The 55,884-nt window shown below is 64.9% G+C and carries 50 protein-coding genes and 1 pseudogene (2 of these 51 running past the window's edge); 30 read left to right on the forward strand and 21 right to left on the reverse strand.

Annotated features, from left to right (window positions below; translation table 11 throughout):
• The 4 genes from AC1RUR_RS12950 to AC1RUR_RS12965 form a co-directional block, all read left to right on the forward strand.
• On the forward strand, positions 1–230 hold the 3' portion of the coding sequence (locus AC1RUR_RS12950; RefSeq protein ID WP_492844454.1) for an SDR family NAD(P)-dependent oxidoreductase. The gene continues 760 nt to the left of window position 1, outside the view; only the last 230 of its 990 coding nucleotides appear in the window; its start codon lies beyond the left edge, outside the window; the stop codon is at positions 228–230.
• A gap of 7 nt (positions 231–237) precedes the next feature.
• A complete protein-coding gene (locus AC1RUR_RS12955; RefSeq protein ID WP_492844456.1) occupies positions 238–1,650 on the forward strand; it encodes a mannose-1-phosphate guanylyltransferase/mannose-6-phosphate isomerase in 1,413 nt (470 codons plus the stop codon).
• 183 nt (positions 1,651–1,833) lie between these two features.
• The gene (locus AC1RUR_RS12960) at positions 1,834–2,838 is read left to right on the forward strand and encodes a Gfo/Idh/MocA family oxidoreductase (RefSeq protein ID WP_492844458.1); all 1,005 of its coding nucleotides are present in this window, start codon (positions 1,834–1,836) and stop codon (positions 2,836–2,838) included.
• Positions 2,839–2,901: 63 nt separating this feature from the next.
• The gene (locus AC1RUR_RS12965; RefSeq protein WP_492844460.1) at positions 2,902–4,053 is read left to right on the forward strand and encodes a DegT/DnrJ/EryC1/StrS family aminotransferase; all 1,152 of its coding nucleotides are present in this window, start codon (positions 2,902–2,904) and stop codon (positions 4,051–4,053) included.
• Positions 4,054–4,391: 338 nt separating this feature from the next.
• On the opposite strand, the gene AC1RUR_RS12970 is transcribed toward AC1RUR_RS12965, so the two are convergent.
• Together AC1RUR_RS12970 and AC1RUR_RS12975 are read right to left on the reverse strand one after the other, a co-directional pair.
• Positions 4,392–4,868, reverse strand: coding sequence for an HIT family protein (locus tag AC1RUR_RS12970; RefSeq protein WP_492844462.1), 477 nt, complete (start codon positions 4,866–4,868; stop codon positions 4,392–4,394).
• A gap of 3 nt (positions 4,869–4,871) precedes the next feature.
• Positions 4,872–6,452, reverse strand: coding sequence for a radical SAM protein (locus AC1RUR_RS12975; RefSeq protein WP_492844464.1), 1,581 nt, complete (start codon positions 6,450–6,452; stop codon positions 4,872–4,874).
• 395 nt (positions 6,453–6,847) lie between these two features.
• Between AC1RUR_RS12975 and AC1RUR_RS12980 the strand changes: the two are divergent.
• From AC1RUR_RS12980 to AC1RUR_RS13010, 7 genes and pseudogenes are all read left to right on the forward strand, one after another.
• Positions 6,848–7,693, forward strand: a pseudogene (locus AC1RUR_RS12980) (DegT/DnrJ/EryC1/StrS family aminotransferase); the annotation flags it as partial.
• A gap of 189 nt (positions 7,694–7,882) precedes the next feature.
• On the forward strand, positions 7,883–9,409 hold the full coding sequence (murJ, locus tag AC1RUR_RS12985) for a murein biosynthesis integral membrane protein MurJ (protein WP_492844465.1): 1,527 nt from the start codon (positions 7,883–7,885) through the stop codon (positions 9,407–9,409).
• Positions 9,410–9,673: 264 nt separating this feature from the next.
• Complete coding sequence (locus AC1RUR_RS12990) at positions 9,674–10,072, forward strand: DUF1127 domain-containing protein (protein ID WP_492844467.1); 399 nt, start codon at positions 9,674–9,676, stop codon at positions 10,070–10,072.
• Positions 10,073–10,573 (forward strand): GNAT family N-acetyltransferase, encoded by a 501-nt coding sequence (locus AC1RUR_RS12995; RefSeq protein WP_492844469.1) that lies wholly within the window; start codon positions 10,073–10,075, stop codon positions 10,571–10,573.
• 27 nt (positions 10,574–10,600) lie between these two features.
• The gene (locus AC1RUR_RS13000) at positions 10,601–11,536 is read left to right on the forward strand and encodes a DUF1152 domain-containing protein (RefSeq protein ID WP_492844471.1); all 936 of its coding nucleotides are present in this window, start codon (positions 10,601–10,603) and stop codon (positions 11,534–11,536) included.
• Between the two features lie 113 nt (positions 11,537–11,649).
• A complete protein-coding gene (locus tag AC1RUR_RS13005; protein ID WP_492844473.1) occupies positions 11,650–13,959 on the forward strand; it encodes a xanthine dehydrogenase family protein molybdopterin-binding subunit in 2,310 nt (769 codons plus the stop codon).
• Between the two features lie 204 nt (positions 13,960–14,163).
• A complete protein-coding gene (locus AC1RUR_RS13010) occupies positions 14,164–14,610 on the forward strand; it encodes a c-type cytochrome (protein ID WP_492844475.1) in 447 nt (148 codons plus the stop codon).
• Positions 14,611–14,702: 92 nt separating this feature from the next.
• Here the strand turns inward: AC1RUR_RS13010 and AC1RUR_RS13015 are convergent, their stop codons facing one another.
• Complete coding sequence (locus tag AC1RUR_RS13015; RefSeq protein ID WP_492844477.1) at positions 14,703–14,879, reverse strand: hypothetical protein; 177 nt, start codon at positions 14,877–14,879, stop codon at positions 14,703–14,705.
• A gap of 54 nt (positions 14,880–14,933) precedes the next feature.
• Between AC1RUR_RS13015 and AC1RUR_RS13020 the strand changes: the two genes are divergently transcribed.
• The gene (locus AC1RUR_RS13020; protein WP_492844478.1) at positions 14,934–16,217 is read left to right on the forward strand and encodes a cystathionine gamma-synthase family protein; all 1,284 of its coding nucleotides are present in this window, start codon (positions 14,934–14,936) and stop codon (positions 16,215–16,217) included.
• 9 nt (positions 16,218–16,226) lie between these two features.
• Here the strand turns inward: AC1RUR_RS13020 and AC1RUR_RS13025 are convergent, their stop codons facing one another.
• Entirely contained in the window at positions 16,227–16,616 is a 390-nt protein-coding gene (locus AC1RUR_RS13025; RefSeq protein WP_492844480.1) for a VF_A0006 family four-cysteine protein, read from the reverse strand.
• 163 nt (positions 16,617–16,779) lie between these two features.
• Positions 16,780–17,199 (reverse strand): CHRD domain-containing protein, encoded by a 420-nt coding sequence (locus AC1RUR_RS13030; protein WP_492844482.1) that lies wholly within the window; start codon positions 17,197–17,199, stop codon positions 16,780–16,782.
• A gap of 154 nt (positions 17,200–17,353) precedes the next feature.
• Between AC1RUR_RS13030 and AC1RUR_RS13035 the strand changes: the two genes are divergently transcribed.
• Both AC1RUR_RS13035 and AC1RUR_RS13040 read left to right on the forward strand, forming a co-directional pair.
• Positions 17,354–18,280: a c-type cytochrome gene (locus tag AC1RUR_RS13035; RefSeq protein ID WP_492844484.1), complete on the forward strand. Its 927-nt coding sequence runs from the start codon at positions 17,354–17,356 to the stop codon at positions 18,278–18,280.
• Between the two features lie 142 nt (positions 18,281–18,422).
• A complete protein-coding gene (locus AC1RUR_RS13040; protein WP_492844486.1) occupies positions 18,423–20,054 on the forward strand; it encodes a nucleotidyltransferase family protein in 1,632 nt (543 codons plus the stop codon).
• Here AC1RUR_RS13040 and AC1RUR_RS13045 read toward each other — a convergent pair.
• From AC1RUR_RS13045 to AC1RUR_RS13065, 5 genes are all read right to left on the reverse strand, one after another.
• Positions 20,029–20,709: a glycosyltransferase family 2 protein gene (locus tag AC1RUR_RS13045; protein ID WP_492844488.1), complete on the reverse strand. Its 681-nt coding sequence runs from the start codon at positions 20,707–20,709 to the stop codon at positions 20,029–20,031. The two genes, AC1RUR_RS13040 and AC1RUR_RS13045, sit on opposite strands and share 26 nt — an antisense overlap.
• 6 nt (positions 20,710–20,715) lie before the next feature.
• On the reverse strand, positions 20,716–21,708 hold the full coding sequence (locus AC1RUR_RS13050) for a hypothetical protein (protein WP_492844490.1): 993 nt from the start codon (positions 21,706–21,708) through the stop codon (positions 20,716–20,718).
• Positions 21,705–22,130 (reverse strand): PqqD family protein, encoded by a 426-nt coding sequence (locus AC1RUR_RS13055; protein WP_492844492.1) that lies wholly within the window; start codon positions 22,128–22,130, stop codon positions 21,705–21,707. Before AC1RUR_RS13055 ends, AC1RUR_RS13050 begins: the two co-directional genes overlap by 4 nt.
• 89 nt (positions 22,131–22,219) lie before the next feature.
• Positions 22,220–22,465, reverse strand: a complete 246-nt coding sequence (locus AC1RUR_RS13060) for an Lrp/AsnC ligand binding domain-containing protein (protein WP_492844493.1) — start codon at positions 22,463–22,465, stop codon at positions 22,220–22,222.
• A gap of 260 nt (positions 22,466–22,725) precedes the next feature.
• Entirely contained in the window at positions 22,726–24,669 is a 1,944-nt protein-coding gene (locus AC1RUR_RS13065) for a PAS domain S-box protein (RefSeq protein WP_492844495.1), read from the reverse strand.
• A gap of 299 nt (positions 24,670–24,968) precedes the next feature.
• On the opposite strand from AC1RUR_RS13065, the gene thiD reads away from it, so the two are divergent.
• The 4 genes from thiD (at position 24,969) to AC1RUR_RS13085 (ending at position 28,885) form a co-directional block, all read left to right on the forward strand.
• Positions 24,969–25,769: a bifunctional hydroxymethylpyrimidine kinase/phosphomethylpyrimidine kinase gene (gene thiD / locus AC1RUR_RS13070; RefSeq protein ID WP_492844497.1), complete on the forward strand. Its 801-nt coding sequence runs from the start codon at positions 24,969–24,971 to the stop codon at positions 25,767–25,769.
• 213 nt (positions 25,770–25,982) lie between these two features.
• Positions 25,983–26,795 carry a UDP-2,3-diacylglucosamine diphosphatase gene (locus AC1RUR_RS13075; protein WP_492844499.1) on the forward strand — a complete coding sequence of 271 codons (813 nt, stop codon included), beginning with the start codon at positions 25,983–25,985 and terminating at the stop codon, positions 26,793–26,795.
• Positions 26,795–27,838, forward strand: coding sequence for a glycosyltransferase family 4 protein (locus tag AC1RUR_RS13080; RefSeq protein WP_492844501.1), 1,044 nt, complete (start codon positions 26,795–26,797; stop codon positions 27,836–27,838). The genes AC1RUR_RS13075 and AC1RUR_RS13080 overlap by 1 nt, the downstream gene beginning before the upstream one ends.
• A gap of 63 nt (positions 27,839–27,901) precedes the next feature.
• Positions 27,902–28,885, forward strand: coding sequence for a threonine/serine dehydratase family protein (locus AC1RUR_RS13085; RefSeq protein ID WP_492844503.1), 984 nt, complete (start codon positions 27,902–27,904; stop codon positions 28,883–28,885).
• 169 nt (positions 28,886–29,054) lie between these two features.
• Here the strand turns inward: AC1RUR_RS13085 and AC1RUR_RS13090 are convergent, their stop codons facing one another.
• Positions 29,055–30,869 carry a caspase family protein gene (locus AC1RUR_RS13090; protein ID WP_492844506.1) on the reverse strand — a complete coding sequence of 605 codons (1,815 nt, stop codon included), beginning with the start codon at positions 30,867–30,869 and terminating at the stop codon, positions 29,055–29,057.
• A gap of 192 nt (positions 30,870–31,061) precedes the next feature.
• Here AC1RUR_RS13090 and AC1RUR_RS13095 point away from each other — a divergent pair, with 192 nt between their 5' ends.
• Entirely contained in the window at positions 31,062–31,505 is a 444-nt protein-coding gene (locus tag AC1RUR_RS13095; RefSeq protein WP_492844508.1) for an RbsD/FucU family protein, read from the forward strand.
• Positions 31,506–31,542: 37 nt separating this feature from the next.
• Here AC1RUR_RS13095 and AC1RUR_RS13100 read toward each other — a convergent pair whose 3' ends face one another.
• Entirely contained in the window at positions 31,543–31,860 is a 318-nt protein-coding gene (locus AC1RUR_RS13100) for an antibiotic biosynthesis monooxygenase family protein (RefSeq protein ID WP_492844510.1), read from the reverse strand.
• 215 nt (positions 31,861–32,075) lie between these two features.
• On the opposite strand from AC1RUR_RS13100, the gene AC1RUR_RS13105 reads away from it, so the two are divergent.
• Complete coding sequence (locus tag AC1RUR_RS13105) at positions 32,076–32,435, forward strand: hypothetical protein (RefSeq protein ID WP_492844641.1); 360 nt, start codon at positions 32,076–32,078, stop codon at positions 32,433–32,435.
• A gap of 19 nt (positions 32,436–32,454) precedes the next feature.
• Here AC1RUR_RS13105 and AC1RUR_RS13110 read toward each other — a convergent pair whose 3' ends face one another.
• Together AC1RUR_RS13110 and AC1RUR_RS13115 are read right to left on the reverse strand one after the other, a co-directional pair.
• Positions 32,455–32,808 (reverse strand): ADP-ribosylation/crystallin J1, encoded by a 354-nt coding sequence (locus tag AC1RUR_RS13110; protein ID WP_492844512.1) that lies wholly within the window; start codon positions 32,806–32,808, stop codon positions 32,455–32,457.
• A 124-nt stretch (positions 32,809–32,932) separates the two neighbouring features.
• Positions 32,933–34,348 (reverse strand): hypothetical protein, encoded by a 1,416-nt coding sequence (locus AC1RUR_RS13115; protein ID WP_492844514.1) that lies wholly within the window; start codon positions 34,346–34,348, stop codon positions 32,933–32,935.
• Between the two features lie 75 nt (positions 34,349–34,423).
• Between AC1RUR_RS13115 and AC1RUR_RS13120 the strand changes: the two genes are divergently transcribed.
• The gene (locus AC1RUR_RS13120) at positions 34,424–35,620 is read left to right on the forward strand and encodes an MFS transporter (protein WP_492844516.1); all 1,197 of its coding nucleotides are present in this window, start codon (positions 34,424–34,426) and stop codon (positions 35,618–35,620) included.
• Here AC1RUR_RS13120 and dgcA read toward each other — a convergent pair.
• A complete protein-coding gene (gene dgcA, locus AC1RUR_RS13125; RefSeq protein WP_492844518.1) occupies positions 35,590–36,585 on the reverse strand; it encodes an N-acetyl-D-Glu racemase DgcA in 996 nt (331 codons plus the stop codon). The two genes, AC1RUR_RS13120 and dgcA, sit on opposite strands and share 31 nt — an antisense overlap.
• A 134-nt stretch (positions 36,586–36,719) precedes the next feature.
• Here dgcA and AC1RUR_RS13130 point away from each other — a divergent pair, with 134 nt between their 5' ends.
• From AC1RUR_RS13130 to AC1RUR_RS13140, 3 genes are read left to right on the forward strand one after another with little or no spacing between them, the layout of a single operon-like run.
• The gene (locus tag AC1RUR_RS13130; RefSeq protein ID WP_492844520.1) at positions 36,720–37,853 is read left to right on the forward strand and encodes an MlaE family ABC transporter permease; all 1,134 of its coding nucleotides are present in this window, start codon (positions 36,720–36,722) and stop codon (positions 37,851–37,853) included.
• Between the two features lie 2 nt (positions 37,854–37,855).
• Positions 37,856–38,638, forward strand: coding sequence for an ABC transporter ATP-binding protein (locus tag AC1RUR_RS13135; protein ID WP_492844522.1), 783 nt, complete (start codon positions 37,856–37,858; stop codon positions 38,636–38,638).
• A 29-nt stretch (positions 38,639–38,667) separates the two neighbouring features.
• The gene (locus AC1RUR_RS13140; RefSeq protein ID WP_492844524.1) at positions 38,668–39,546 is read left to right on the forward strand and encodes an MlaD family protein; all 879 of its coding nucleotides are present in this window, start codon (positions 38,668–38,670) and stop codon (positions 39,544–39,546) included.
• 126 nt (positions 39,547–39,672) lie between these two features.
• Here AC1RUR_RS13140 and AC1RUR_RS13145 read toward each other — a convergent pair whose 3' ends face one another.
• Positions 39,673–45,456, reverse strand: a complete 5,784-nt coding sequence (locus AC1RUR_RS13145) for an apolipoprotein A-IV repeat region-like domain-containing protein (RefSeq protein ID WP_492844527.1) — start codon at positions 45,454–45,456, stop codon at positions 39,673–39,675.
• Positions 45,457–45,885: 429 nt separating this feature from the next.
• Between AC1RUR_RS13145 and AC1RUR_RS13150 the strand changes: the two genes are divergently transcribed.
• Complete coding sequence (locus AC1RUR_RS13150) at positions 45,886–46,230, forward strand: Hpt domain-containing protein (RefSeq protein ID WP_492844529.1); 345 nt, start codon at positions 45,886–45,888, stop codon at positions 46,228–46,230.
• A gap of 169 nt (positions 46,231–46,399) precedes the next feature.
• On the forward strand, positions 46,400–46,720 hold the full coding sequence (locus AC1RUR_RS13155; protein WP_008143731.1) for a 2Fe-2S iron-sulfur cluster-binding protein: 321 nt from the start codon (positions 46,400–46,402) through the stop codon (positions 46,718–46,720).
• An 18-nt stretch (positions 46,721–46,738) separates the two neighbouring features.
• On the opposite strand, the gene AC1RUR_RS13160 is transcribed toward AC1RUR_RS13155, so the two are convergent.
• Complete coding sequence (locus AC1RUR_RS13160; RefSeq protein WP_492844532.1) at positions 46,739–47,206, reverse strand: acyl-CoA thioesterase; 468 nt, start codon at positions 47,204–47,206, stop codon at positions 46,739–46,741.
• A 182-nt stretch (positions 47,207–47,388) separates the two neighbouring features.
• Here AC1RUR_RS13160 and AC1RUR_RS13165 point away from each other — a divergent pair, with 182 nt between their 5' ends.
• Both AC1RUR_RS13165 and AC1RUR_RS13170 read left to right on the forward strand, forming a co-directional pair.
• Entirely contained in the window at positions 47,389–48,417 is a 1,029-nt protein-coding gene (locus AC1RUR_RS13165) for an NAD(P)/FAD-dependent oxidoreductase (protein ID WP_492844534.1), read from the forward strand.
• Between the two features lie 107 nt (positions 48,418–48,524).
• Positions 48,525–49,139, forward strand: coding sequence for a DUF2147 domain-containing protein (locus tag AC1RUR_RS13170; RefSeq protein ID WP_492844536.1), 615 nt, complete (start codon positions 48,525–48,527; stop codon positions 49,137–49,139).
• A 95-nt stretch (positions 49,140–49,234) separates the two neighbouring features.
• Here AC1RUR_RS13170 and AC1RUR_RS13175 read toward each other — a convergent pair whose 3' ends face one another.
• On the reverse strand, positions 49,235–50,335 hold the full coding sequence (locus AC1RUR_RS13175) for a hypothetical protein (protein ID WP_492844539.1): 1,101 nt from the start codon (positions 50,333–50,335) through the stop codon (positions 49,235–49,237).
• Positions 50,336–50,722: 387 nt separating this feature from the next.
• Here AC1RUR_RS13175 and AC1RUR_RS13180 point away from each other — a divergent pair, with 387 nt between their 5' ends.
• A complete protein-coding gene (locus tag AC1RUR_RS13180; RefSeq protein ID WP_492844541.1) occupies positions 50,723–51,079 on the forward strand; it encodes a hypothetical protein in 357 nt (118 codons plus the stop codon).
• A gap of 35 nt (positions 51,080–51,114) precedes the next feature.
• Here AC1RUR_RS13180 and AC1RUR_RS13185 read toward each other — a convergent pair whose 3' ends face one another.
• The 3 genes from AC1RUR_RS13185 to AC1RUR_RS13195 all read right to left on the reverse strand — a co-directional run bounded on the left by AC1RUR_RS13185 (position 51,115) and on the right by AC1RUR_RS13195 (position 55,164).
• The gene (locus AC1RUR_RS13185; protein ID WP_492844543.1) at positions 51,115–52,095 is read right to left on the reverse strand and encodes a zinc-binding alcohol dehydrogenase family protein; all 981 of its coding nucleotides are present in this window, start codon (positions 52,093–52,095) and stop codon (positions 51,115–51,117) included.
• Between the two features lie 126 nt (positions 52,096–52,221).
• Positions 52,222–54,477, reverse strand: coding sequence for a TonB-dependent siderophore receptor (locus tag AC1RUR_RS13190; RefSeq protein ID WP_492844545.1), 2,256 nt, complete (start codon positions 54,475–54,477; stop codon positions 52,222–52,224).
• Positions 54,478–54,747: 270 nt separating this feature from the next.
• Complete coding sequence (locus tag AC1RUR_RS13195) at positions 54,748–55,164, reverse strand: winged helix-turn-helix transcriptional regulator (RefSeq protein WP_492844547.1); 417 nt, start codon at positions 55,162–55,164, stop codon at positions 54,748–54,750.
• A gap of 205 nt (positions 55,165–55,369) precedes the next feature.
• On the opposite strand from AC1RUR_RS13195, the gene AC1RUR_RS13200 reads away from it, so the two are divergent.
• Positions 55,370–55,884, forward strand: partial view of an L-dopachrome tautomerase-related protein gene (locus tag AC1RUR_RS13200; protein ID WP_492844643.1) — the 5' portion only. It continues 616 nt past the right edge of the window; 515 of the gene's 1,131 nt are visible here — the first part of the coding sequence; the start codon lies at positions 55,370–55,372; its stop codon lies off the right edge, out of view.

A 55,884-nucleotide genomic window follows, 5' to 3' on the forward strand; every position in this document is an offset into this window, starting at 1 on the left:
ATGTCGGCAACCACCGCCCCGAGGAGCTGATGCATGTCGTCGGACTTCTGGAGCAGGAGCTGGGTCGGACGGCGATCAAAGAATTGCTGCCGATGCAGCCGGGAGACGTCTTGGAAACGTTCGCGGATGTCGAGGATCTGATGCGCGACACCGGCTTTGCACCGTCAACGCCGATCGCGCTCGGGGTCCGTAATTTTGTCGCCTGGTATCGGGACTACTTCAAGGTTTGAGATGACGATGGACAAACGCATTATCCCCCTGATCATGTGCGGCGGTGCCGGCACCCGGCTGTGGCCCGCCTCGCGCGAGGTGCGCCCGAAACAGTTCCTGCCGTTGTTCGGCACGCGCTCGACCTTCCAGGACACGCTGCTGCGCGTCTCGGATGCCGCGCTGTTCGATCGCCCTGTCGTCATCACCAATGCGTCCTACCGCTTCATGGTGCTGGAGCAGCTTGCCGAGATTGGCATCGAGGCCGATGTGATCCTCGAGCCGATGCGCCGCGACTCCGGCCCGGCGATCGCCGCGGGTGCGGTGTTCGCGCAGAACCGCGCCAGTGACGCGATCGTGCTCGCGCTCGCCGCCGACCACGTGGTGCAGGACAACGCCGCCTTCGTCGCCGCCTGCCGCGAGGGTCTCACCGCCGCGAGCAGCGGGCGCATCGTCACCTTCGGCGTCAAGCCGGAGCGGCCGGCGACCGAATACGGCTATATCAGCCCGGGCGAGGTGATCTCGGGCACGGTGCATGCGGTTGCACGCTTCGTCGAGAAGCCTGACGCCGTGAAGGCGGCCGATTACGTCAATTCCGGCTATCTCTGGAACAGCGGCAACTTCATGTTCCCGGCGAGCGTCCTGCTCGACGAATACCGCAAGGTCGATGCTGCGAGCGTCGAGGCGGTGTCCAACGCCGTCACCAATGCCGGCCGCGATCTCGGCTTCGTGACGCTGGAGCCGCAGGCGTTCGGTTCGGCCAAGGCGATCTCGATCGACTATGCGGTGATGGAAAAAACCTCGCGCGCAGCCGTCGTGCCGGTGTCCTGCGGCTGGTCCGACGTCGGCTCCTGGCACGCGGTGTGGGAATTGTCGGAGAAGGACGCGCAGGGCAACGCTTCGCACGGCGCCGCCGTGTTCGAAGACTCCCGCAACTGCAACGTCACCACGGATTCTGCGCTGGTGGCACTCGAAGGCGTCGACGATCTCATCGTGGTGGCAACGGCGGATGCGGTCCTCGTCTCGCGCCAGAAGGATGCCAATGGCCTGAAGCGTCTGGTGACCAAGCTCAAGACGGTTGCCCCGAAGGTCACCGAAGAGCATCTCAAGGTGCACCGGCCCTGGGGCAGCTATCAGTCGGTCGACAATGGCGAGCGCCACCAGGTCAAGCGCATCGTGGTCAAGCCGGGCGGGCGGCTGTCGCTGCAGAAGCACCATCATCGTGCCGAGCACTGGATCGTTGTGCGTGGTGCCGCCCGGGTCACCGTCAACGAGACCGTGAAGACGGTGCACGAGAACGAGTCGATCTACATCCCGATGGGCGCGGTGCACCGGATGGAGAATCCCGGTAAGATCATGCTGGAGCTGATCGAGGTCCAGACTGGAAGCTATCTCGGGGAAGACGACATCATCCGGATTGAAGACGACTATCAAAGGTCGTAACCAGCAGGCTCCGAATCACGCGACCCGGGCCGAAAGTGCAGTATCTTTCAGCACTTAAGGCCTGGGGAACGTGTAACTTTTTGAATCAAATCGTGTCCGGCCCGTTGCCTCCGCATTCGCCACAAATGTGGCGTCCATGCTAGAAGCGGCCCGGGGATTTGCGTTGAATCGGGGTTTGCTCAGATGAGTTCCAAAGGGTCGGCACCTGCCAAGGCAGGCTTGCGCGTCGGCGTCATCGGCGCTGGCGTAATGGGCAGCAACCACGCGCGCGTGCTCGCGGGGTTGCCCGGCGTCACCCTCGTCGGCGTGGTCGATCCCTCGCCGGCGCACCTGACGCGCACCACCGAGCTTGCCAGCTGCCAGGGCTTCGAGACCATCGACCAGCTCTTCGCCGCCGGCGTCGATGCCGTCACCATCGCAGCGCCCACCCATCTGCATCACGAGGTCGCGCTCGCCTGCATCACCAAGAACATCCACGTGCTGGTCGAGAAGCCGATCGCCTCCACGGTCGCGGAAGGCCGCGAGATCGTCGCCGCCGCACAGAAGGCCGGCGTGACGCTGATGGTCGGCCATGTCGAGCGCTTCAATCCGGCGGTCGCCGCCGTCAAGCAGGCGATCGCAGGCGAGGACATCCTCTCGATCGCGATCACCCGCGTCGGCCCGTTCCCGCCGCGCATGTCCAATGTCGGCGTCGTCATCGATCTCGCCGTGCATGACATCGACCTGATCCGCTGGTTCACCGAATCCGACATCGTCGAGGTGCAGCCGCAATTGTCGAGCGCGGTCGCCGAGCGCGAGGACATCGCGCTCCTGCAGTTCCGCACCGCCAACGGCGTGCTCGCCCACATCAACACCAACTGGCTGACGCCGTTCAAGGCGCGCAGCGTCACGGTCGCGACCCGCGGCAAATACGTGATGGGCGATCTCTTGACGCGCCAGGTCACCGAATGTTTCGGCTTCAAGCCGGATGGCAGCTACTCGATGCGGCATCTGCCTGTCGGCCATGACGAGCCGCTCCGCGCCGAGCTGATCGCGTTCCTCAGGGCCGTGCGCTATGGCGAGACGCCCGCGGTCACCGGCGACGAGGGCGTTGCCAGCCTCGAGATCGCCACGCAGTGCCTGGAGACGCCTTCGCGTCCCGCCGCCACGTCGCCCGCCCGCAAGGGTCCGCGCCGCATCGCCGGCTGATCCCTTTCCATGTCGGCCTCTCCAACTTCGCAAGACAATCAGCAAGGCGCCAAGAATCAGGCCATGAACCAGCATCTGCGCTCCGAACCCATTCCCTTCATCGACGTCGGCTCGCAGCGCCGCCGGCTCGGCGACGCGCTCGATGCCGCAGTCAAGCGCGTGCTCGATCATTGCCAGTTCGTCAACGGCCCCGAAGTCGCCGAGCTCGAGAAGCAGCTTGCGGCGTATAGCGGCGCCAAGCACGTCATCGGCTGCGCCAGCGGCACCGACGCGATCCTGATGGTGATGATGGCGAAGAACGTCGGTCCCGGCGATGCCGTGCTGTGTCCGTCCTTCACCTTCATCGCAACCGCCTCGCCGGTGGCGCGGACCGGCGCGACGCCTGTTTACGTCGACGTCGATGAAGCGACCTTCAACATGAGCCCGGAATCGCTGAAGCGCGGCATCGCGACCGCCCGCAAGGCCGGCCTCAAGCCCGTCGCGGTCATTCCGGTCGACCTGTTCGGTCAGCCCGCCGATCACGATGCCATCGCCGAGATCGCCCGGGCCGAAGGCCTGTTCGTGCTCGACGATGCCGCGCAGGGTTTTGGCGCGAGCTACAAGGGCCGCAAGCTCGGCACCTTCGGGCTCGCCACCGCGACCAGCTTCTTCCCGGCCAAGCCGCTCGGCTGCTTCGGCGACGGCGGCGCGATCTTCACTGATGACGACGAACTCGCCGCGACGCTGCGCAGCATCCGCGTGCACGGGCAGGGCGTGGACAAATACGACAACGTCCGCCTCGGCCTGACCGGCCGGCTCGACACCATGCAGGCCGCGATCCTGATCGAGAAGCTGAAGATCTTCGACGACGAGATCGCCGCCCGCAACAGGGTCGCCGAGCGCTATGCGCGTGGCCTGTCGAATGTCGTGACCGTGCCGCGCGTGACGCCGGGCAATACCTCGGTCTGGGCGCAGTACACCATCCGCCTGCCCAAAGGCACCGACCGCGATGGCTTTGCCGCCGCGCTGAAGGCCCAGGGCGTGCCGACCGCGATCTATTACGGCAAGTCGATGCACCAGCAGACCGCCTACAAGCAGTATCCGGTCGCCGAGGGCGGCCTGCCTGCCTGCGAGAGCCTGTCGCAGGACGTCATCAGCCTGCCGATGCATGCCTATCTGACCGAAGCCGACCAGGAGCGAATCATCGCGGCCGTGCGCGGCGCGATCGCGGGCTGATCTTGCTGAGTGACTATTGCGTCTCCCTTCACTTCTCCCTAGAGGCACGGGTCGCCTTTAGCAGTCGTTCTAGGAACGCAGAGGCGAAGTCTCGACCATGACGCAGGCCGAGTGAGCGCTCTCTTCTTTGAGGGTTCTTGACTGCGGAAGCGAAAGAAGCTTCTTGCTGATACGACACAGCCTCCCGTTCTCGATAGCACGAGCGGTGTGGTGCTACGGTCTGTGGTAGGAGAGTAGCTAGGCGATTAATAGCGCCGCGCTCTGAAACGACATAGTCGCGGTCTTAGGCAACTGTGCTCTCGCAGTGCGGCAGTCGGAGCTATTCGTTCTAGACCGTACTATCCGGGAAGGCACGCTGCCTGACCTTCTCCGTTCAAGAATATCTTCATTTGGCCGTTGCAGCGATCTATTTGGTCGAAGACCTCCTCATTCTGCATGTGCTTTACGGCGTACTCCATGATGGTTCTAACGGACTCAATCTTTCTTCCAAAATCATTCTTGTCCATCCAAGCATGCCGAGGGAACATCCAGATGTGAAAACCATGGGCTGAATCTTCATTCTGAAAAAAATAGACGTCCGATATGCCAAGGACGTCCTTCATGCCTTGCCGAACGAGTCGCTGCACATCCATCAATTCTAGGATTTCTTCGTTGCTAAAATCGATGATGGAACGACAGGGCTTTACGGAACTAACTATGTAAAAGGCCGGAATAGGGACTTCCCAGTCTTGCGCGACGCGGAAGTGAGCCGTCTTATAGATTACCGCGTTCGGAAAGAGAGCCGACGTGGGCGCTTGTCGAGGGAGGGCGGACATGGCTCAATCATAAGTCCGAACTACGCGGCCAGCAATCCACTTATCAAAGTGTGCCGATAGGTCGAAATTTTCTGATTTCCACACGGAGCTTAGCTTGTTCGTGAGTGCTGACGCGTACGTGACCTTTGCACCCTTTTGAACATCCTGAGTAGCAATCAGGCCATCGGGTAGAATGAGAAAATAAAAGCGGTTGCACTCTTGCCCCCGATGAGAATAGCGGAACTTCACCTTCGGAAAATACACGCGTATTTGCAACAACTGCTTGTCGATGATTTGGGCTTGTGGGCTGATCTGCTTGAAGATGGGGACGGCACGACCTGCGGGGATGGCCCAGGAGATTGCCCAGTCAGAAACTCCAATGTCTTGAAGCAGGGCGGCCATTCCTACCAGCACCTCTTGGTTCAGGTTGCTCACCGTTGTGAGAACGCGGACCTTGATACCCCGCTCTAGGCACAGCTTTATCGCGCGAATGGCCTCATCAAACGCATTGCCTCTGCCGTGTTTGCTTGGGCGGAGTTTGTTGTTGAGTGCCGCTGTCGGCGCGTCGAGGCTGATCTCTATACGAGTGCAAGAGCGCAACGCTTCAATGTTGTCCTCGGTTAGATATGTCCCGTTAGTGCCGACCACGACGCTTATGCCCTTTGTGGTAAGCGCCTGTACAACCTGTGGCAAATGGGGCAGCAGCAGAGGCTCCCCACCTGAAATAACAACGCGCATAATGCCGGCGTCCCCCATCGCGTCTATAACACGCAGGCATTCTGGCAGCGTTAGCGTACCCTTGGGAAGTTCCTCCGCATTGCCGTAGCAGTAAATGCATTCCTGGTTGCAGCCTCCGATAATCACCCACCCTACGCCAATGGGAGTGGATGGGATCGGCTTTACACCTGCGCGAACGACCGCACTAAATTCGTCTTTCTCTTGATCATAAAGAATTTGCCCCCAGCTCTCGATCCTTGCTTTTTGAACAGTAATTGTTTTCTTTGGCGCCTCTTTTGTGCGAAGAACGGTGAGCAGGTCCTTGAATCCCGATTGGATGCCTTCGCTCGTATCAGGCTCGGGACAAAGACCGAACTCCTGAAGCCGACGCTTTGCCGCGGCCTTGCTGACACCGCAGGCGTTCGCGAGAGCGTTGTAGTCGGGAAACTTTCGAACCAGCCACTCCGGCAACAGAAAATGGACTGCGAACCGGTTAGCTTGACGCTCACTCGTAGCGAGGAAGACGCGCCTAGTGCTCTCGCGAGGCGATTTGCCGTCAGGACTAGTCAGATAGGGGAGGTGAAATCTCAGGTGCCCGAATTCATGGGCAAGCGTGAAACGCATGCGTTCATCATCGTCCCACGCCCGAGCATAGCTGAGATCTGACAGGACTATTCTGGGCGGATTGTTGGCGACATAAGCCTCGACGTCGCCCATTTGCTCGGCCGGATCGATGTGGAGCACACAGTCCGGATAGAGCTTTGGAATCCCTAATTCCAATATTTCGACCATGGGAAGCCGTATTGTCTCGGCATGTCCCAGGTCCGCTCGCATCTGGAGCGCGGCCCGCTTGATATCCTCATCTGCGATGTCTGGGATGAATACCATCAGTGTCGCCCATTTGCCTCGTACTTGAATGGCTGCATGGGAACGACCTTGGCCTCAGACGATGCCAGTCTTAGGAGCTCATTTGATTCCGTCTCTGTGAGATGCAGCCAACCCGTGAATTTGAGGACGTAGCCTGATGGAACGGAGGCCTTGCCCCTCTCCACTGCCGAGATAAATGCCACCGAACAGCCGAAATTAGAGGCCTGATGGGCCATAACTTTCTGCAGCCGGAGCCTATATTGCCGACAAGCGAGACCGAAAGGTGTGAGACCAGAATTCATTTCTTGGCCCATCTATAGTGCCAAGAAAGCATATGCCAACTACATATGGGGGGTCAACGCCGTGAATTGAAATTTTCAACTAGTCCACAGCTCCGTCGCTAGCGCGGGTGCGGGACTGGCGCCAAGTCCATCTATGTGGGTGTCGACGAAGCGACCTTCAACATGAGCCCGGAATCGCTGAAGCGCGGCATCGCGACCGCCCGCAAGGCCGGCCTCAAGCCCGTCGCGGTCATTCCGGTCGACCTGTTCGGCCAGCCCGCCGATCACGATGCCATCGCCGAGATCGCCCGGGCCGAGGGCCTGTTCGTGCTCGACGATGCCGCGCAGGGTTTTGGCGCGAGCTACAAGGGCCGCAAGCTCGGCACCTTCGGGCTCGCCACCGCGACCAGCTTCTTCCCGGCCAAGCCGCTCGGCTGCTTCGGCGACGGCGGCGCGATCTTCACTGATGACGACGAACTCGCCGCGACGCTGCGTAGCATCCGCGTGCACGGGCAGGGCGTGGACAAATACGACAACGTCCGCCTCGGCCTGACCGGCCGGCTCGACACCATGCAGGCCGCGATCCTGATCGAGAAGCTGAAGATCTTCGACGACGAGATCGCCGCCCGCAACAGGGTCGCCGAGCGCTATGCGCGTGGCCTGTCGAATGTCGTGACCGTGCCGCGCGTGACGCCGGGCAATACCTCGGTCTGGGCGCAGTACACGATCCGCCTGCCCAAAGGCACCGACCGCGACGGCTTTGCCGCCGCGCTGAAGGCCCAGGGCGTGCCGACCGCGATCTATTACGGCAAGTCGATGCACCAGCAGACCGCCTACAAGCAGTATCCGGTCGCCGAGGGCGGCCTGCCTGCCTGCGAGAGCCTGTCGCAGGACGTCATCAGCCTGCCGATGCACGCCTATTTGACCGAAGCCGACCAGGAACGAATCATCGCCGCCGTGCGCGGCGCGATTGCGGGCTGATCTTGCTGTCACCTCTCCCGCCTGCGGGAGAGGTCGCCGCGAAGCGGCGGGTGAGGGCTCTCTCCTCTTGGGGATTGTCCCGTTGCGGAGACACCCTCTCCCCAACCCTCCCCCGCGAGCGGGGGAGGGAGCACACCACCGCCGTGGTTTGCACCTAGACCTGATCTCGCGATGCTCTAAAACATCCGCATGCTCGGACGCATCTTCACGGTCGGTGGTTACACGCTGCTCTCGCGGCTGACGGGGTTTGCCCGCGACATCATGCTCGCGGCGATCCTGGGCGCCGGCCCGGTGGCCGACGCCTTCTTCGTGGCGCTGCGGCTGCCCAATCATTTCCGCGCGATCTTTGCCGAGGGCGCCTTCAACGCCGCCTGGGTGCCGGCCTATGCGCATGTCCATGGCGAGAAGGGCGAGGGGGCGGCACGGTTGTTCGCCGACCGCATCTTCACGCTGCTGCTGGCCTCGCAAGTTCTGTTGCTGATCGTCGCCTGGCTGTTCATGCCGCAGGCCATGAGCTTGCTGGCGCCCGGCTTCGGTGAAGACGCCGAGCAGCGCAAGCTCGCGATCGAGCTCACCCGGATCACCTTTCCCTATCTGCTGCTGATCACGCTGGTGACGCTCTATGGCGGCATGCTCAACGTGATGCAGCGCTTTGCCAGCGCCGCGGCCGCCTCGATCTTCCTCAACGTCGCGATGATGATGACGCTGGCGCTGGCCGCCTGGTTTCCCACCGCGGGCCATGCCGCGGCCTGGGGTGTGCTGATCTCCGGCTTCCTGCAATATTTCCTGCTCGCCGGCGATCTCGCCCGCCATGGCGGCCTGCCGCGCTTTGCCCCGCTGAAGCTCGACGAGGACGTCCGCGGCTTCTTTAGGGCGTTGGGACCCGCGACGCTGGGCTCGATGGGCACGCAGGTGGCCATGTTCGCCGACACCATCATTGCGACGTTCCTGCCGGCGGGCGCGCTGTCGGCGCTCTATTACGCGGACCGGCTGTATCAGCTGCCGATCGGCGTGATCGGCATCGCCATCGGCACCGTGCTGCTGCCCGAGATGTCGCGCCGGCTGACGGCCAATGACCCCGACGGTGCGATGAGGTCGCAACGCCGCGCGTTCGATTTCACGCTGCTGTTCTCGGTGCCGTTCGTCGCTGCGTTCATCACCGTGCCTGACGAGATCATGCGCGCCTTGTTTGCCCACGGCGCTTTCTCCAGGGCGGACGCCGCCGCGGCCGGCGCAACGCTCGCGGCCTACGCGATTGCCTTGATCCCGGCCGTGCTGATCCGCAGCGCAGTCGCGACCTTCTATGCGCGCAAGGACACCGCGACGCCCGTCCGCGCCTCGCTGACGGGCATCGCCGTCAACGTCGCGCTGAAGTTCGCATTGATGGGGTCGCTGGCCCAGATCGGTCTTGCGCTGGCGACCGCCGTCGGGATCTGGACCAATCTCCTGCTGGTGCTGTTCTTCGCCGTGCGGCGAGGCTTTCTCGTGCTGGACCGCGCCTGGCTGATGTCGCTCGTCAAATTCTTGCTGACCGGGGTGATCATGGCAGTCGCCTTCTGGCTGATCGCGCACTTCGGCGGCTCTGCGCTGGGCTCGATGCACTTCAAGGACGAATTGATGCTGGCCGTGTTGGCCGTCGGCGGCACGATCGTTTACGCGATCGCGATCCTCGTGCTGTTCGGGCGCAAGTGGCTGGTCTCGCTGGTGCGCGGCTAGTAGCCATCGCGAGGGGTTCGCCTCCAGGATGCAGCCGATCTCCGCACATCTCTTGATTTGGCGTGATCGCTGTGCTATGAGCCGCGCATGATTAAATGCTCGCGCAAAGTAAACTTCAACCACATGACCCGCTTCGGCTGGGCCGTGGAAGGAGTCGTGCGCTAGTAACTCGACGACGACACCTTTTCCACCAGGCCCCGCCGGCATCGGACGGGGCCTTTTGTTTGGCCACGCTCCCTGCCGGCACAACAGCAGGAGCGTACGATGCCACCACAACTGACGGATATCTTACCCGGGATCGAGGGCGACGCCGCAAGGCGCGGCCTCGGCCTCTCGATCGCGTCGGCGAAGAGCGCGGTCGACCAGGCACTGGCAGCACGCCTCAAGGCGTCCGCTGCGGCGCTGGACGACGCCATGTCGGAAAAGGACGTTGCCGGGCCGCCGGCCGCGTCGACGCCAAGCCTCCTCGGCCTGCTCAAGCGCGCCTGGCTTGCGCTGCTGGAGCGGCGCCAGAGCGCGCAGGTCAACTTGCAGGATCTGAGCGACAGAGAGCTGCTGGATATCGGCCTGACGCGCGGCGAGGTCGATTACCTCACGCCGCAGCGAGGGATCGATACGCTGAGAGATAACGCGCGGCATCTTTGGGGCCGTGGAGGGATGTAAATGGCGGATGTTGAAATCCGACGATTGACTGCCGATGATCTGGATTGTCTTCGCGCAATTCGCGCGGAGGCAATTCAGACGCATCCTCAGTCGTTTGGTTCTCCTGAAGAGGACGAAGGCGGCGAGGCGATGATGGCGGCTTATCGCCACTGGCTCAATGGCACGATCCTCGGCGCATTTGGAGGCGGCGGCCTGATCGGAGTCGCGGGCTTTTATGTCCCATCGTACAAGAGATCACAGCATCGGGGGCATATCTTCTCGGTCTACGTAAAGGAGGTTGATCGAGGCAAAGGCGTCGGCGATCGGCTCATCAAGGAGCTTCTCGCGCACGCAAGGTCGCGCGTGGAACAGGTGCATCTTTCCGTGGTGTCAACATCAGCCGCCGCAATCAAGACCTACAAACGCAATGGGTTTGAGATTTACGGCACTGATCCTCGTGTCGTTCGCATCGGTGATGCGACGTATGACAATCACCTGATGATGAAGAGATTCAGCGACTAGCTTCGGTGAAGGCGGTAGGCTTCAGACATGATTCCGTTTCTCGGACGATTGAACGGCGCGACGAACATGCTTGTTGCCGGCTGCGGCGGTGGCTTCGACGTCTTCGCCGGGGTCCCGCTCGCGCAGCATCTGATGTCGCGCGGCAAGCAGGTGGTGTTTGCCAGCTTCTCCTTCACGAATTTGTGGCTGTGCGGCGGTGAGCGTATCGGGGAGACGGTTTGGCGCGTCGATCAGCGCGCCGCCGAGATTCCGTACTTTCCGGAGAAATGGCTGGCCGAATGGCTCGGCCGCCACGAGCAGCTCGTGCCGATCTACGCCTTTGCCAAGAGCGGCGTTCGTCCACTTGCAGCGGCGTATCGCGCGATCATCGAACGCCATGACATCGACACGGTGATCCTGGTCGATGGCGGAACGGACAGTCTCGTGTTCGGCGACGAGCCCGGTGTCGGCAGCGTCGTCGAGGATGCGGTATCGCTGGTCGCCGCCGATCAGGCCGCGGGTGAGCGGGTGCTGCTGGCTGCAATCGGATTCGGCGTGGATCACTACCACGGTGTTTCGCACCATGCATTCCTGGAGAACGTCGCCCAGCTGATTCGGGACGGCGGGTTTCTCGGCACGTTTTCGCTGTCGCAGGGCAGTGAGGAGGCAGATGCCTTCCTTGATCTGGTTGACTACGCCAATCAGCGTCAGCCGCAGCACCCGAGCATCGTCTGCAATTCGATCGCCAGTGCACTGCGGGGCGAGTTCGGCAACTATCATGCCACCAACCGGACCAGCGGGAACGACCTCTTCATCAATCCGCTGATGACGCAGTACTGGACCTTCCGGTCCTCGGCGGTGGTGCGTCGCATGGCCTATGCGGGCCAGTTGGCCGAGACCGAACGCCTCGAGGACGTTCGCAGGATCATCGATCTTCACAGGGAAATGAGTGAGCTGCGGCCGTTCCGTCCCATCCCGCTCTGAAACGCCGGGGTGCCGGACAATTTTTCGCGGACCGTGCCGGCCTAATCCCGTTTGCCTTGCCACTTTTTCCACGGCAATATGCGGCAAAACAACCATGAGGACGGGACAAGAAAATGGCGGCTCCCATCAAGTTCGGCGTTGGCCAAAGCGTGCTGCGCAAGGAGGATGACGCGCTCATCCGCGGCAAGGGCCGCTATACCGACGATTACGCGCCGCAGGCCGCGCTTCGCTGCCTGGTGCTGCGCTCGCCGCATGCGCATGCCAAATACACCATCGATGCGAGCCACGCCCGTGGCTTGCCCGGCGTCGCGCTGATCCTGACCGCTGATGACGTCAAGGACCTCGGCAATCTGCCCTGCCTGTTCAATCTCGAGACCGATCCCTTCACCGGCCCGCCATACCCGATCCTGGCGAAGGATGAAGTGCGCCATGTCGGCGATTCCATCGCCTTCGTGGTCGCCGAGACCATCGACCAGGCCCGCGACGCGATCGAGGCGATCGAGGTCAAATGGAGCCCGCTGCCGGCGGTGACCGGCGTCGTCAACGCCGTGAAGAAGGGCGCAGCCTTGGTCTGGCCGGACAAGGCCGGCAACGTGCTGTTCGACGTCTCGATCGGCGACAAGGCCGCGACCGAAGCCGCCTTTGCCAAGGCGCATGCGGTGGCCGAGATCGCCATCGTCAATCCGCGCGTGGTCGCAAGCTTCATGGAGGCGCGCGCGGCGGTCTGCGAATACGACGCCAAGAACGATCATCTGACGCTGACGGTCGGCAGCCAGGGCAGCCATCGGCTGCGCGACATCCTCTGCCAGAACGTGCTCAAGATTCCGACCGACAAGATGCGCGTGATCTGCCCCGATGTCGGCGGTGGCTTCGGCACGAAGCTGTTCCCTTACCGGGAATATGCCCTGTTGGCGGTCGCGGCAAAGCAATTGAAGAAAACGGTGAAATGGGCGGCCGACCGCACCGAGCATTTCATGGGCGACGCGCAGGGCCGTGACAACGTCACCACCGCGAAGATGGCGCTGACGGAAGACGGCAAGTTCCTGGCGATGGATTGCGACCTGATCGGCGACATGGGCGCCTATCTCTCCACCTTCGGGCCCTACATTCCCCATGGTGGCGCCGGCATGCTGCCGGGCCTCTACGACATCCAGGCCTTCCACTGCCGGGTCCGCACCATCTTCACCAACAGCGTGCCGGTCGATGCCTATCGCGGCGCGGGCCGGCCTGAGGCCGCCTATGTCATCGAGCGCCTGGTCGATGCCTGCGCGCGAAAACTCGACATGACGCCGGACGCCATCCGCCGCAAGAATTTCATCCAGCCGAAGGCGCTGCCCTACAAGACCGCCACGGGCAAGGTCTACGATTCCGGCGACTTCGCCGCGCATCTGAAGCGCGCGATGGAGATCGCCGAGTGGAAGGAATTTGGAAAGCGCGCCAAGGCGGCCAAGAAGAACGGTCTGATCCGCGGCATTGGCCTTGCGAGCTATGTCGAGGTCTGCGGCACCATGGGCGAGGAGACCGCCAATGTGCGGCTCGACCCCAATGGCGACGTCACCGTGCTGATCGGCACGCAGTCGAGCGGGCAGGGCCATCAGACGGCCTATGCGCAGATCGTCGCCGAGCAGTTCGGCGTTGCGCCCGAGCGCGTGCACGTCCACCAGGGCGACACCGACATGATAGCCACGGGCCTCGGCACCGGCGGCTCGGCCTCGATTCCCTCCGGCGGCGTCAGCGTCGAGCGTGCCACGCGCGAGCTCGGGCAAAAGCTGAAGGAGATCGCGGCGCAGGCGCTGGAAGCCAGCGCCGGCGATCTCGAGATCACCGATGGCATCGTGCGCATCGCCGGCACCGACCGTTCGATCTCGTTCGCCGATCTCGCCAAGCGGCCCGGCGTTGATCCCTCGAAGTTGAAAGGCAGCGCGACCTTCGCCAGCGCCGACGGCACCTATCCCAACGGCACCCATGTCGCGGAAGTCGAGATCGATCCGGCGACCGGCATCATCAAGATCGTCAACTACGTGATCGTCGACGATTTCGGCAAGACGCTCAATCCGCTGCTGCTGGCGGGGCAAGTGCATGGCGGCGCCATGCAGGGCATCGGCCAGGCCTTGATGGAGCAGGTGGTCTATGGCGCCACCGACGGGCAGCTCATCACCGCCACCTACATGGACTATGCGCTGCCGCGCGCGGCGGATGGCCCGTCCTTCGTGTTCGAGACCAACAACGTTCCCTGCAAGACCAACCCGATGGGCGTGAAGGGGGCCGGCGAGGCCGGTGCGATCGGCTCCTGTCCGGCGGTGGTCAACGCCATCGTCGACGGCCTCTGGCGCGAATACAAGATCGACCACATCGACATGCCGGCAACCCCGGAGCGGGTGTGGATCGCCATCAACGAGCACCATCGCCGCCACAGCCTGTGATCCCAAGCAAACGCGGAACGCGTTTTGCGGGGCAAACGCGGAACGCGTTTTGCGGGGCAAACGCGGAACGCGTTTCGCGGGCCCAACGAACAATCCAAGGTGCGACGATTTATCGTCGCATCTTGGGTGGAATGAAATCTGCCAAGCGGTGTTGGCCCATTGAGGGGTCGGCACGATCCTGCATCAGGGAAAGGGATTTTGCGAATGAAGCGAGTGTTGGTTGTCGGGGGTGCGCTGCTGCTCGGCATGGGTGCGGTTTGGGCGCAGCAGGACTCCGTCAAGGAGGTCCAGGCCCTCATGAAGGGCAACGGCAAGAATGCCGGCGCGGTGTCGGCGATCGTCAAGGGCGAGAAGCCCTACGACCAGGCCACGGTGGACACCGCCCTAGCGCAGTTCGAGGATACCGCCAAGAAGCTGCCGGCCCTGTTTCCGGACAGCGCCAAGGGCATGAAGCCCGAGGGCGACTACTTCGCCTCGCCGAAGGTCTGGGAGGACAAGGCCGGCTTCGAGGCGAAGATCGCGAGCTTCGCCAAGGTCGTTGCCGAGGCCAAGGGCAAGATCAAGGATCTGGATTCGCTCAAGGCGAATTTCCCCGCCGTCGGCAAGGAATGCGGCGGCTGCCACGAGACGTTCCGTGTGAAGAACGGCTGAGCGGAGCTCGTAGCCCGGATGGAACGAAGCGAAATCCGGGAAGTCTATCCAAGCTGATCGTCCGTCCCGGATTGCGCTACGCTCCATCCGGGCTACAGGCCGATACGAAACGGCGGTTGCGACAGCAGCCGCTTTTTTGTTGCGACAACATCAGGAAATTCTGTTCGCAAGCCCTGACGGATCGCCGCCGGAGCAGCTATCTTCACGCCAACCGCGGCGGCGTTGGCGTGAGCTGTCGGAACCAGCGCATCCGCTTCAGATTGCTTCATCGCCGCGAAGGCTCGAACGCGGCGAGCAACGAAGCAAGAACAGCGAGACAGGCCATGGTGAAACCGTTTCCGTCCAAGACCCACATCGGCAACCATATGCTGCATCCGGAAACGCTGATGCTGACCTATGGCTATGATCCGCAGCTGTCGGAAGGCGCCATCAAGCCGCCGGTGTTCCTGACCTCGACCTTCGTGTTCAGGACCGCCGAGGACGGGCAGGACTTCTTCGATTTCGTCGCCGGCCGGCGCGAGCCGCCGGAAGGCATGGGCGCAGGGCTCGTCTATTCGCGCTTCAACCATCCCAACAGCGAGATCGTCGAGGACAGGCTCGCGGTCTATGAGCGCACCGAGAGCTGTGCGCTGTTCTCCTCCGGCATGGCGGCGATCGCAACCACGATCCTCGCCTTCGTTCGTCCCGGCGACGTCATCCTGCACTCCCAGCCGCTCTATGGCGGGACGGAAACCCTGCTGACGAACACGCTTGCACGCCTGTCGATCGGCGCGGTGGGCTTCGCTGATGGTGTTGATGAAGCGGCGGTCAAGCAGGCCTCGGAGGAGGCGATGGGAAAGGGCCGGGTGTCGATGATCCTGATCGAGACCCCGGCCAATCCGACCAACGGCCTGGTGGACATCGCGATGATCCGCCGCATCGCCGACGCGGTCGGAAAGGCCCAGGGACACACGCCGATCATCGCCTGCGACAATACGCTGCTCGGGCCGGTGTTTCAGCGACCGATCGAGCACGGCGCGGATCTTTCGCTGTACTCGCTGACGAAGTACGTCGGCGGCCACTCCGACCTGATCGCGGGCGCCGCGCTCGGCTCGAAGGCGATCATGAAGGGCATCAAGGCGCTGCGCGGCGCCATCGGCACCCAGCTCGATCCGCATTCCTGCTGGATGATCAACCGCTCGCTCGAGACGCTGAGCCTGCGGATGGAAAAGGCCGATGCGAACGCGCGCCTCGTGGCGGACTACCTGCGCGACCACGACAAGGTGGCGAAAGTCCACTATCTCGGGCACCATGAGGAGGCTTCGCCGGCCGGGCGTGTCTTCGCAAGGCAGTGCCTGGGGGCGGGCTCCACGTTCTCGTTCGACATCGTCGGCGGCAAGGAAGCCGCGGTCAAATTCCTCAACGCGCTGCAAATCCTCAAGCTGGCGGTGAGCCTTGGCGGCACGGAATCGCTGGCCAGCCTGCCAGCGACGATGACCCATTCCGGCGTTCCCGCCGACATCCGCCAGAAGATCGGCGTGCTCGATTCCACGATCCGCCTGTCGATCGGCATCGAGCATCCGTCGGATCTGATCGCCGATCTCGGGCAGGCGCTGCACGCGGCCTGAGCGCGGCGCTCAAAGTGGATTCGACGTGCGGCATGCCGAGATGATGGCTACGGCGGCCTCGTTGGCCTGTGCGCCCGAGAGCTGCCGCACCAGGCAGACATAATAGCCCTTGCTGGATGCGTTCAGCAGAGAGTCGCCGTTGACCGCGAGCCAGTTGCAGGCGGAACGGATGTACTGCACGGCCAGCGGCGATCGCGTGTCGCGGATGGCGGACAGCTCGCATTGAGCCTGCCTTTCCATGTCGGTCTGTGCGACGACCGGTCCGGAGACCGAGAGAACGGTTGCGGCAACGACAATGCCCGCCAGAATCTGCGATGGTGCGTGAGCAGGCTTCCGGCAGGCCCCTTGGGGCGATAATTTGCCGGAGAAGGCGGGATCAATCTCGTAGGGAGTGGTCATCTTGCGCCTCGTTGCTCTGGAGGCGATCATAAGGCGTCAGGTTGATGGCACAATGGTGGGTGTCGTCGCACAGCTAACTGAGGCTTTGAACTTCAGCCGGAATCGAAAAGGCCGGACGCCCCCTCAAGCGCCCGGCCTTTCCGCAGCGAAGCAGCCTTGTCGCCTACTTCGTCACCTGACCGCGGATCTCGCCGCCAGGGTTCGCCGCGGTGTGGATGTTGACGTAGAGCTTGCCGGCGAGCAGATCGGCGGCCTGCGCGTCGGTCAGCGTTGCAGAACCCTCGGCCGGGCTCGACGTCGCATTCGGGATCGCAACCGCAACGCCGGCGTTCTTGCCGGCCTCGGCGGGCCCGTGGAAATGAGCGGCGGTGGCGGGGCCGGAGAGGCCCGAATAGGTCAGCTTCCAGGAGAGCTTCTTGCTCGCGGCGTCATAGTCCAGATCGGCCGTTCCGGTGGCGCTGCTGGTGGTGGCGGGCACTTCGGACTTGCCGTCCAGCACAGCCTTCAGCTTCTCCGCGCTGGCCGGGGCGGCGAACGCGACGGCAGCTCCGAGTGCCAGCGTGGCAAAAAGGGCTCTGTTCATGGGTCTCTCCCTGTTGACGTCTGATTGCTGTCAATCTCCAAACAGTACGCCTTTCAGTTTATTCCCGCATTACAGCCGGACCATCTAAATTATTCGTGGCTGGAACGGCCACGGTCGAATCCGTAAGTTCGCCCGATCTCCATGGGATACCTCGATGCTGCGACGAACAATTCTTGTCATGCTGATGGCCGCCGTTGCAGGCTTCGGCGTCTATTGGTGGCTGTCGGCGCCGGCTGCATCGGCCGTGCCGTTGCCACCCCGCGCGCCCGATCTTGCCAACGGGCAGGAGATCTTCAACGTCGGCGGCTGCTCGTCCTGCCATGCCGTGCCCAACCAGCCCGACCGCTTGCGGCTCGGCGGCGGCCTGGCACTCGGCTCGCCATTCGGCACCTTCTACGCGCCGAACATTTCCCCCGATCCCGCCGACGGCATCGGGCGCTGGAGCGAGACCGATTTCGTCGGTGCGGTGATGCGCGGCGTGTCGCCTGCGGGCACGCACTACTTCCCGGCGTTTCCCTACACGTCCTACCATCTGGCTGATATCGACGACGTTCGCGACCTCTTCGCCTATCTGAAGACGCTGCCGCCGGTGTCCGGCAGGGCGCGCGACCACGACCTGCCGTTTCCCTTCAACATCCGCCGCAATGTCGGCATCTGGAAATTGCTGTTCATGGACGGCAAGCCGTTCGTCGCCGACGGCACCAAATCGCCGCAATGGAATCGCGGCGCCTATCTCGTCAACGGCTTCGGCCATTGCGCGGAATGTCATAGCCCGCGCAATCCGCTCGGCGGCATCATCTCCGCGCAGCGCTTTGCCGGCGGTCCCAATCCTGAAGGCGAGGGGTGGGTGCCGAACGTCACGCAGAAGCGCCTTGGCGAGTGGAGCGCGAAGGACATCGCCTATCTCCTGAAGACCGGCGAATTGCCCGACGGCGACAGCGTCGGCGGCGCGATGACGCGTGTGATCAAGAACACCTCGCAATTGTCGGACGAGGACATCGCGGCGATGGCGGATTACCTCAAGTCGTTGCCGCCGGTGGAAGGTCCGCCGCGACCGAAACGCAAGGAGGGCGGCACCTGACGCAGGCCCTTTCCAATTGACACGCAGGGAGCGCACGCACATCCTTTGCCGCCGGTTGAGAATTGGAATTGCGTCACGATGGGTTGTCTGGTCTTTGCGCGAATAGTGCCGGCCGTTTCGACGCGTGATTGTGCCGGGCCGGATGCAGCAAGCCTTGCGGCTCAACCGTTCGGTTGAGATGGCGGGCACAGCAAAGCTTCCGACCGTGCTCCATGGGCGTTTTCTGACGCTGTTCAGAGCCGCCCTCGGACAGGGGCAGACGGCGATCGACGCCTATCGGGACTGGCGCGCCGCCGAGCCGCTCGAAGCCGCCGACGAAGTCGTGTACCGGACCATGCCGCTGCTCGTCGCCACGGTCGACGGGGCCGGCATTGTCGATGCCGACACCAAGCGGATGCGCGGCGTCGTCAAGCATGTCTGGCTGTCGAACGCGACGCGGGTCCGCGATCTGGTCGAGGCCAACAGGGCGCTCGAAAGCGCCGGCATCGCGGCGCTGCTGATCAAGGGCGGTGCGCTGTTCGCGCGCGACGAGGGCTACATGGCGAAGCGAATGACCGGGGATTACGATCTCCTGGTTCGCCGCAGCGAAGCGCTCCGCGCCATCGACGTGCTGCGGCAGGCCTCGTTCCGCAGCCACGGCGTGAAGGTCGAGCTGTTCTCGGAGTCCGACCTCGACCGCGACATCCATGCCGTTGCGATGTCGCGGGCCGGCTTCGGCCGGGCCATCGATCTGCACTGGCGCGCGATCTTCTGGCTCCATGACGCGGATTTCACCGAGGAGTTGTTCAGGACGGCCGAGCCGGCGCGGCTGCTGACCCATGACGTCCTGATCCCGGGCCTTGCCGAACAGCTGGCGATCGCGGCGATGCGGCCGGAGCCTGCCGATCAGAAGGAGATGGTGTTCCGGGCGCTCGAGGTCGTCCACGTGCTGGAAAGCTACGGCAGCGAGGTCGATTGGGATCGCTTCCGTTCGATCGTGATGCGCCACAATGGCAGCCTGTTCGCGGCGCAATTGCTCGACGTCGTCGCGCGGGAGATGCCCGCGCTCGTGCCCGACGGTCTGGTCGAGCAGCTGTGGGGCTATGGTCCGCCGGGAAAGTCCGTCGAGCTGTCCGTTCGGTCGGTGCCGCGGGCCGCGCGCTCGCAATGGCAGCACTTCCTTGCCGGCTTCCTCGCCTCGCTCCGGGCGCAGTTCAAGTCGCCGTTCCGGCGGTCGGACTGGCCGAGGCTGCCCGGCGCGGCGATGGCCGCGTTCGACGCCAGCATCGTGCACTTTCCTTTTCGTCGGGACGCGATCCTGAAGCGGGTCTGGCGGCAGGCGGCGAACGCGATGCATCCGCTGCGAGGACAGGAGGTCTGGTTCGGACGGGGTTTCTCGATTCCGGAGGACGAGGGGCGGTGGACGGAGCACCAGTTCGCGGTCATCGAAGTGCCGATCGAGGAACGGTCGCAGACGTCCGCGGCCGTCGAGCTCGCGGTGATCCCGTTCCTGCCGCCGGGAACGGAGAGCTTTCGCTTCGCGGCCTATGCCGGCACGGGGCGGGTGTTGCGGATGACGGCGGCGCGCAACGATCCGATGCCCTTCAGGGTCGCGCTGAACGCGGAGATCGTCGGCAAGGGCCGGCGGAAAGCCGTCGTCGCATTGCGGATGCTGGATACAGGGCGTCCGATGGACATCGGCCATTCGATCGACCACCGCCTGCTCGGATTGCTCGTGACGTCGGTGTCGGTCAACGGCGTGCCGGTCTTCACTCCCGATCGCGCTGGGCCTTGATGGCCTTGCGCAGCGCCAGCAGCGTCTGGAGATTTTGTGCGTCCGTATTGGTGCGGCCGCCATTGCCGAGATGCAGCCGGCGCCGGACCACGATGTCGTCGACATGCGCGGTCTTCAACCCGCTCTGCTTGGCGCGGCCGAGCCAGGCGATGAAGAAGGTCGCGGGCAGCGTCTCGTCGAACGGACCGATCCGCATCAATGCGGCGCGCCGGATCAGCATGCATTGCTTCAGCTCGCCCGGCATGATCTCGACCGCCGGCTGAAGGCGCGCGCGGTGCGGTTCCGGCACGTCGGGGCTGACGAATTGCTGCACCTTGCCGAAGGCGGCATCGACGTCGCCGTCACGTTCGAGCAGCGCGAGCTGCTTCTCAAGCTTGCGCGCCGTCCAGAGATCGTCGGCATCGCAGAAGCCGATCAGTTCGCCGCGCGCCATCGCCAGGCCCTTGTTCACGGCGACGGCCTGGCCGCTGTTCGCTTGCGTGAGCGCGACGATGCGGTCGCCGAACCGGTCGAGGACGCCGCGCGTAGCGTCGGTCGATCCGTCATCGACGACGATCACCTCGTCGGGCGGGACCGTCTGGCCGAGCACGCTTTCGATCGCCTCGGCGATGTAGGCCTCGACGTTGCAGGCGGCGATGACCACGGAGACGCGCATGCGGCCTCAGAGTTGTTCCAGCTGGCGGGCGAAGGCGGACGGAATCTCCATCGGTGCGGTGCCGGTGTCGGCGAAAAACACCGGCGCGAGCCCTGCGATCCGCGCCACCTTGCCGGCGATCTCGTTCGGCCATCCCGGCAGCTCATAGGCCGTGGTCGGCAGCAGCGCGCGAAACGCGTCCGACTGCTTCGCCGGCGTGAATTCGGGCGTTACAGCGCCGCGCCGGCGGGGAATGAAGGTCGCGCGCAGCCGGCCGCCGCCGATGCGCTCGCCGAGATCGGCAAGGCTTAGTTCGTGGCGCGGTTCGCCGTTGAAATCCGAGACCGCTGTGGTTTGGCCGATGAAGTTCTGGAAGGTGTCGACGAGGGCAGGGCGCAGCCGCGCCGAGCAGAACAGCGGCTCGATCTGGCCGGTCTCGCTGTTGATCGCGACGAAATCGTCGCCGGCGTAGCGCCAGCCGGCTTTGGCACAAGCCAGTGCCGCCGTGGTCTTGCCGCTGTGTCCCTCGCCCGCGAGCAGGGTGAAGCCCGAGGTGTCGCCGACCGCCGCGCCATGGACGGCGCTCCAGGGCGTGTCGTGCATCATGGCGTGGATCAGCGAGATCGCGGGACGACTGCGGATCCAGGGCGGCGCCTCGCCGTTCGGCAGCCAGGCGATGCCGCGTCTTGCCGTGAGGTCGACGGCGTAGAGCACGGGAATGACGGCAGGCTGCCATACCGAATAGATGCCGTCCTCGATCAGGAGCCGTGGCTTCTCGGCGGCGTCAGGCACCAGCGCGGAGAGATCGTGATGATCGGCGGTGACGAAGCGCAGCTCGAGATCGACGGTCGACGGCGAGCCCTGGATGTAGGCCGGCAGGAACATGCCGGCCAAATCCTGTGAGGCAAAGCCGAGACGCAAGCCGAATGGGCCGCAGCGCGCCTGCGTTTCGACCGGCACTGACGCCATCTTGGCGAAGACCGCGACGATCTCCTGCCGGATGAGACGGCTGGCCTTCATTTAGTTTCTTGGGGCTCGCGCAGCGGCCAGCCTTCCTCGCCGGCGTCGTGTACGGGATCCATCAGCAGCAGCTCCCGCAGATTGTCGAAGCGCTGGAATTCCGGGGCGACGAATGCGCCCGACAGCACCGGCGCCCATGCGTCGGCACGCGCATCGGCGAGACCTTCGGCGATGAGGCCTTCGGCCAGCATGCCGTCGACGAAGGCTTGCACCTGTTGTGTGATGGATGGCACATCGCCGCCGGTCGCGGCAGCGAGAGCGCTGCCGATCTCCTCAACCGTTCGGTTGGCCTTGAGGCCGAGCCAGACCTGCGCAGCGCTGCCGTCGAGGTTGTAGTAGACGCCATTCTGATAGTTGGCCAGGACCACTTCACTATCAAACTGCTGGCTGATCAGCAGCGGCACCGACGTGGTGAGGGCCATGACTTGCTCGGTAGGTTCAATTCCAATCGCCGGACGCTAGCATAGGCGCCCGGCGGCGCAACCATGCGGCCTGCGCCAATTCCGGGCAGTCAGCTCGGGCCGAACGCCTTGAAGGTGATGATGGTGAGGGTGTCCTGGATGCCCGGCAGAACCTGCACCTTCTCGTTGATGAAGTGGCCGATGTCGGTGTCGTTGTCGACGTAGAACTTCACCAGCAGGTCGTAATGGCCGGCGGTGGAGTAGATCTCGGAGGCGATCTCGGCTTCGGCGAGCGCATTGGCGACCGTGTAGGACTGGCCGAGCTTGCATTTGATCTGGACGAAAAAGGGAACCATTGCAGTCACTCCGAAGGCATATCTGGCGGCTAATAGGCCAAAACGGGGAGGGCTTGGCAAGCGAACTTGCCGTCCCCGAGCATAAGCCGCGCGCGGCCATCCTTCGAGACGCCCGCCTGCGGCGGGCCCTCAGGATGAGGTCACGTTTCGCGGCGAGATAACAAACCCCCGTGGTGAGGAGCCCGTTAAAGCGGGCGTCTCCGGACGATGCTCTGCATCGCCGCGAAACATGCAGGCCGGGTGCAAATACCGCTTTTACCCTACGAGGTCACGGCCGCGGCGGCAAATGCGTCCCTGAGCCGCTGTGCAAGCTCGACCTTGCGATAGGGCTTGGTCAGGACGACCGATTGTGCGCGCGCGCGGCCCTGCTCGACCAGGGTCTCCAGCGCGTAGCCCGAGGTGAACAGGACCGGGAGACCGGGGCGAAGCTGCCTGGCCTGATCGGCGAGCTCCCAGCCGCTCATGCCGCCGGGCATCACGATATCGGTGAACAGCATGTCGATGCCAGGATCGGTCCGCAGCCGCTGCAGCGCCTCCTTGCCGTTGACGGCGGCGACGACGCGATATCCAAGAGATTCCACCCTGCGGATGGCCGAGGAGCGCACGAACGGATCGTCTTCCGCGATCAGGATCGTCTCGTAGCCTCTCGGCGCTGCCTCCTCGCTCTCCACCACGTCGGCCGGTGATTGTCCGGCGCCGGCGCGCGGCAGGTAGATCCGGACCGTCGTCCCCAGGCCCTGCTCGCTATAGATCGCGACATGGCCGTCGGATTGCTTGGCGAAGCCATAGACCATGCTGAGCCCGAGGCCCGAGCCCTTGCCGACCTCCTTGGTGGTGAAGAACGGCTCGAAAGCATGCTCGATGACGTCAGGCGTCATGCCTTCGCCGTCGTCGGTGACGGAGATCAGGGCGTAGTTGCCGGACGCCACTTCCGGGTGAAGGGCGCGATAGTCCTCGTCGATCGCGGTGAGCTCGGTGCTCAGGGTGAGATGCCCGCCTGATGGCATGGCGTCCTGCGCGTTGAGCGCGAGATTGAGGACTGCGGATTCGAGCTGGGCGCGGTCGGCGAAGGCCAGGATCGAGCCGGAGCCGAACGCCGTCGTGATCTCGATGTTTTCGCGCAGGGTTCGCTTGAGCAGCTTGTGCATAGATTCGAGGAGGTCGCGGCAATCGATCGCCCGCGGCTGCAGCAGCTGGCGGCGGCTGAACGCCAGCAGCCGCTGCGTCAGCTCCGCGCCGCGCTCGCCCGACAGGCAGATATCGTCGGCGAAACGCCTGAGGTCGGGACGGGCCTTGAGCTGGTCGCTGAGAAATTCCGCGTTGCCGATGATGACGGTGAGCAGATTGTTGAAGTCGTGGGCGATGCCGCCGGAGAGCTGGCCGACCGTCTCCATCTTCTGCGCCTGCTGAAGCTGCTGCTCGGTCAGCTTGCGCGTGGTCAGGTCGTGGACGATGCCGACATGGACCAGCTCGCCGTCCTGCCACGCCTGGCCCACCGACAGAGCCATCGGAAAGGTCGATCCGTCCTTGCGCAGGCCGCCGGCTTCCCCGGTTGCGAAGCGCTGCGCACGACCCGTGGATGAGGACCTCTCCTCGTTGGACATCAGCATGCCGATGTCACGGTTCATGACCTCGTCGGCGCGATAGCCGAACAGCCGTTCGCAGGCGGGATTGAACAGCAGAATGCGGGCTTGCGCGTCGAACAGGATGACACCGTCGACCGCGGTCTCGACGACGGCGGTAAGGCGCGTCATGCTCTCGCGCAGCGCGCGCTGGGTTTCACGGACCTGCCCGAGCAGCTGGGCTGCATCCCGGTTCTTGGTCTCCTCCTCCTCGAGCGCGGCCTGGACCTGCCGGAGCTCGAACGGGGAGGGGATCGCCAGGATCTTCGGCAACAGCGGCCAGAGTGCACCGGCCGTGAAGACCGACGCAATGGCCGTCGCCGCCTTGACCATGCCCTCGATGCCGTAGATCGGAACCCAGAGCGTGTAGATCGACAGCACATGCGTCAGGCCGCAGGCCATGATGAAGACCGCGAACGCCCAGAAGACCCACCCGAATTTGAGGTCGCGCCGCTTGGTGACGAGGATCGCAAGGGCGAACGGGATCGAGAAATAGGCGGCGGCGATGCAGGCGTCCGAGGCGACGTGGAGCCAGATCAGTTCGGGCTCCCACAAGAGGCAGATGCCGTGCGGCGAAAGCATCGAGGAGTCGAGGAGACGTTCGAAGAAGGCCCACATAATTCCACCCCGATAGGCTAGCTCAGCCCGCTAACGTCTCACTCATCGGTGTGAAGGCCAAGGGCCAAGGCCGTAGCTATATTTAGCAACCTGCGCACGATTCGGGGCGACAATGCCGCGCCGAAGCGGTTCCGCCTGATTCGCCTGGCCCCGTCGGCGGTGTCGCGAATCACCGTTGCCGCGGCCGGACCGGCTTGCTGGCGTTCCGTGGTCGCGCTAGGACAGGCCATGGCGGTGCTCTTCTCAAGCGACTGTATCCGGCGATGACGACGCCCGTGGCGCTCACCATCGCAGGCTCCGATTCGAGCGGCGGCGCCGGCATCCAGGCCGATCTCAAGACCTTTGCCGCGCTCGGTGTCTATGGCGCCTCCGCGATCACGGCGTTGACGGCGCAGAACACCAAGGGCGTCACCGGCATTCATGCGGTGCCGGCCGATTTCGTCACCGCGCAGATCGATGCGGTGTTCTCCGATCTCGAGGTCGGCGCGGTGAAGATCGGCATGGTGGCCCAAGCCGCCAGCATCGACGCGATCGCGGCCGCGCTGGCGCGCTGGAAGCCCCGCCACATCGTGCTCGATCCCGTGATGGTCGCAACGTCAGGTGATCGCCTGCTGGCGTCAGAAGCCGTGAACGCCCTGCGCACCAGACTGATGCCGCTGGCCTCGGTGATCACGCCGAACCTGCCGGAAGCTGCGGCTCTGCTCGACGAGCCCATTGCAGTGAGCGAGGCCGAGATCGAGAGCCAGGGGCGCCGCCTGCTGGCGCTCGGCTGCCGTGCGGTGCTGATCAAGGGCGGGCACGGCGAGGGCGCCGAGAGCATCGACTATCTCGTCAGTGCTGAAAAAACGATCGCGCTCGCCGCGCCTCGCGTCGCCACCAGGAACACCCATGGCACCGGCTGTTCGCTGTCCTCGGCGGTCGCGGCGGGTCTGGCCAGGGGCGAGGGTCTCGAGCCCGCGGTGCGCAGCGCCAAGGCCTGGATCAGCGCGGCAATCGCGGCGGCCGACCGCTTCAGCGTCGGCCATGGCCACGGGCCGGTCCATCATTTCCACAAATTCTACTGACGACGGCGTCGCGCGGCGGGCCCCCTCGGTTAACCAATGAGGCCCTGGCCCCCCGGGCTCTTGCGGACAATCATTGCCGCGCCATGTCGCCTGATTGTCGCATGCGACTGATATTCGCGGGGAGGGCGAGGCAGGGCGTGATTCGTATCTGAAGGTGCCTCAAGGGTTCAATTGGTCATCCCCCTGTCACGGGACATTGTTACAGGCTGGCGCATGGGAAGCTACGATGTGAGTGACGAGAGCCCTGAAAGGCGCTTTCGCACGTTGTTCATCTCCGACGTTCATCTCGGAGCCCGCGGCTCTCAAGCCGACCTTCTGCTGGACTTCCTGCGTTACCACGACGCCGATACCATCTATCTCGTCGGCGACATCGTCGACGGCTGGGCGCTGAAGTCGAGCTGGCACTGGCCGCAATCGCATAACGACCTGGTCCAGAAGCTTTTGCGCAAGGCGCGCAAGGGCGCCAAGGTGATCTACATCCCCGGCAATCACGACGAGTTCCTGCGCAACTATTACGGCACGCATTTCGGCGGCATCGACGTGGTCGAGAACACCGTCCACACCGGTGTGGACGGCAAGCGCTATCTCGTCATCCACGGCGACATCTTCGACCTCGTGGTGCAGAATGCGCGCTGGCTCGCGCATCTCGGCGACAAGGCCTACGACTTCGCGATCCAGATGAATCGCTTCGTCAACTTCTTCCGGCGCATGTTCAAAGTGCCCTATTGGTCGCTGTCGCAATGGGCCAAGCAGAAGGTCAAGAACGCCGTCAACTATATCGGCGCGTTCGAGCAGGCGCTCGCCGCCGAGGCGCGCCGTCACGACGCCGACGGCGTGATCTGCGGCCACATCCACTACGCCGTGATCCGTGACGAAGGCGGCATCCGCTACATGAATTGCGGTGACTGGGTGGAGAGCTGCACCGCGCTGGTCGAGCACGATGACGGCCATTTCGAGATCATCACCTGGGCCGATCAAGTGCAGAAGCCGGCAGCTGTCCCGCAGGTCGCGGCAAGAGCTGCCTGATGCGCATCCTGGTCGCGACCGATGCCTGGCACCCGCAAGTCAACGGTGTGGTTCGGACGCTGACCAAGCTTGCTGATGCCGCCAAGACGTTCGGCGTCGAATTCACGTTCCTGACGCCGCAATCGTTCCGCACTTTTGCGATGCCGAGCTATCGCGACGTGCGGCTTGCGATGCCGCGTCCAGCGCGGATCGCGAAGCTGATCGAAGAGGCGCGTCCCGACAGCATCCATGTCGCGACTGAAGGGCCGATCGGCCTGATGGTCCGCCGCTATTGCCGTCAGCGCAAGCTGCCGTTCACGACCAGCTTCCACACCCGCTTCCCCGAATATGTCCGCGCCAGGGTGCCGGTTCCGGAGTCCCTGATCTGGCGGGCGCTGCGCCGCTTCCATGCGCCGAGCCGCGCCGTGATGGCGGCAACCCCGGCGCTCGCCCGCGAGCTGACCGAGCGCGGCTTTGCCAATGTCATGCTGTGGCCGCGCGGCGTCGACACGAGCCTGTTCCACCCCCGCGCCATCGATCTCTGCCTGCCGGCACCTGTGTTCCTCTCGGTCGGCCGGGTCGCGGTGGAGAAGAATCTCGAGGCGTTCCTCGATCTCAAGCTGCCCGGCACCAAGGTGATCGTCGGCGACGGCCCGGCGCGTGCTTCGCTCGAAGAGGCCTATCCCGACGCGATCTTCCTCGGCGAGAAGCACGGCGAGGCGCTGGCGGACATCTATGCGGCCGCCGACGTCTTCGTGTTTCCCAGCAAGACCGACACGTTCGGCCTGGTCCTGCTGGAAGCGCTCGCAAGCGGCCTGCCGGTCGCGGCCTTCCCGGTGAAGGGCCCCCGCGACGTGATCGGCGACGCGCCGGTCGGCGCGCTCGATCACGATCTGCGCGATGCCTGCTTTGCGGCACTCGACATCTCCCGGCAGGACTGCGTGGCGTTCGCCGCCAATTGCACCTGGGAAGCCTCGGCGAGGGCCTTCGTCGACGGCATTTTGGCGGCCGGCGCGGTGCTGCCCGGCCGGAACGGCACGGAACAGCCCCGCTTCGTCGCCTGACGGGGCAAAATCCTCGCGCGGAGGTGTCTTGCCCGGGCCTCATCGGGCGCGATAAGGTCTGTCATGACCGAACAGCTCCTTCCGATCGGCCCTGCCGACATCGAAGCCGCAGCGCGCGTGATCGCGCCCTTCGCCATCCGCACCCCGCTGTTGTCCTTCCCCGTGCTCAACGAGCGCGTCGGTGCAAAGGTGTTCCTGAAGCCGGAGATGCTCCAGCGCACCGGCTCCTTCAAGTTCCGCGGCGCCTTCAACAAGGTCGCCTCGATCCCGCAGGACCAGCGCGCCGGCGGCGTGGTCGCGTTCTCCTCCGGCAACCACGCCCAGGGCGTGGCCGCCGCGGCAAAAATCCTCGACATGCACGCGACCATCGTGATGCCCGCGGACGCGCCGCTGTCGAAGCGCGAGCGCACCAAGTCCTATGGTGCCGAGGTCGTGCTGTACGATCGCGATCGCGACGACCGCGAAGCAATCTCGCGCGGTATTGCCGAGAAGCGCGGCGCGACGCTGGTCAGGCCCTATGACGATCCCTTCGTGATCGCAGGGCAGGGCACCGCCGGCCGCGAGATCGCAGAGGACATGGCGGCGCTCGGCCTTAGCCCCGACATCGTGGTGGCACCGGCCTCCGGCGGCGGCCTGATCGCCGGCGTCGCGACCGCCGTGAAGGCGCGCTATCCGCAGGCGCAGATCGTGGTGGCCGAGCCGGAGGCGTTCGACGATCACGGCATTTCGCTGACCGCCGGCCATCGCGAGCCGCACGGGCCGGCGGGCCGCACCATCTGCGATGCGCTGATGGCCCTGATCCCCGGCGAGATGACCTTTGCGATCAACAGCAAGCTGCTCGCCCGCGGCGTCACGGCATCCGACAAGGAAGTCGGCGCGGCGGTGGCGTTCGCCTATCGGGAGCTGAAGCTCGTGGTGGAGCCGGGCGGCGCCGTCGGCCTCGCCGCGCTGCTCGCCGGGCGTCTCGACGTCGCCGGCAAGAACGTCGTCATCGTGCTCTCCGGCGGCAATGTCGATGCGGATCTGTTCTCCGAGCTGGTGGCGTGATTCCGATTGGATAGTGCTAGCGATGGAGCTCGGTCCACCTCTCCCTTCGGGAGAGGTGGCAGCTCGCTCAGCCAACGGCACCCGATCTCGCTGAGTTTCTATTCCCTGATATGAAGAAGGGGCAGAGCGTCGCCGCTCTGCCCCTTTGTCGTTGTGCGGCTGCCAGCAATCAGTGCATGAAGCCGCGGCGATTGTTGCCGCCGCCCATGGAGGGCGCCTGGTTCATCGACTGGCGGAAGTTGTTGCCGCCATTGTTGACGATGCGGTTCGTCGTATTGAACTGCGGGCGGGTGTTCTGGACGTTGTTCTGGACCTGCACCTTGTTCACCGGATTGTTGCCGAACTTCACGCCGTTGTTGATGCGGATCGGTTGGTTCTGCGTCTGGACATTGACCGGCTTCGTCACGACTGGCGAGCCGCCCTTGCCGGTATTCACCGGCATGCTCACGATCTTGCCAGGGCTTCCGTTGGCAGTGCCGGTGCCATTGCCGGCGTTCGGCCTGGTGTTGGTCGCGGGCAGGGTCACGATCTTGCCGGAGCCGCCAGTGTTGGTCGTGGTGTTGGTCGGCGCAGGCATCGTGACGATCTTGCCAGGGGTCTGCGACGGCGTGCCGGTCTGCTGGTTCGGCTGGTTGTTGCCCGCCGGCAGGTTGACGATCTGGCCGCCATTGCCGAGCTTGCCGATGCCGTTGTTGTCGATCGGCTTCTGCACGACCGGAAGGTTGCCGCCCATCTGCGGCGCGCCATTGCCCTGCTGCAGCGGCATGTATTTGGGCTGGCCGAGATTGCCGGTCTTGAAGGTCGGCGCAATGTTCTGCGGGGCCAGGAACTTGGTCGCCTGCATCAAGGGGATCTGCTTCGGCTGCGCCTGAAGCTTCAGCGCAACCTGCGCATAGGGGGTGTTGCCGTAGCTGTCATAGAAGTTCTTGTAGGCGAGCGGCGAGTTGGCGAGCACCGTCTTGTGCCAGGCCTGCGTCAGCAGGAGGTTGTTGAGCAGCCAGCGGACGTGATCGCACAGCGGGTCGTGCGGGTACATCTGGATGAACTCCTGATAGTACTCCGGCCGTGCCTCGGACACGACATAGTCATAGGCCTGGCGCGTCGAGCGGCTCGGCAGGTTGGAGGCCATCTGCACCACCGGCGCATTCACCGGCGCGCGGTTGGCGGCAACCACCGTATCGCCGAAGAAGGTGAAGTCCGAGGTCAGCGAGGAGCTTTCCCAGGGGATCTGCGCGCCGCTGGTGGTCTGGTTCACTTCGAGGCGCACGCGCTTGAACAGCTGCTCGATCGGCACGTTGGGCTCGCGCGCGACGTTCAGGAAGGCCTGCGTGTAGGGGCTGTGGCCGCCGATGCCGTCCTGCGCTTCGGCGCCCGGCGCGGTCGAATAGCCGACGATCGAGCCGTTCGGCGCATCGACGATGGCCAGGCCGCGGCCGGCATCGTTGACGCTGGGGAACGGGTTGTTGCGGCAGGCATCGAGGATGACGATGCGCATGCGGCTCGGGATCGTCTCCAGCGTCGACATCACGTCGACGAGGCGCACCGAGTTGTTGACGAGCTCGGTCGGGCTCGAAACCTTGGCGTCGACGGGAACCAGATAGTTCTCGCCGGCGAGCTGCACGCCGTGACCGGCGTAGTAGACCATCGCCACCGTGTTCGGACCGCGCGCGGAGACCTTGGCGGAAAAGTCCTGCACCACGCGGAGCATGTCGTTCTGGGTGAGGTCGGTCGCGGCGACCACTTCGAAACCGGCCGAGTTCAGGAACTGCGCCATCGACTGCGCGTCATTGTCGGGGTTTTGGAGTTGCGGCGCGTTCTGGTAGTTCGAATTGCCGATCACCAGCGCCACCCGCTGCTCCGGGCCTTGCAGTGCGGTGGGGGCCGGCTCGACCGGGGCGACTTGCGCGGAAACAGGCCCGCAGGCGAAACCGAACAGGCTTCCCAGCAGGCTAGCCGTCATCAGGAAAGGCTTTAGGCGGAACATGGCGTGCTCCTCTGGCACTGATCTCGATACGAGATTGGTTGCGAGGTAGCGTGGCCGCGTTCGAGCCCGGGGTCCGTGATCGCTATCACCCTGGGGGGCTGCGTGATCTGAATCACGCTTGGAACCTGCTATGGTGAATGGCCGGTTTCGCCGGCGCGAGAAAAGACAAGCCTTCAGGGGAAATGCCGTCACATGCTGAAATCGATCGATCCGATCCTGACGCCCGATCTGCTCTGGCTGTTGGCCTCGATGGGCCATGGCGACGATCTCGTGGTCGTCGATGCCAATCATCCGGCCACCCGCATCGCCGCGGCGACGTCCTCGCAGCGCCTCATCCAGCTGCCGGGCCTGCCCATGGAGACCGCGGTTCGCGCCATCATGACGCTCTATCCGCTCGACGATTTCGATCCCGATCCGGTGCGCGTGATGATGCCGGTGGACGATCCGGACCGCGTGCCCGACGTGCAGCGCACGGTGCTGGCCGAGATCGAGCGCGCCGTCGGCCGCGCCGTCACGCCCGGCAAGCTCTCGCGGGCGGATTTCTATCGCGCTGCGGCAGCGAGCTTTGGTGTGGTGCAGGTCGGCGACAGCAGGGGCTATGGATGCTTCCTGATCCGCAAGGGCGTGATCAGCTAGCGGAAGGCGGCGGACAATTCAGCGACGCGAAACGGCGTCAGCCGTGCTCGAAAGGGCCGACTTCGCGGATTACCTTGCAGATCTGCAGGAACCCGCTGGCATAGAACTCGGCATGTCCCCGCTTCATGGTCTCGACATGCTCGGGGTGGGTACGCCAGGCTTCGAGCGCGTCCTCCGAGGCGAAACGGAACACGGTGAGCTCCTCGCCGTCATCGGCCTTGAACGATTTGACCGACAGGAAGCCCGGGAGGCGACTGACGATATCGTACATGCGTTCGCCCAATCGCTGATGGTCTTCGAGAGAGACGCCATCCCGCAGCTTCAAATCACCCATGACAATCACTTCGCCGATCATGTTTCGATACCCTCGTTGATGTAATCCCTGTTGCTCGATGTCCTGTTCGGTCTGGGGGTGGGTTTTGTTACATCGCGATGCGCGAAATTCCGTTCATGCACGGGTTGTTTCGAAGCGTGTCGATGGTGCGCCAGCGAAACATTGGCTTTCGGTTGCGATGAATTTGCACTCGAATTTGAATGGTCATGTCGCAACCGACTGGCTATGGTCGGCGCATGTCGCGCCTTGTCTGCCTGTCTGTCGCCATCATCCTGTCGCTGCTGCCTGCTGTCGCAGCAGCGGAGCCCATCAAGAAGCGTTCGGCGCCGGTTTGGCGTGGCTACGGCTTCCTGCCGGGCTATCGCCAGCCGCTGAGCAACAGCATTCCGCTGTACAAGCAGAAGGAGGCGATGCGGCGCCTGTCGCGCAACGACCGCCGCCATTGGTACATCGATCCGGTTCCCCAATATTACGGCTGGGATGGCGAATGGCGCTATTTCGGCCGTCCCGGTTTCGGCGGCGGCCGCTACAATGGCGGCAGCTTTGGTCCCTGCTGGACGCGCACGCCGATCGGGGCGATCTGGAATTGCGGCTGACGGGCGGATCGCGCGGCGGCTAGGGAAAGCAGCGGACGACCTCGATCAAGCCGACGATGGCGGCATTGAACGCATCGAGGTCTTCGGCCGGAATCCAGTACTCCAGATGCGAGCGTCCGCCAGCTTCCTGCACGTCGTATTTCGCGATGAAGTCGCGCCTGACCGCAAAGCGCGTGACAAAGCCCGAGCCGCTCGCCGGAACGTTCCAGTCGCGTGCGATCTTGACGGCGTAGTCTTCGGTGAGCACCGGATAGAAGATCGGTTGGTCCGGCAAGCGCGGCGGAAACACACGCATGCCGGATTGCTGGATCAGCTCCAGCTCCTTCGGGCCGACGGGACGCCAGAGGGTGAGGGTGTCTTCGCTGGGGGACATGGTTTGCGAGGTCTGATGCTCAAGGGCCGTCATTGCGAGCGCAGCGAAGCAATCCAGACTGTCGCCGCGGAAAGATTCTGGATTGCTTCGCTGCGCTCGCAATGACGATAGAGCGCGCGCCCCCTTACGAGAAGAACGCGATCTTCTCGGCCTGGGTCATGCGGCGGATCGGCGCGAGCGGGTCGTTTGCTGGCGCGCGGGGTTTTTGCAGAATGCCGCTGGCGAGGATGGTGGCGCCGAGCGAGGACTCGGTGAAGGACGAGGGCATCGGTGCGGTCGGCACGGCTGCGAATGGTGCCGCGGCTGCCATCGCCGGGGCCGGCTGCTCCATCACTTCGGCGGCGGCTTCCGCGATGGCATTGGTGAGGCGCGCCAGCGATTCCATCGCGATCGGCGCTTGCTCTGCGGGCTCCTCCGCGATCGGCGCGGCAGCGGGCTGCGGCGCGACCGGCTCCGGAAGCTCGGCCGCAACGGGCGTCGCGACCTCCGCAGCCACCGGCTCGGGAATGGCCGCTGCCATCTCGACCGGCTCGATGATCTCGTCGAAATCCGGATCTGGCGCGGCCATCTCCAGCGCGATGGCCTCGAGCACGGCTTGGTCCTCGGCTTCCGCGGCGGCATCCAGCGAGAACTCGTCGGTGACATCAGCGAATGCGGCAGGCTCGGCGGCCGGCTCTTCGAAAGCTGCGTCTGCAGGCGCGGCATCTTCGAGCGCGATCCGGCTTTCGGCTGCGATCTCCGGCGCGACGGCCGCGTCCATGGCCTGCTCGGCCATTGCGAACGCTTCAGTGGTGCCGGTTGCTTCCGCAGCGGCTTCAGGCTCGGCAGGCGCCACGCGCTCGGCAGCCGCTGCGATGTCCTGCGGCGCCTCCGTAAAAGCCACGGGGGCTTCGCTCGCCATCGCGGCAGGCGTGGTCTCCACAGGCGGCGCTTCCGCGACGGGCGGCGGTGCGTCCTGCACCGGAGCCGGCGAGGGACGCATGGCTGCCGCCTGCGGCGTTGCGTCGCCGTCGAGCTGCTCGACCCGGTCCCTCAGCAGATCGAATGCGGCCTTGAGCTCGGTGCGGGGGTCGATGGTCGAGATCTGTCCGCAGGCGGCCTCGATCGAGGCGAGCTGCGAATCAATGAGGTCGCAGATTCGCCCGTCGGCGCCGATCTCGCGCCAGCGCCAGGAGATCTCCTTGATGATGCGCACGCCGCGCGGGATCGCAGCGAGGCTCGCCTCGACCGCCGCGGGATCGAACGCCGCGATCGCGATCGTCTCGGCCTCGCGGATGGCGCGGCCGATCTCGACCAGCGCCTCGGGCAGGCGGTCCTCGACGACGGGTTGTCGCTGTGCCGCAAGGGTTTCTTCGATTTTCGCGACCGCATCGAGCACCATGCTCGTATCCGCATTGCGGTTGCGCTTGGCATATTCGCCGAGGAACCAGCGGCCGCGCGCGGTCTCCATGAAGGCTTCGCGGATCGCGTCGTAATCCTGCTCGTTCGGCTCGGCCGCGCGGGCAGACATGGGCGAGAGGGCGAATGCTTCGTTGGCCATGACAATCTCGTCGCGCAAATCAGTGCGCGTTACAGTAACGATCACCACGATATCGACCGAATCGCAATTGGTTTGATGGCAGCCGAATCACAAATCCCCACGCAAGCCACCGTGAAGCGGCGATTCGCCGTGAGCCTGGCGCTGTTTTATTCGGCCGTCTTCGCGGTTTCGGGCACGCATCTGCCGTTCTTCCCGGTCTGGCTGAAGGCGATCGGCATCGACGCGGCCTGGATCGGCCTCATCAACGCGCTGCCGGCGATCACGCGCTTCACCACGCTGCCGCAGATCACCGCCTTTGCCGAAAAGCGACACGCCATCCGCGCCGCCATGATGGTGTCGGTGCTGGCAACGGCGATCGGGTTCGCGGCGGTCGGCTTGCAGCAGCAGCCGCTGGCGCTGTTCCTGATCTATGCGGTGACCTGCATGATGTGGACGCCGACCATGCCGCTGACCGATGCCTATGCGCTGCGCGGTGTCGCGCGCTACGGGCTCGACTACGGCCCCTTGCGGCTGTGGGGCTCGGCCGCCTTCGCCTTCGGCTCGCTGGCCTGCGGCTATCTCGTCGACCACATCGCGGCGCGCGACCTGATCTGGGTCATCGTCGCATGGGCCGTCGTTGCGGTCGCAGCGAGCCTGCTGCTCCAGCCGCTCGACGATACCAGACGAAAGACCGGGGAGACGCCTGCCGGCAAGGCGCTGCTGCGCGATGGCGGCTTCTGGGCCGTCATCGCCTCGGCCGCGCTGATCCAGAGCAGTCACGTCGCCTATTACACGTTCTCGGCCATCAACTGGCAGCTCCATGGGATCAGTGGCCTGACGATCGCGGGTCTCTGGACGCTGGGCGTGATCGCCGAGATCGTCGTGTTCGCGCTGTCGCCGCGCTTCTCGCTGCATCCGTCCTCGCTGATGGCGGTCGGCGGCGTGAGCGCGGTGCTGCGCTGGATCGTCACGGCGAACGAGCCGCCGCTGGCGCTGCTCGCGATCGCGCAGCTTGGTCACGGCCTCAGCTTCGGCATGACCATCGTCGGCACCATGAATCTGCTGGTGCAGCGCGTGCCGTCGCATCAGATCGCGCGAGGGCAGGGCTATCTCGCCGCATGCAGCGGATTATTGGGTGCGACGACGTCGATCGCCTCGGGCGCGATCTACGCCCGCATCGGCGACGGCCTGTATTACGTGATGGCCGCGATGGCCGCGGCCGGCGCGCTCGTCATCTGGTCGGCGCGGCACCGGCTCATCGCTCATCCCCAGAGCGACGTCTCGGGCGGATAGACCAGGCTGTCGTCATAGCGCAGGCCGTGATCGCGGTCGCGCGCCAGCAGCAGGGGACCGTCGAGATCGACGAAGCGCGCCTGCGGCGTCACCAGCATCGCGGGAGCCATCGACAGCGAGGTGGCGACCATGCAGCCGATCATGATCTCGAAGCCGAGCGATTGCGCCGCGTCCGCCATCGCCAGCGCCTCGGTGAGGCCGCCGGTCTTGTCGAGCTTGATGTTCACGGCATCGTAGCGCTCGCGCAAGGGGGCGAGCGAGCTGCGGTCATGCACGCTCTCGTCGGCGCAGACCGCGAGCGGCCGCTTGATCCGTGCCAGCGCGTCGTCCTTCCCGGCCGGCAGCGGCTGCTCCACCAGGGTGACGCCGACGGCGTCGCAGGCGGCGAGATTGTGCTCCAGATTGGCTTCGGTCCAGGACTCGTTGGCATCGACGATCAGCTCGGATTCCGGGGCGGCCTTGCGCACCGCCGCGATCCGCTCCGGATCGCCGTCGCCGCCGAGCTTGATCTTGAGCAGCGGCCGGTGCGCCGCTTTCGCGGTCGCCGCGGCCATCGCCTCGGGGGTACCGAGCGAAATCGTGTAGGCGGTGGTGCGCTCGCCCGGGGTCGGGCGGTCCAGCAGGCTCCAGGCCCGCATGCCCCCGGCCTTGGCCTCGAGGTCGATCAGGGCGCAATCCAGCGCGTTGCGGGCCGCGCCCGGCGGCATGGCGGCTTGCAGCGCCTGCCGGGTGATACCGCCGGCCACGGCCGCCTGCATGGCCTCAATGGCCGCGAGGGTCGCCTCGGGCGTCTCGCCATAGCGCGGATAGGGCACGCATTCGCCGCGGCCGGTGAGGCCGTTCTGGCTCACTTCGGCCATAACGGTCACGGCCTCGGTCTTGGCGCCCCGGCTGATGGTGAAACTGCCGGCAATGGAAAAGCGCTCGATTCGCGCCCGAAGGGCCGGAACTTTGCTGGAAGTCATTTTGAACTCTGGCGAAATCTGAACCTGCTAGTTACCTGTTGCAACTAACGTTAACCAGTTGGGGATACCTTCTCCGGGTAAGGGCGCGTGCGCAACTATCTGATTTCCTCCGCCCCGGCACGGGAGCGGATATCTTGACTGGCGATCCGAAGCTGGAACGGATTGCAAAGGGCAACGCGCTGGCACTCTGCGCCACCGGAACCTGGACTGCGAGCTTTGCGCCGGTCCTGGAGCGGATGGTCGCGGATGCCGAGAAGCTCGCCGGCAGCCCCCAGAACATCTTCATCGACGTCTCCGAGGTCGCCAAGCTCGACACGTTCGGCGCCTGGCTGATCGAGCGGCTGCGCCGCAGCCTGACGCAGGGCGCGGCCGAGGCGCAGATCGCGGGCCTCTCCGCCAATTATTCGAGCCTCGTCGACGAGGTGCGGCGGGTCAGGGCGACGCCGGTGGTCGACGCCAGCACCATCACCATCACCGGCATGCTGGAGCAGATCGGCCGGACCGTGGCGGGTGTCGCCGGGACGGTGGCGGGCCTGATCGACATGCTCGGCGCGGTGCTTGCGGCGGGAGCGCGCGTGCTGATCCATCCGCGCTCGTTCCGCCTGACCTCCACCGTGCACCACATGGAGCAGGTCTGCTGGCGCGCGGTGCCGATCATCGTGCTGATCACCTTCCTGATCGGCTGCATCATCGCCCAGCAGGGCATCTTTCATTTCCGCAGGTTCGGCGCCGACATCTTCGTCGTCGACATGCTCGGTGTGCTGGTCCTGCGCGAGATCGGCGTCCTGCTGGTCGCCATCATGGTCGCGGGCCGCTCCGGCAGCGCCTACACCGCCGAGCTCGGCTCGATGAAGATGCGCGAGGAGATCGACGCGCTGCGCACCATGGGTTTCGACCCGATCGAGGTGCTGGTGCTGCCGCGCATGCTGGCGCTGGTGCTGGCGCTGCCGATCCTCGCCTTCCTCGGCGCCATGGCCGCGCTCTATGGCGGCGGGCTGGTCGCCTGGCTCTATGGCGGGGTCGAGCCCGAAGCCTTTCTGCTGCGCCTGCGCGATGCCATCTCGATCGACCATTTCATCGTCGGCATCGTGAAGGCACCGGTGATGGCCGCCGTGATCGGCATCGTCGCCTGCGTCGAGGGTCTCGCCGTGCAGGGCAGCGCGGAATCGCTCGGACAGCACACCACCGCGTCGGTGGTGAAGGGCATCTTCTTCGTCATCGTCATGGACGGCGTGTTCGCGATCTTCTTCGCCTCGATCGGAATGTGACGATGGCAAGTGAAGCTCAAAGCGAGATCCAGAACCCCATCATCCGCGTCCGCGACATCACCGTGCAGTTCGGCAGCACGCGCGTGCTCGACGGCCTCAACCTCGACGTCAAGCGCGGCGAGATCCTCGGCTTCGTCGGTCCTTCCGGCGCGGGCAAGTCGGTGCTGACGCGCACCATCATCGGTCTCGTGCCGAAGGTGGCAGGCTCCATCGAGGTGTTCGGCGTCGACCTCGATTCCTCCAACACGTCGCAGCGCCGCAACGTCGAGCGGCGCTGGGGCGTGCTGTTCCAGCAGGGCGCGCTGTTCTCTTCGCTCACCGTGCGGCAGAACATCCAGTTCCCGATGCGCGAATACTTACGCGTCTCGCAGCGGCTGATGGACGAGATCACCATGGCCAAGCTGACCATGGTCGGTCTGAAGCCCGAGGTCGCCGAGCGTTTCCCGTCGGAGCTCTCGGGCGGCATGATCAAGCGCGTCGCGCTCGCACGTGCGCTGTCGCTCGATCCGGACCTCGTTTTCCTCGACGAGCCGACCTCGGGCCTCGATCCGATCGGCGCCGGCGACTTCGACGAGCTGGTCAGGACGCTCCAGCGCACTTTGGGGCTGACCGTTTTCATGGTAACCCACGACCTCGACAGCCTTTACACAGCATGTGACCGCATCGCCGTTTTAGGGAACGGTAAGATCATTGCGGCAGGGTCGATCGCCGACATGCAGGCCTCGCAGCATCCCTGGTTGAGGCAGTATTTCCATGGCAAGCGCGCCCGCGCGGTCATGGGTTGAGTAGCTGGGATGAGTAGCCGGAGCACCTGATGGAAACGCGGGCGAACTACGTCTTGATCGGATCGTTCACGCTGGCGGTGATTGCCGCGGCGATCGGCTTCGTGCTCTGGTTCCAGTCGCTGCACACCACCAAGCAGCGCAGTCCGCTGCGCGTCGTGTTCGAAGGTCCGGCGGCGGGCCTGCGCAATGGCGGCAGCGTCAATTTCAACGGTATCCGGGTGGGCGAAGTGGTCTCGGTGAAGCTGGACAACCCGCGGCGGGTTGTCGCACTCGCCATGATCGAGAACAATGCGCCGATCCGCAAGGACACCCTGGTCGGCCTCGAATTCCAGGGCCTCACCGGCGTTGCCGCGATCTCGCTCAAGGGCGGCGACGAGGCCGCGCCGCCGCCGCCGCTCGACCAGGACGGCATCCCGACGCTGACCGCCGATCCCAACAAGCTGCAGGACGTCACCGAGGCGATCCGCGGCACGTTGCAGAACATCAACAAGATCGTCGCCGACAATCAGGAATCGGTGAAGAACTCGCTGAAGAATCTGGAGACCTTCACGAGCTCTCTGGCGCGCAACTCCGAGAAGATCGACGTCATCATGGGCAAGGTCGACGGCGTCATGCTCAAGGCCGACAATCTCATGCTCGGCCTGAATACCCTCGCCGGCGGCAAGGACGGCGGCGAGCTGTTTCAGGCGGTGAAGTCGATCCGCGAGCTCGCCGACGATTTCGACAAGCGCTCCGGCGCGCTGATGGCCGACGGCCGCCGTACGCTGGGCGACATCAGCCGCGCCGTGAACAATTTCGACCGCAATCCGACCCGCGTGCTGTTCGGCGCCAGCAACAGCGCGCCAGCAGCCGCTCCGCCGCCGGCCGAACCGCCGAAGCCCGCGGCGAGCGAGCGCAGGCGGCAGTAACGGGCGAATGGTGAGTGGCGAATAGCAAATAGGCTATCTGTACTGCATCAATCCAAAACAAAACGGAGCCCGCGAGGGCTCCGTTTTTCATTCGCTATTCGCCACTCACCATTCGCGAACTTCGTCTTACCCCAGCCGGCCCGCCGCATGCGCGAGCAGGGTATAGACCAGACCCGTCTCCGAGGTCAGGTGGCTGCGCAGCTCCTGCGGGCCGCGGCCGTCGCGGGCGACTTCGTCGAGCAGGCGTTCGAACTCGGCGACATAGCGGTCGACCGTGCCCTTGAAGTTGCGGTCGGCGCGGTACTTGCGGGCGACCTCATCGAAGGCCTTCTGGCCGGCGGGCGTGTAGAGGCGCTTGGTGAAGGCCTTGTTCTCGCCGCGCTGGTAGCGGTCCCACATCTCGGAGGCGAGGTTGCGGTCCATCAGCCGGCCGATGTCGAGCGACAGCGATTCCAGCGGATTGCCGCCACCCTGCGGCGCCTGCGGCTGCGGAGCCGGTGCAGCCTGGCGGCTGCGCGGGGCTTCACGTCCGGTCGGCGTGCCCTGATTGGCGTCGGTGCGGCTCAACAGGTCCGACAGCCAGCCGTCGCGGCCCTGGTCGTTGCTGGAAGGCGCGACCGGCGGCGCTTCGGTGCGGCGCGAGGGAGCCGGCATGCCGAGGTCCGGCGGCGGCAGCGTCGAGGCGCTGCCGGTGTCGCGCATGCGGGTCTCGGTGCCACGACCGCCGGCGGTCGCCAGCATCGGTTCTTCCTGGCGCTGGACGGCGACGGAAGCGCGGCCCGTCGTGGTGACGTCGAGGCCGCGGCCGTGCTGGGCCACGATGCGGTTGAGCTCGGCGAGGGCCTCGATCTGGTCGACGATCACCTTGCGCATCTGCGCAGTGCTCTCGGCGGCCTCCTGCGGCATCTCGAGCACGCCGCGGCGCAGCTCGTTGCGGGTGGCTTCGAGCTCGTTGTGCATCTCGAAGGCCATCTGCTTCATGCTGGAGACGAGGTTGGAGAACTTCTCGGTCGACTGCTTGAACATCGCATCCGCCTCGTCCGTGGTCTGGCGGTAGATGTCGTGCATGGCGTCGAGGGTCTGCCGGTGCTCCTCCTCGGACGCCGCGCGCACCGCCTCGAACTGGCGGGTGATCGCGGCGGAACCTGCGCCGGCGGTCTCGGCGACGACGCGGGCGATGTCGCGGGCACGCTCTTCGGCCGCGGCCAGCGACTCATCGAGCAGGCCGGTGAAGCGCGACAGGCGCTGGTCGAGATCGGCCGTGCGCAGGTCGATCGTGGTGACCAGCGATTCCAGCGCCTGCTTGCGTTCGGCGAGCGAGGCAGTGGTGTTCTTGTTGCTCTGCTCGACGACCTGGGCGGCCTCGACGAGCGCCTTGCCGTGCGCGTCGAACTGGGTCGACAGCTCGCCGAGATCCTGGAGCGCCCGCGTGGTCTTCGTGTTGAAGACGTTGAGCTGGTCTTCCAGGTTCTGGGTCGCAGCGCCGTTGCGCGAGGTGACGTCGTTCATCGCCGAGACGAAGTCGGCGACACGCGTCACCAGCGCCCGCTCGAGCGAGTTGAGGTTGTCGTGCGCACCGGTCAGCACCTCCTGGAGGAGGATGTTGCCTTCGCGCAGACGCTCGAACAGGGCGACCGTGTCGGTGCGCAGGATCTTGCTGGTCTCCTGCATCTCGGTGACGGCCGCGATCGAGACCTGGCGCGACTGGTCGATCGCCGCGCGCGAGGCCTGCTCGAGGTCCTTGAGCGACTTGTTGACGGCACCGGTGGCCATCTCGCTCGCCGCATTGATGGTGCGGGCGACTTCCGAGCCGTTGCCCATCATGGTCTGCGAGAACGCATGGCCGCGGGTCTCGATCGACTTCAGCGCGTCCGAGGTCACGCGGTCGATGTCGAGCGTGAGCTGGCTGGTCTTCGAGCCGATCGCATCCACGAGCGAGCCGCGCTTGGCGTCGATCATGTTCGCGAGCCGGTCGGACTGCTGCTGCACATAGGTGACGATCTCGTCGGTCTTGCCGGTCATGGCCTGGCCGAAGCTGCTGCTGGCGGCGAGCACCGAACGCTCGACGTCCGCCGAGCTCGACTTGACCCGCGAGCTCGCCTCGTTAGAGGCGTTGATCAGCGCATTCTGGGCGTTGAGCGCGCTGGTCTGGATGTCGTTGGCGGCATTGGTCGTGGCCGTGCTGAGCACGCGCTCGATCTCGGTCGAGATCGTGCGGATCTGGCTCGCGGCATCCGCCGAGGTCGAGGTCAGCGAGGTCTGTGCCTCACGCGCGCTGTTGAGGATGGTCGAGGCGGTGTCGGCGCCGACCGAGGTCAGCGTGCGCTCGATGTCCGCGGTCAGCGACTTGATCTGGCCTGCCGCATCCGTCGAAGCGGAGATCAGCGTGCCCTGGGCCTCGCGCACGCCGCTGGTGAGCGCCTCGATGGTGGCGCCGCCGGCGGTCGCCAGCGCGCGCTGCATCTCGGCCGCGAGCGAACGGACCTGGCTGGTCTGTTCGGCCGAGACCGTGAGCAGGGTGCTCTGGGCGTCGCGGGCGCTGGTCGTGATCGTCTCGGCGGTCGACTGGCCGACCTGCGAGAGCGAGCGATGCACTTCGGCCGCGAGCGACTTGACCTGGCTCGCCGCATCGGAGGACGCCGTGACGAGGGTGTTCTGGGCCTCGCGGGCGCCGCTCGTGATGGTCTCGGCCGTCGCGGTGCCGGCCATCGAGAGCGAACGCTGCACGTCCGAGGACAGCGCCTTGATCTGGTTGGCGGTCTCGCTCGAGGCCGCGATCAGCGCGCTCTGCGCATCGCGGGCGCCGGCGGTGATGGATTCCGCCGTGGTGGCGCCGGCCAGCGAGAGCGAGCGCTGCACGTCGGCGGTGAGCGTCTTGACGTGGATGGCCGCATCCGAGGACGCCGTGACGAGCGTGGTCTGCACCTCGCGGGCGCCGGCCAGGATCGAGGCTGCGGTCGCAGAACCGGCCGCCGACAGCGTGCGTTCGACGTCGGCCGCGAGCCCCTTGATCTGGTTGGAGGCATCGCCGGAGGCCGCGACCAGCGTCGACTGTGCTTCGCGGGCGCTGGTCAGGATCGAGTTCGCGGCACCAGTGCCGACCGCGGTCAGCGCGCGCTCGACCTCGGAGGAGGTCATCTTGAGCTGGGCGTTGACGTCGGAGGAGACCGTCATCAGCGACTGCTGGGCGGTGCGCGCCCCGGTCTGGATGGTCTCGCTGGTGTTGACGACGAGGTTGGTGAGCGAGCGCTCGGCGTCCTCGACATGCGAGCGGATCGCGGTCGAGATCATCTCGGCGCGGGACATCATGTCCTCGCTGGCCTGGCGGCCGCTGCTCTCGATGCGGCCGGCGACGGCCTCGACGCGCGAGCCGAGCAGGTCCTCGAACTGCGCCACGCGCACGTCGATGTCGCTGGCGACAGAGCCGACCTTGGTCTCGATGGCCTGCTGGATGTCCTGGAAGCGCGCCGTGACCGTGTCGGTCAGATGCGTGCTGCGGACGTCGATGATCTCGGTGACGCCGGTGATGCGGCGGTCGACCGCCTCGATCGCCTGCGCGGTGCCGTCGGTGAGGGTCGAGGTCAGCAGGGTGAGACGCGTGTCGATCGACTGCACGGCCTGCGAGGCGCCGTTGGTCAGCGCGCTGGTCAGGTAGGTGAGGCGACTGTCAACGGACTCGAGCGCCTGCGACGCGCCGCTGTTGAATGTCGTCGTGAGATGCGTCAGGCGCGTATCGATCGTCTGGATCGTCTGCGATGCGCCGTCGGTCAGCGTTGTGGTCAGGTTGATCAGGCGGGAGTCGATGGCCTCGAGTGCCTGCGATGCGCCGCCGGTCAGCGTCGTCGTGAGGTCGGTGAGACGGGAGTCGATGGCCTCGAGCGCCTGCGACGCACCGCCGGTGAGCGTCGTCGTGAGATGCGTCAGGCGCGTATCGACCGACTGGATCGCCTGCGCGGCACCGTCGGTCAGCGACGCGGAGAGCGTGTTCAGACGTGCGTCGATCGTTTCGGTCACGGACCTGGCGCGGGTGTCGAACGACTGTTCGAGCGCGCCGACGCGGCCGCCGAGCTGCGCGTCGAAGGTCTTGATGTGGCTTTCAATCGTGCTGTCGAGGCCGGCGATCTTGCCGTTCAGCGAGGCATCGAGATTGGTGACGCGTTCGCCGACCGTGGTCTCGAACTGCACCAGGCGCTGATCGAGCACGGCCGTGATCGCGCCGCCGTTCGAGGTGAAGCGGGTGTCGAAATTGTCGACATAGGTCTTCAGCGACTCATGGATGTCGTGGGTGCGCTGGCCCATGCGCTCGACGATCTCGCCGCCGAACGTCTTCACGGTGCGGTCGAACTCGGAGATGTGGCGGGTGATCAGCGCGCCCAGCGTGCCGGAATCGCGGGCGAACTTCTCGACCAGCTCGGTGCCCTGGTTCTTCACCAGTTCGTCGAAGGCGCTCATCTGGAGCGACAGCGAGTCGTGCGCGGTCTCGGTCTGGCTCACGACCTTGGCGACGAGGGTGTTGACGGTGGCGTCGAGCGCCTCGCTCGCCTTGTCGCCGCTCGTCATGATGTGGTTGGCGAGGCGGTTGCCGGCGTCGTCGATCTTGGCGGAGAGGTCGTTGGAGCGCAGCTCGAGCTCGAGCAGCAGGGAGTCCGACGAGTTCTTCAGGCTGTCATGCACCTGCTCGGTGCGCTCGGAGATGCCGTCGACGATCGCGGCGGAGCGCTGCTCGAACTCGCCGGTGATGCGGTCGATACGCTCGTTCAGCATCTCGTGGACGCGGTCGGCGAGGTCGACGAACTCGTCGTGGACGTGACCGGTCTTGAAGTTGAGGCTGGTGGTCAGCCGCTCGCTGGCGTCGAGCACGGCGCGCGTGGTCTCGTTGCTGGCTTCCTCGAGGCGGTCGAGCAGGTCGCCGCCGCGCTCGCCGAGCGCCAGGATCATGTTGTCGCCGGCATTGCTGAGCGCGCCGGTGATGTGGGCGCCGCGCTCTTCGAGCGCGCCGGTGATGGACTTGGCGACCTCGTCGACGCGCGATGCGATCGCATCCGAGATCAGCGCGATGTCGTGGCGCAAATCGATCTGCACGCCGGAGATGGCGCTGCGGACCTGCTCGGCCTGGCCGACCAAATTGTCGCGCTGATGCGCGATGTCCTGGAGCAGGGCGCGGATGCGCACTTCGTTGTCGGAATAGGCGCGTTCAAGCGCGGCGACCTCGTTGGCGACCAGCGTCTCGAGCTCGCCGGCGCGCGCGATGGCGCGCTCGATGCCGTCGCCCATCGCCGCGACCTCGCGGCGGATGGCCTGGCCGACGGTGACCATGGAATCGGAGGCCGAACCTTCCGGCTCGGAGAAGCGGATCGCGACCTGCGCCATCGCCTGCGCGATCATGCGCATTTCCTGGCCGCGCCAGACCAGGCTCGCCAGGAAGTAGAACAGCATGATGGGCGCGAAGAACATCGCGATCAGGCCGGCGATGACCAGCACGCCGCCGCTCTGGCCCATGGCGGCCTGGATCGAGGGCAGGAAGCCGACGGTCAGCGCGGCGCAGGCGGCGAGCCAGACGCCGGCGAAGATGGTGGCGAAGGTATAGACGCTGCGGGCCGGGCGGCCCTTCTGAAGCGCCTGGAGCAGCTGGCCGATGGTCTCGCGGTCGTCATTGGCGGCACGGCGCGAGGAACGCGGCTCCTCGATCGTATCGAACACGGTGGCGCGCTCGTTGGCGGCAGGGCGCGGCTCGAATGTCGGCTCGTCATAGATCGGGGGCGCCGGGGGGGCCACCGAAGGCGCCGTTTCGTTGCGCATCGAGGCGTTGCGGCTGGTGTCCGCAGCGGTGTCGCTGATGTTCAGGGCTTCCTGGATCGCAGAAAGCGCAACTTCTGTCGGGTCTTTGACCTTTTTCGGAGTGTTCGCCATGTTCAGTCCGAGCCCTCGTTACTGGTACGCGTCCCCCCGCGAGCCCCGCGCGCTACGCAAGCCCACAGACCGGATCATGCCGCTTGCGCGGATCTCCGAGCCGTCCCCACCCGGACGGCTTGTCCGCCAATTTCTGCAACATCCTATTGGCAGAGCGTCGCGAATGAAATGCCTGCGATTAAGACAATCTTAATCATCGTTAACAGGATCGCGCCGTAACGCCTTAGCAATAAATGCAATTCTCCACCGGACTCGCCAGATTGCGGCAACTTTTCGTCAATATGCGGGCGGAATTACGTAAAACGGCCCAAACATTTCGTTAACCATTTCCATGCTTGGGTGGGAGGAACCGCGCCGCCGAACCGGGCGGAACTGTCGCGCGATGCCGGGGCCTGCGCCATGACGCCTGAACTGCAACGGATGGAATGGATGCCCTCGCCCCCGCTTGCGCCCATCGACAGCCCGCTCGATCTCGACCACCTCTCCCGCATGACGCTCGGCGATGCCGAGCTGGAACAGGAAGTGCTCGCGATGTTTGCCGAGCAGGCGGTCCACCTGCTTGCCGCGATGACCGGTTTGCCGGCCGAGGCCGGCGCGCTCGCGCACAAGCTCAAGGGCTCGGCCCGCGGGATCGGCGCCTTTGCGGTAGCGGATGCCGCCGCTGAGCTGGAGACCGCGATCCGGACCGGCCACGACCGGTCCCACGCCTTCGCCGCGCTGAAGGAGGCCGTCGCCGAGGTCCGCGCCGCCATCGAGGCGATCCTGAAGCACTAGGCCGGCCCCCCGAAACGGCGGGTGCCTCTAGTCTTTTGTTTTGACGTATTTTCTGCACCCGAACCGGGATCCACGTCGCTCGAAAACGCTATGGCGCCGGGCTAACCGACCCGTTATAGGACAGCCCGGACCCTCCTTCATTCCCAACATCGCGGCAGCACGAGCACACATGGCCAAGATTCACTTTGTCGACCACAAGGGCGAAACCCGTACGGTGGAAATCGAGAACGGCGCAACCGTGATGGAAGCCGCCATCCGCAACAGCATTCCCGGCATCGAGGCCGAATGCGGCGGCGCCTGTGCCTGCGCGACCTGCCATGTCTATGTCGACGAAGCCTGGCGCGAGAAGGTCGGCAGCCCGACCCCGATGGAAGAGGACATGCTCGACTTCGGTTTCGACGTGCGCCCGAACTCGCGCCTGTCCTGCCAGATCAAGGTCTCCGACGAGCTCGACGGGCTGGTCGTGGCGACGCCGGAACGGCAGGCCTGATTCAATCGTCGCTCTGCGTCAGGTGGTCGGCGGTGCGACCTCGATGCCGCGCTTGTGCCAGGGTTTGAGCTTCTCGACGATCTCCGCGGTCAGCGGTGCCGGCCGCCGCGTCGCCTCATCGAGCATGACGCCGACCGACGTCGCCGAGGCGATGCATTTTCCCTGCGAGAACACGACCTGCTCGAAGGTCACCGACGTCCGTCCCAGTTTCACCACGCCGAGGCCGAGCTCGATCGTGTTCGGCCAGTGCAGCTCGGCGCGGAAATGGATGTCGAGCCGCACCATGATCCAGGCGAGGCCCGGCGGCGTAAGCCCGTAGTCCGGGCTCTTCATCAGCGTGACACGGCCGGTCTCGAAATAGGTGGCGTAGACCGCGTTGTTGACGTGCTGGTTGGGATCGAGATCGCCGAAGCGGACGTTGTCGCCGAGGCGGTAGGGGTAGTCCTCCAGGCGCGGCGTCGTATCGAGGCGGCTTGGTGCGTTCACCGATTGATCTCCGTCATATCCGTCCTCGTTACAGCCCAGTTATTTTGACCCGGCAAGTGGGCGCGGCTGCGGGGCGCTCCCGCTTTTATGCCTTCCCTGATCCATCCCCGTTGGCTAGACAGGCAGGGTCACCTCTGCCCGCCGGGCGCCGTCCCACCGATAACGATCGATAAAGAGACGACATGAGCGACGTGATCAAAACCGATGTGCTGATTATTGGCGCCGGCCCCTGCGGTCTGTTCGCCGCCTTCGAGCTCGGCCTTCTCGACATGAAGGCGCATTTCGTCGACATCCTCGACAAGGTCGGCGGCCAGTGCGCCGAGCTCTATCCGGAAAAGCCGATCTACGACATCCCCGGCATTCCGCAGGTTTCGGGGCAGGGGCTCACCGAGGCGCTGATGGAGCAGATCAAGCCGTTCCATCCGACCTTCCATCTCGGCGAGATGGTCGAGACGGTGGAGAAGATCGGCGATCCCGCATTTCGTTGCACCACCGATACCGGCAAGGTGTTCGAGTGCAAGGTGGTGGTGATCGCGGCTGGCGGCGGCTCGTTCCAGCCCAAGCGGCCGCCGGTGCCGGGCATCGAGGCCTATGAGGGCAGCTCGGTGCACTACGCCGTGCGCAAGATGGAGACGTTCCGCGACAAGAACGTGCTGATCGTCGGCGGCGGCGATTCCGCGCTCGACTGGACGCTCAATCTGCATCCGATAGCCAAGCGCATCACGCTTCTGCACCGTCGCGACGAGTTTCGCGCCGCCCCTCACAGCGTCGAGCAGATGCGTGCGCTGGTCGCGGGCGGCAAGATGGATCTCCGGCTCGGCCAGGTCACTGCACTCGCCGGCGCCGAGGGCAAGCTGACCGGTGCAACCATCAAGGGCAACGACAACACCGTCACCGAGATCGCCTGCGATACCATGCTGCCGTTCTTCGGGCTGACCATGAAGCTCGGTCCGGTCGCGAACTGGGGCATTGCGCTGGAGAACAATCTGGTGCCGGTCGAGACATCCGCGTTCGAGACCAACGTATCGGGCATCTTCGCCATCGGCGACATCAACACCTATCCCGGCAAGATCAAGCTGATCCTGTGCGGCTTCCACGAGGGCGCGCTGATGTCGCAAAAAGCACATCGCTACGTCTATCCGGAGAAGCGGCTCGTGTTCCAGTACACGACCTCGTCCTCCAGCCTGCAAAAGAAGCTCGGGGTCAACTGACCGCAAGCGAGCGGGAGGGCGATGCCCCATGTTTCTGGTGCTGGAACCGTTCGCGAAATCGCCGTAGTCTGCGGCCATTCCAGTCGTGGAATAGCAAGGTGATCATAATGCGGAATCTGTTTTCCGGCTTTCGGCTGCTCTCGCTGCTCGCGCTCGCGCTGTCGTTCGGCGCGGCGAGCCCGGCTGCGGCGCAAACCCCGGCGGCGACGCCGGCCCAGCCAACCGCTGCAGGGCTCTGGCAGAAGGTCGAGGACGGCAAGACGGTGGGATGGTTTCTCTTCATCGACCACAACGGCATCTTCGAGGGCGTGATCGCAAAGACCTTTCCGCGCCCCGGCGACGATCCGAACGAGGCCTGCACGAAATGCACTGACGATCGCAAGAACCAGCCGGTGCTCGGACTCTCCTTCATCCGCGACATGAAGCGCGACGGCTTGAAATATGACGGCGGCAACGTGGTCAATCCGCGCGACGGCAACATCTGGAAGGCCAAGATGACGGTGAGCCCTGATGGCCAGACCCTGACCATGCGCGGCTTTCTCGGCATTTCCCTGTTCGGCAAGGACGAGACCTGGACACGCCTGCCGGACACCAACATCGCCCAGGTCGATCCCGCCATCGTCGCCAAATATCTGCCCGCCCAGGCGGCCGCGACGGCGAAGCCTGCACCCGCGCCCGCGAAGAAGGGTGGCGCGATGATGGCGCCGGCGCCGAAGCAGTAGGTTTGCTGCCGCTTCACTTGCGGCCCGCATGCGCGAAGCGACATGCGGGACCACTTGTCCCGGATATCGCTGCGCTCGCCCGGGCTACGGAATCGTCAATACGTCCGCGCCTTCTTGCACGGCGCATAGAAGGTGCCGTTGCCGGTGACGACACGCTCGAGGCAATGCCGGGGATCGGTGACCTCGCCATCGACCTGGAAATAGTAGGCCTGCGTTCCCAGGCTCAGGATGTAATAACCCGGCGGGAGATCAAGCTCTGAATCGCCGGCATGAAGCTCGTACATTTCGGGTGTTCCTGAAATCGGCGACGCCCGGAACGGATAGGCGATGTTGCGGATGACCCCGAAATCGTCTCCGCCATTCGGTGTCTTGCCTGCAGCGTCGGTCGAATATTCCTTGGCGATTTTCGCCACGACCCGAACCTCGACGCGTTCGGGAATGGCCTTTGCGACATCGCGGCGAAACACGATGAACTTGACGCGGCCGTTGGACAGGCGAGGCCGATCGGGTTTCTTGAACGCCGCTGAAATCGCAATGCGCATGTCGGGCGCCATCACGCCGGCCGCATTCAGCTCTGCCAGCGACTTGTCGTCGATCAAGGCGTAGATGCCGTAATCGGTTGGCAGCACGCGCGTTGGGGCAGGCGCGGCGGGCGTCACCATCTCCGGCTTGGCGACCGTGATCGTCGTCTCCGGTTTGGGCGCGACCAGCGCGATCTCCGGGGGCTGGGACGAGATCAGCCGGCGCAGCGCGGCGATATGGTCTCGCTGCGAGATGAGAAGAACGACGGCGCTGGCGGCGAGCAGGATGACCGCCGTGCGCTTGATCACGGGCCAGAGCGGATATGAGATCACCGGCAGCTTGCTGCGGGATGCCCCGACCCCTGATCGCGGAACGTTGGCATCGCCGGACACCAGAAGGCCACCGGGCTCGGCCGTTGTCGACGAGGTGAGCTGGTGTTGCGGCAACCGTTCCAGCGGCGCCTGCTCACGCGAGAATTTTTCGACCTCGTCGATGGCGATCTCGAGCGCCCGCTTCATCTGGTCGATGTTTCTGGCGTCGGCGTAGGTGAACTGCTCCTGAAGCTTGTAGCGGGCAAGATCGTAGACCATCTGCCGCCTGGCTTCCGCGTCGTCCTTGATCGTCTCCAGCATGCGCGAAATCACGAGCGCAAACTGCACCTGGTTTGCGGGCAAATCGGTCGCATCCTGCTGGCCAGGGAGCAACTCTCTCGAATTCATAGCGCTGACGGTCCAATGCCTGTCACGCTGGCACCCGATTTCTCTAATCGAAACAGCTGGTTAAACGATGCGATAAGGTTCGCGGCAATGTTCGTACACGTCCCGGCGCGACAAGGAAAGCCTTCAAAATGGCCGCGGCGATCGCCGGCGCGGGAGCCTGCAGAAGCTGCGCGCAACACCTTGCGGCAGTAGTTGTCCGGAATGCGCGCTGGCGCTGGATTTGCATAGCTGTGGCAAAGCCGCTGGGGAGCGAGTCGCCGTCTTCACGCCTGCCGCCACCGTGCGGAAGGCGGACGGTGATGTTTGTCCCTCGCGGCGCTGATTGCGATCCGCGGAGACGACATGCGACTTGCAAGACTATGTGCGGCGGCGCTGCCGGGGCTGATGGCGCTGCTGGCGACCTCGGCGCTGGCGCGCGACGACGGCCGCTACGCCAACTCGCCGCTCAAGCCCTGGTTCGAAAGCCTGCAAAGCGAATACGGACAATGCTGCTCCGATGCCGACGGCTACGTGGTCGCCGATGTCGATTGGGAGTCCGACAAGGGGCGTTACCGCGTGCATCTCGACGACGAATGGGTGGTCGTGCCCGACGGCGCCGTGATCACCGTGCCGAACAAGATCGGCCGCACCATGGTCTGGAAGCACTATATCGACGGCCATCCGCGCGTGCGCTGCTTCATGCCGGGCAGCATGACGTAGCGGTCCGGCTCGTCATCGGGGGAAGAGGCGCATCCTCAATCGGTGAGGACGACGATTTTTCCGCCGGCCGCGTTGGCGTCCATGCAGCGGTGCGCCTCCGCGATCTCCGCGAGATGAAAGACCCGCCCGACCTGGACCCGAAGCGCGCCTGTTTCGATCTGCCGCACCAGTTCCTGCAACGGCGTCTGCATGAAGTCGTCAGGGCCTCCGGAGTAAACGGTGAGGTTGACGGCATTGGGGATGACGTCCATCGGGCTGAATTGATCGAACCACCATTTGTCTCCGACCATGCCCGTCATGCAGACGATGCCGTTCGCCCGCGCGCATTGCAGGGAGTCCGCCAGCGTTGTCGTGCCGATCAGCTCCAGCACCTTGTCGACGCCGCCTCCGCTTGCAGCCTTGACCGTCTCGGCGATCCGGCCGTCGTCGATGATGGCAAGGTCTGCCCCGGCGGAGCGCACCAGCTCCATGCGCGCGGGATTGCGCGTAGTGGAGATCACCTCGGCGCCGTGCATGCTCGCGATGGCCGCAGCCGCAAGGCCGACCGAGGTGGTTCCGCCCCGGATCAGGAGCCGCTCGCCGCGCTTGAGCTGCAAGGCGGTGAACAGCGAACCCCAGGCGGTCTGGAGCATCTCCGGCAAAGCTCCGAGCGTCTCCCACGACAGGTTGGTCTCGAGCACCTGGACCTGTGCGGCGGGCACGCAAACATAGTCCGCGTAGCCGCCGTCGAACTGCCGTCCCATGCCGCCCATGGCGGTTGCGACGATCTGCCCCTTGCGAAATCGGCCGCCCGGCGCTTCCTCGATGAGGCCGACCGCCTCGATGCCGAGCACGCGCGGAAAGCTCACGCCCGGCGACAGGCCGCGCCGGGTGAAGAGCTCGGACCGGTTGAGGCCGAAGGCCTTGACGCGAATGAGAACCTGATCCGGCGCAGGCGTCGGCACGGGCCAGCTCTCGATACGCAGCACCTCGGGGCCGCCGGCCTCGCGTATCACTGCTGCCTTCATCTGGGTCATGGCATGAGATCCTGTGGGTCTTGCCAACCGGCTTGCAGGAGAAGGCGTCAAGATTCAAGCTTCGGCGCAGGCTTCTGGAATGCGATTGCTACGTCATTGCCGGGCAGCATGACGTAGCCCTCGCTCCTAGAATTTGTAGGTCACGCTGCCGAGCACCGTGCGACCGGTGCCGAGGAAGCAGTCGCCGCGCGACAGGCAGGTCGTGAGATGGCGCTTGTCGAAGAGATTGCTGGCGTTGACCTGAAGTCGCCAGGGGCCGTTGTCGTAACGGACCATGGCGTCGAACAAGGTGTAGTCGGGCGTGCGGATGGTGTCGGTGCCGTCCCAGGATTGGCCGACGTAGCGTACGCCGCCGCCGAGCGTGACGCCGGGCAGGCCGAGCAAAGTGAGGCGGTACTTCGCCCAGAGCGAGGCCTGGTGATCCGGCACGGTCTCGACATGCTTGCCGGCATTGTCGCCGCTCTCGACGCGGGCGTCGAGATAGGCGTAGGCGGCGATCAGATCGAGATCCGGCGTGACGCGCGTAAGAACCTCGAGTTCGGCGCCGCGGATGCGGACCTTGCCGGTCTGGATCGAGAGCAGCGGATTGTCGGGATCGCTGGCGAGCCTGTTCCGCTCGGTGGTGTCGAAGATCGCGCCATTGATGGCATTGCCGGGCGCCGGATTGTACTTGAAGCCGAGCTCCACCATCTCGCCGCGCTGTGGCGTGCAGGCTCCCGTGGCGCAGACACCGCTGCCGAACACCGGATTGAACGATTGTGCATAGGTGACGTAGGGCGTGACGCCGAACGGCAGCTCGTACATCAGCGCGGCGCGGCCCGTGGTCGCCTGGTAATGCTCGACCGGCGAGCCCTGCGTGTCGCTGGTGACGTAGTCGTGGCGCAGGCCGAGCACGGCGAGCCACGGCCCGAGCCGCAACTGGTCCTGAGCGTAGAGGCCGAGCTGGCTCTGCCGCAGATCGGGCTCCGCCGACATGACCGGCGGCGTGACGCCGGTGTAGACCGGCGCGTAGAGATCGAACGGCGTCGCGTCGTAGCCCCCGCCGGACGAAGCGCGCTCCTTGTAGCCGCGGTAGTCGACGCCGAACAACGTCTTGTGCAAGAGCGCGCCGGTTGCGAACTTCAGCTCGGCATTGCTGTCCGAGGTGAAATTGTCCTTGACGCTGTCCCGGGCCCAGATGTAGCGCGCCACCGTGCGACGCTCGGCATCCAGGAACGGATTGTCCGGTGTGGAATACACGTCCGGATAAAGGCCGTGATAGATGCCCTCGACATGCGTATAGCGCAGGTTCTGCCTGACGGTCAGGCCATCGTTGAAGCGGTGCTCGAACAGGCTGGAGACGGCGCCGGTCTCGGTCTGGTAGCGATCCCAGCCTGGCTCGCTGGTGAAGCGGTTGACCGGAATGAGGCCGTTGGGACCGGGATAGAGCGTCCCCTCATGCGGCAGGAACGCCGTGGAGGAACCCGTCTTGTCCTTTTGATAGGTGCCGAGCACGGTCCAGCTCGTGTTGTTGGTCGGGCGCCAGGTCAGCGACGGCGCCAGCAGGATGCGGTCGTCCTTGACGTAGTCGGTCTGCATGTTGCTGTCGCGGAACACGCCGACGAAGCGATAAAGCCACTCGCCGTCCTTGGTCAGCTTTCCCGTGGAATCGAGCTGCACCTGCTTGCGGTTGAAGCTGCCATATTGCACGCCGATCTCGTTGGCGCTTTCCGCCTGCGGACGCTTCGAGATCAGGTTCAAGAGACCTGCCGTCGAGGTGTCGCCGTAGAGCACCGAGGAGGGACCGCGCAGAACCTCGATGCGCTCCAGCGTGTAGGGCTCCGGCCGCCATTCATTGAAATTCCAGGTGTTCACCATCCGCGTGCCGTCGAGATAGATGTTCGGATCCTGGCCGCGGATGCGCGGATAGTCGCCGCGCGAGTCCGCGCCGTAGGCGTCGGCGAACACGCCCGGCACATAGCGCAACGCTTCCTGCACGGTGGTCGCGCCCTGGTCGATGACCCGATCGGCGGTCACCACGCTGATCGACTGCGGCGTCTCGCGCAGCGGCGTGTCGGTCTTGGTGCCAGTGCCGCTGTGGGTCGCGACGTAGCCGCGGACGGGGCCTGTCGCGGTCTCCGCAGCCGTGCCCGCGCCGGCCGTTTGAGTCTCGGCGTTCGACGGCGTCCGTTCGGCCTGGCGACGGCGGCTTGCCGCCTGTGCGGCCTGACGGGAGCGAACCGGACGTGCGCGCGCCGCCGGCCGCGACGATTGCTCGACCACGACGGCGGGCAATTCCTGCGGCGACGATTGCGCCTCGGCCGGCGATGCGTCCAGCAAGCCTGCCAGCAGCGGCAGTGCGCCGCCGATCAATCCCGCCGTCGTTCTCAGATATGTAGTCATTCGCGACCCCATCATTTGCGGGGCGGACGACTAACAAGCGCAGTCGACGGCTTGAAGTGCAGGAGGGACGCAATGGTCCCTCAATCATCAGATTTGGAATTAGTATACGTATAAGTAGAACGCACGCCGCTTGATTGCGGCGCGCGGATGGGTGAATGAGAGAATGGAGAAGTACGTCTCGTCGCGACCTAGACTGACGCCGTCTCGATCGACCTGCGTGATCTGCCTGCAGTCGCCTCAAGGCACCGTGGATACGCAAGGTGGCTCGCGCTACGCGCGGCCTGCTGGCAGGCTCCGTCTGACCCGCGGCGAGAGCGAAACGGCGCCGTCGACCGCGCCGGCACGGGCCGCTTCCGTCGCGAGATACTGATTGCCCCATGTCCAGAGCATGCGAACGACCGGTTCGAGCGAGCGCCCAAGCGCCGTCAAGGAATATTCGACCCGCGGCGGGACCTCCGCATAGATCTCGCGATGGATGAGGCCGGCCGCCTCGAGCTCGCGGAGCTGCCGCGTCAGCATGCGCTGTGTGATCCGGGACAGGCGCCGCTTGAGTTCGTTGAAGCGAATCGTATCGTCGAGCAGGTGATAGAGAATTACGCCCTTCCACTTGCCGTCGATCAGATCGAGGGTGGCCTCCACGGGGCATCCCACAGCACAATCATAGCTCTTGCTGCCGAGCTTCTGCATGGTTCACTCCGTGATACTAGAGGACTGGCCTGTGCGTAATTGTCAGTCCCTAATTTAGCGCGCATCGTGGCTCTCGCAAAGATAGATATCAGCGGGGCGTAACGGCCTCGGCTCGGTAGGGATCTCTGCATTCAAATCCTGCGGCAGCAGTCGGCGCAGACCGAGCGCCTGCAGGAACAACCTTACAAAACACAGGGTGGGAGCGATGCTAAGTGTGAGGAGAGGAATTCGACTGGTCATTTTTCTGTCGGCGGCAGTCGTCACGGGCGGAGCCTGTGCGGAGAGCGGAAGCGGCAACGCGGAAGTCTTCGCGAAGCTTCCCCAGTCGGTCGGCAACATTGCGTTTACGCCCGACAACCAGCTGATCTTCAGCCACCATCCATTCTTTAGCCCCGACGTTCGTGTGGCGCGGCTGACGTCGCCGACGACGTTCGAGCCGTTTCCAAATGCGGAATGGAATACGCCGCGAAAAGGGACCGACCAGTACCTCGACAACGTACTGGGCCTTCGTTCCGACGAAAGCGGTGTCGTGTGGATAATCGACATGGGATTCCGGACACAGATCACGCCGAAGCTGGTCGGCTGGAACACGCGCACGAACAGGCTGGAGCGCATCTATTACATGCCGGAGCCCGTGACCGTGAAAGGCTCTCAGCCGCAGGATATCGTGATCGACCAGAAGAACCGGAAGTTCTACATCGCCGACGAAAACATCGGGCC

It is taken from the genome of Bradyrhizobium sp. GW821-FHT12B03, assembly GCF_058807535.1.

Excerpts from the sequence above, each read along its gene's own strand:
- AC1RUR_RS13120 (WP_492844516.1), top strand. The coding sequence starts at position 34,424 with ATGGCAGCCGAATCACAAATCCCCACGCAAGCCACCGTGAAGCGGCGA.
- AC1RUR_RS13020 (WP_492844478.1), top strand. The coding sequence starts at position 14,934 with ATGGTGAAACCGTTTCCGTCCAAGACCCACATCGGCAACCATATGCTG.
- AC1RUR_RS13050 (WP_492844490.1), bottom strand. The coding sequence starts at position 21,708 with ATGAAGGCCAGCCGTCTCATCCGGCAGGAGATCGTCGCGGTCTTCGCC.
- AC1RUR_RS13155 (WP_008143731.1), top strand. The coding sequence starts at position 46,400 with ATGGCCAAGATTCACTTTGTCGACCACAAGGGCGAAACCCGTACGGTG.
- AC1RUR_RS12970 (WP_492844462.1), bottom strand. The coding sequence starts at position 4,868 with ATGTCCGCCCTCCCTCGACAAGCGCCCACGTCGGCTCTCTTTCCGAAC.
- AC1RUR_RS13015 (WP_492844477.1), bottom strand. The coding sequence starts at position 14,879 with ATGAAGCAATCTGAAGCGGATGCGCTGGTTCCGACAGCTCACGCCAAC.
- AC1RUR_RS13095 (WP_492844508.1), top strand. The coding sequence starts at position 31,062 with ATGCTGAAATCGATCGATCCGATCCTGACGCCCGATCTGCTCTGGCTG.
- AC1RUR_RS12995 (WP_492844469.1), top strand. The coding sequence starts at position 10,073 with ATGGCGGATGTTGAAATCCGACGATTGACTGCCGATGATCTGGATTGT.
- dgcA (WP_492844518.1), bottom strand. The coding sequence starts at position 36,585 with ATGACTTCCAGCAAAGTTCCGGCCCTTCGGGCGCGAATCGAGCGCTTT.
- AC1RUR_RS13195 (WP_492844547.1), bottom strand. The coding sequence starts at position 55,164 with ATGCAGAAGCTCGGCAGCAAGAGCTATGATTGTGCTGTGGGATGCCCC.
- AC1RUR_RS13180 (WP_492844541.1), top strand. The coding sequence starts at position 50,723 with ATGCGACTTGCAAGACTATGTGCGGCGGCGCTGCCGGGGCTGATGGCG.
- AC1RUR_RS12955 (WP_492844456.1), top strand. The coding sequence starts at position 238 with ATGGACAAACGCATTATCCCCCTGATCATGTGCGGCGGTGCCGGCACC.
- AC1RUR_RS13060 (WP_492844493.1), bottom strand. The coding sequence starts at position 22,465 with ATGGTTCCCTTTTTCGTCCAGATCAAATGCAAGCTCGGCCAGTCCTAC.
- AC1RUR_RS13030 (WP_492844482.1), bottom strand. The coding sequence starts at position 17,199 with ATGAACAGAGCCCTTTTTGCCACGCTGGCACTCGGAGCTGCCGTCGCG.
- AC1RUR_RS13075 (WP_492844499.1), top strand. The coding sequence starts at position 25,983 with ATGGGAAGCTACGATGTGAGTGACGAGAGCCCTGAAAGGCGCTTTCGC.
- AC1RUR_RS13080 (WP_492844501.1), top strand. The coding sequence starts at position 26,795 with ATGCGCATCCTGGTCGCGACCGATGCCTGGCACCCGCAAGTCAACGGT.
- AC1RUR_RS13145 (WP_492844527.1), bottom strand. The coding sequence starts at position 45,456 with ATGGCGAACACTCCGAAAAAGGTCAAAGACCCGACAGAAGTTGCGCTT.
- AC1RUR_RS13065 (WP_492844495.1), bottom strand. The coding sequence starts at position 24,669 with ATGCTTTCGCCGCACGGCATCTGCCTCTTGTGGGAGCCCGAACTGATC.
- AC1RUR_RS13190 (WP_492844545.1), bottom strand. The coding sequence starts at position 54,477 with ATGACTACATATCTGAGAACGACGGCGGGATTGATCGGCGGCGCACTG.
- AC1RUR_RS13045 (WP_492844488.1), bottom strand. The coding sequence starts at position 20,709 with ATGCGCGTCTCCGTGGTCATCGCCGCCTGCAACGTCGAGGCCTACATC.
- murJ (WP_492844465.1), top strand. The coding sequence starts at position 7,883 with ATGCTCGGACGCATCTTCACGGTCGGTGGTTACACGCTGCTCTCGCGG.
- AC1RUR_RS13090 (WP_492844506.1), bottom strand. The coding sequence starts at position 30,869 with ATGTTCCGCCTAAAGCCTTTCCTGATGACGGCTAGCCTGCTGGGAAGC.
- AC1RUR_RS13115 (WP_492844514.1), bottom strand. The coding sequence starts at position 34,348 with ATGGCCAACGAAGCATTCGCCCTCTCGCCCATGTCTGCCCGCGCGGCC.
- AC1RUR_RS12965 (WP_492844460.1), top strand. The coding sequence starts at position 2,902 with ATGAACCAGCATCTGCGCTCCGAACCCATTCCCTTCATCGACGTCGGC.
- AC1RUR_RS13110 (WP_492844512.1), bottom strand. The coding sequence starts at position 32,808 with ATGTCCCCCAGCGAAGACACCCTCACCCTCTGGCGTCCCGTCGGCCCG.
- AC1RUR_RS13025 (WP_492844480.1), bottom strand. The coding sequence starts at position 16,616 with ATGACCACTCCCTACGAGATTGATCCCGCCTTCTCCGGCAAATTATCG.
- AC1RUR_RS13135 (WP_492844522.1), top strand. The coding sequence starts at position 37,856 with ATGGCAAGTGAAGCTCAAAGCGAGATCCAGAACCCCATCATCCGCGTC.
- AC1RUR_RS13105 (WP_492844641.1), top strand. The coding sequence starts at position 32,076 with ATGTCGCGCCTTGTCTGCCTGTCTGTCGCCATCATCCTGTCGCTGCTG.
- AC1RUR_RS13170 (WP_492844536.1), top strand. The coding sequence starts at position 48,525 with ATGCGGAATCTGTTTTCCGGCTTTCGGCTGCTCTCGCTGCTCGCGCTC.
- AC1RUR_RS13140 (WP_492844524.1), top strand. The coding sequence starts at position 38,668 with ATGGAAACGCGGGCGAACTACGTCTTGATCGGATCGTTCACGCTGGCG.
- AC1RUR_RS13000 (WP_492844471.1), top strand. The coding sequence starts at position 10,601 with ATGATTCCGTTTCTCGGACGATTGAACGGCGCGACGAACATGCTTGTT.
- AC1RUR_RS13165 (WP_492844534.1), top strand. The coding sequence starts at position 47,389 with ATGAGCGACGTGATCAAAACCGATGTGCTGATTATTGGCGCCGGCCCC.
- AC1RUR_RS13185 (WP_492844543.1), bottom strand. The coding sequence starts at position 52,095 with ATGACCCAGATGAAGGCAGCAGTGATACGCGAGGCCGGCGGCCCCGAG.
- AC1RUR_RS13085 (WP_492844503.1), top strand. The coding sequence starts at position 27,902 with ATGACCGAACAGCTCCTTCCGATCGGCCCTGCCGACATCGAAGCCGCA.
- AC1RUR_RS12990 (WP_492844467.1), top strand. The coding sequence starts at position 9,674 with ATGCCACCACAACTGACGGATATCTTACCCGGGATCGAGGGCGACGCC.
- AC1RUR_RS13100 (WP_492844510.1), bottom strand. The coding sequence starts at position 31,860 with ATGATCGGCGAAGTGATTGTCATGGGTGATTTGAAGCTGCGGGATGGC.
- AC1RUR_RS13150 (WP_492844529.1), top strand. The coding sequence starts at position 45,886 with ATGCCCTCGCCCCCGCTTGCGCCCATCGACAGCCCGCTCGATCTCGAC.
- thiD (WP_492844497.1), top strand. The coding sequence starts at position 24,969 with ATGACGACGCCCGTGGCGCTCACCATCGCAGGCTCCGATTCGAGCGGC.
- AC1RUR_RS13055 (WP_492844492.1), bottom strand. The coding sequence starts at position 22,130 with ATGGCCCTCACCACGTCGGTGCCGCTGCTGATCAGCCAGCAGTTTGAT.
- AC1RUR_RS13040 (WP_492844486.1), top strand. The coding sequence starts at position 18,423 with ATGCAGCAAGCCTTGCGGCTCAACCGTTCGGTTGAGATGGCGGGCACA.
- AC1RUR_RS13010 (WP_492844475.1), top strand. The coding sequence starts at position 14,164 with ATGAAGCGAGTGTTGGTTGTCGGGGGTGCGCTGCTGCTCGGCATGGGT.
- AC1RUR_RS12960 (WP_492844458.1), top strand. The coding sequence starts at position 1,834 with ATGAGTTCCAAAGGGTCGGCACCTGCCAAGGCAGGCTTGCGCGTCGGC.
- AC1RUR_RS13035 (WP_492844484.1), top strand. The coding sequence starts at position 17,354 with ATGCTGCGACGAACAATTCTTGTCATGCTGATGGCCGCCGTTGCAGGC.
- AC1RUR_RS12975 (WP_492844464.1), bottom strand. The coding sequence starts at position 6,452 with ATGGTATTCATCCCAGACATCGCAGATGAGGATATCAAGCGGGCCGCG.
- AC1RUR_RS13005 (WP_492844473.1), top strand. The coding sequence starts at position 11,650 with ATGGCGGCTCCCATCAAGTTCGGCGTTGGCCAAAGCGTGCTGCGCAAG.